This is a genomic window from Variovorax raffinosi, assembly GCF_051216615.1.
Classification (GTDB): domain Bacteria; phylum Pseudomonadota; class Gammaproteobacteria; order Burkholderiales; family Burkholderiaceae_C; genus Variovorax.
Genome location: NZ_JBPJZR010000002.1, coordinates 223,455 through 279,788 on the forward strand (window position 1 = coordinate 223,455; position 56,334 = coordinate 279,788).

Below are 56,334 nucleotides of genomic sequence, written 5' to 3' on the forward strand. Positions count from 1 at the left end.
GGAAGACGGCATGTGGCCGAACTTGGCGGAGGTGTTGGCGTAGTAGCCCAGGCCGGGCGCATACAGGGCGAGCGCCATGAAGCGATCGAACCCGATCCATCCGCCGGCGCGTTCGACGGCGCGGGCGATGAGGTGATCGAGGGCGGTGGGTAAACTGTTTGGCGTCTTTGTCGTCACACCCCCGATTCTCCCTCTCCCCGCATGAGCGCCGCTTTTCCCACCCCGACCCGCCGCACCGTTCTTGTCACCGGCGCCGGCCGCCGGCTGGGCCGCGAGATCGCGCTGGCGCTCGCAGCAGGCGGCTGGCAGGTGGCGGTGCACTACCGCAGCTCGCTGGCAGATGCCGAGAAAACGGTGGCCGACTGCGCCGCCCTGTCGGGCGATTCGGCCCTCTTCGTGGCCGACCTCGAAGACGAGCAGGCCACGCGCGCGCTGCTGCCCCGCGTGGTCGCCCGCTTTCGCACCGTCGATGCGGTGGTCCACAGCGCCGCGCTGTTCGAGCACGACGAGGCCGCGAGCTTCAGCTACGCGCTCATGGAGCGCCATGCGCGCAGCAACACCGGCGCGGCCATCCTGCTGGCGCAGGCGCTGCACGACCACCTGGCGGCACGCGACGCGCAGGGCGCGGTGGTTCATCTGCTCGACCAGAAACTCTGGAACCCGAACCCCGACTTCCTGAGCTACACGCTGTCCAAGGCCGCGCTGGAAGCCGCCACGCCGATGCTGGCGCTGGCGCTGGCGCCGCACGTGCGGGTGGTGGGCGTGGCGCCCGGCCTCACGCTGGCAAGCCACATGCTGGACGACGACAAGTTCGCGCAGTTGCACAAGCTGTCGCCGCTGGGCCGCTCTTCCACCCCGGCCGACGTGGTCGCCACGGTGAAGTTCGCGCTGGAGAACAGCTCGATCACCGGCACCACGCTGCTGGTGGACGGCGGCCAGCACCTGATGAAATTCGAGCGCGATTTCTCGCTCATGTGAGCACCATCACCATGTCTTCTTCCCATACCCACGGCCGCCAGACCCTCACCCTGCTGGGCCTGCGCTTCAATGCCAATCTCGGCATCCTCGACCACGAGAAGGTGGCGCCGCAGCCGATCCAGGTCGATGCCGAACTCAGCCTGGGCCAGCAGCCGCTGCTGCCGCAGGACGACGACATCTTCCACGTGCTCGACTACGGCAAGGTGCGCCTGATCATCATCGACGAGTGCACCGCCGAACACGTCAACCTGCTGGAGAGCCTGATCGGCAAGGTGGTGCACCGCCTGCTGCAACTGCCCGGCGTGCTGGGCGTGCGCGTGAAGATCGCCAAGCTCGAAATTTTCGACGACTGCGAAGTGGCTATCCGCATGGAAGCCGGCGAGTGGTGAATGCCCAAGGGCATGAACGCCTGAGCGTCTAGACAGCTCAGGCCGCTGAACAGCAAGCCACCGCAGGCTTGGCCGCCGCCGGCCACATGCGCACCGCCAGCGCGCCAAGCGCCGACAACGTGGCCAGCAAGGCCACCCCCGACCATCCCCACTGCGCCAGCACCAGGGCACCCAGCGCCGAGCCCGCCGCCATGCCGATGAAGACGCCGGTGAAGAACACCGCGTTGAGCCGGCTGCGCGCACCCGGGTCGATGCCGTAGACGACGGTCTGGTGCGCGATCAGCGCGGCCTGCAGGCCGAAGTCGAAACCGATCGCACTGGCCACGATGAGCCCGAGCCGGGCGGCCGGTGCCATCAGCGGCGCCAGCAGCATCGCGGCGAACGACACCACGACCAGCACGGCGCCCAGGCGAATCACCAGTTCGGGCCCGCGGCGGTCCGCGATGCGTCCGGCGATGGGCGCGGCCAGCGCACCCGCCGCACCGGCCAGCCCGAAGGCCCCCGCCGCCGCACTGCCCAGGTGGAACGGCGCGCCATGCAGCATCACGGCCAGCGTCGACCAGAACGCGCTGAAGCCGACCGACAGCAGGCCCTGCGCGAAGGTGGCGCGGCGCAGCGCGCCGTGCTTGCGCCACAACTGGGCCAGCGAGCCCAGCAGCGCGCCATAGCCCAGGTGCGTGGTCGGACGCAGGTGCGGCAGGCCGCGCGCCGCGGCAACGCCGATGAACGCGATGCTGCCCGCCGCAACCACGAACATCGCGCGCCAGCCGAAATGCTCGGCCACGAAACCGCTGAGCACCCGCGACAGCAGGATGCCCAGCAGCAGCCCCGTCATGACCGTGCCGACGATCTTGCCGCGATGCGCCTCAGGCGCCAGCGTGGCGGCGGCCGGCACCACGTCCTGTGCCAGCGTGGCCGTCAGGCCGATGACGAGGCTGGCCACCAGCAGCGGGCCGACCGAGGGCGAGAACGCCGCGGCCAGCAGCGCCAGCACTAGCACCGAGGCCTTGGCCAGGATGATGCGGCGCCGGTCGAAGCGGTCGCCCAGCGGTGCCAGCAGCAGGATGCCCAGCGCATAGCCCAGCTGCGTGAGCGTGGGCACGAAGCCCACGCTGCGCGCCGAAGCACCGATGTCCGGGCCCAGCTCGCCCAGCATGGGCTGGCTGTAGTAGAGCGCCGCCACGGCGAACCCGGCGCTGGCGGCAAGCAGCAGGATCAGCGAGTTCGGCAGCCGATCATGCGTTTTTTGAATGGAAGACATGGCGTTAACCCTTAGGTCATGAAGCAAGGGCTGGAGTGTGCAAGGAGAAGACGCGCCAAGGTAGTCCCGGCGCTTGAACAATTGATATACGCTTGACGCATGACAACGCCACTTTCGGCCCCACCCTCGGTCGACCGCATCGAGCTGATGCAGACCTTCGTGCACATCGTCGAGGCCGGCAGCCTCTCGGCGGCGGCCGCGCAGATGGGCACCACCCAGCCCACCGTGAGCCGGCGCCTTCAGGCGCTGGAGCGCTCGCTCGGCGTGCGCCTGTTGCAGCGCTCCACCCACGCCATGAAGCTCACCGAGGACGGCGAGCGCTGCTTCGACCGCGCCAAGGAGCTGATCCTGAGCTGGAGCGCCTTCGAGGCCGAGCTGCGCGGCGTCGGCGACCACCCCGAGGGCCGGCTGCGCGTGGTGGCGCCGCACGTGTTCGGGCAGCAGTTGCTGGTGGGGCCGCTGGCCGCGTACCTGCACCGCTTTCCGCAGATGACCGTCGAATGGCTGCTGCACGACGGCCCGCAGGACCGCACGCCCGACTTCATCGCCGAGGGCGTCGACTGCGCGATCCGCGTCGGCGAGGTGAGCGACCCGGGCGTGGTTGCGATCCGGCTGTCCGAGGTGCCACGCATCGCGGTCGGTGCGCCTTCTCTTTTCAAGGAGGCAGTGCTCCCCGTGCACGCCCGCGACCTCGAAACGCTGCCCTGGATGGCCGCGCGCAACTTCTACCGCACCGAGATCGCGCTGACCCACGAGACCACCGGCGAGGTGTACCGCGTGCAGATCCGCCCGCGCATGATCACCGACAGCCTCAATGCGCTGCGCAGCGCGGCCGTGCTGGGGGTGGGCGTCGGCGTGCTGTCGACCTGGATGCTGGCCGAGGAGCTTGCGGCCGCACGGCTGCTGCACCTCGCGCCGCAATGGCATGCGGCCGCCGCGCCGGTGTACATGGTGTACCCGTATGCGCGCTTCTACCCGGCCAAGCTGCGGCTCTTCGTGGACGCCATGCGCACCGCCTTTCCCGCCGCGTAGCGTGTGCCTTGGGGATCGGGGACAATCGACGCCTTCCCCCGACTCCCCGAAGTAGCCTGACCATGAACGCCGTCTGGATCGACGAGGCGCCCGCCGCCGCCGACGCCACTGCCAATTCCCTGAAGATCGAACGCGAGACGCACAAGCTCGAAAAGCGCCTGTGCCGCGAGGTCGGCCGTGCGATCGTCGACTACAACATGATCGAAGAGGGCGACAAGGTCATGGTCTGCGTCTCGGGCGGAAAAGACAGCTACGCGCTGCTCGACATCCTGCTCAAGCTCAAGGCCCGCGCGCCGATTCACTTCGACATCGTCGCGGTCAACCTCGACCAGAAGCAGCCCGGCTTTCCCGAAGAGGTGCTGCCCAAGTACCTGAGCGACCTGGGCGTGGACTTCCACATCGAGAACCAGGACACCTACAGCATCGTCAAGCGCGTGATTCCCGAGGGCAAGACGACCTGCGGGCTGTGCAGCCGGCTGCGCCGCGGCATCCTGTACCGCGTGGCCGACGAGCTGGGCGCCACCAAGGTCGCGCTGGGCCATCACCGCGACGACATGCTGCAGACCTTCTTCCTCAACATGTTCTTCGCCGGCAAGTTGAAGAGCATGCCGCCCAAGCTGGTGAGCGACGACGGCAAGCACGTCGTGATCCGTCCGCTGGCCTACGTGGCCGAAAAAGACACGGTGCGCTGGGCCCAGCACCGCGAATTCCCGATCATTCCCTGCACGCTGTGCGGCAGTCAGGAAAACCTGCAGCGCAAGCAGGTCGGCGAAATGCTGCGCGAGTGGGACAAGAAGTACCCCGGCCGCGTGGAGAACATGTTCACCGCGCTGCAGAACGTGGTGCCTTCCCACCTGCTCGATGGAACGCGGCACGATTTCAAGGGTCTGAAGGCGACCGGCGTGGCGGACGACGAAGGCGACAAGGCCTTCGACACGCCCAATTTCGATCTGCTCTCCCAGGCACCCTCGGCCCTGCGCATCGTCCAGGGCTGATTCGGGCAACCCAGGGGAATTTGGGGCACTTGGCCCGGAGACCCTTATGAAACGTGCATTTTTCGCTCTCTTCCTGGCAGCAAGCCTGAGCGGCTGCGCCACCTCCTGGGTGGTCGACAGCAATGTGAAGAGCTTTTCTTCGCTCGGCACCGTGGCGCCCGGCGCCACCTACCGCTTCGAGCGGCTGCCCTCGCAGCAGGCAGACACCGCCCGGCAGGACGGGCTCGAAGCCATGGCCGCCGCCGCGCTCGAACAGGTCGGCCTGCGCCGCGACGACGCCAAGCCGCAATACAGCGCGCAGATCGGCGCCCGCGTCACAGCCGGCCTCTCGCCCTGGGCCGACCCGTGGCTCTACGACGGCCCCTGGGGCTACGGCTACGGCGGCTATGGCTACTACGGGCGCCGCTGGTATGGCGGCGGCTGGTACGGCGGCCCGGTGTTCATGCCGCCGGCGGCCAATCCCTGGTACGAGCGCGAAGTCAGCATCGTTCTGCGCGAGACCGGCTCCAATCGCGTGGTCTATGAGACGCGCGCCCGCAACGACGGCCCGTACAACTCGAGCGCGGCCATCCTGCCGGTGATGTTCCGGGCCGCCTTGCAGGGCTTCCCCAACCCGCCGCAGGGCGAGCGCCAGGTGAACATCGACCTGTCGTCGCCGACCGCGAAGAAATAAGAAGGCGAACGGCGCTTCTAGAATCCCGGCGGATGGAAGACATCACCCGTTTGATCGCCGTGCGCCACGGCGAAACCGCCTGGAACGTCGACACCCGCATCCAGGGGCAGCTCGACATCGGCCTGAACCCCACCGGCCTCTGGCAGGCCGAGCGCACCGGCCAGGCACTGGCCGAGGAGCCGATCCGCGTCATCTATGCCAGCGATCTTTCGCGCGCCTGGCAGACCGCCGAAGCCATTGCCAAGCCGCACGGCCTGACGGTGCGGCCCGAGCCCCGCCTGCGCGAGCGCGCCTTCGGCCACCTGGAGGGCATGAGCTTTGCCGAGATCGAGTCCACGCGCCCCGAAGACGCCAAGCGCTGGCGCGAGCGCGATCCCGAGTTCGAGCCGGTCGGCGGCGAAAGCCTGCTGACTTTCCGCGACCGCATCACGGGCGTGGCCTCGGAGCTGGCGGCGCGTCATCCGGGTGAGCTGGTCACGTTGGTTGCGCATGGCGGCGTGATGGACGTGCTGTACCGCGCGGCCACCCGCCAGGCATTGCAGGCGCCGCGCACCTGGCAGCTCGGCAACGCAGCCATCAACCGCATGCTGTGGACGCCCGAGGGTTTCAGCCTCGTGGGCTGGAGCGACACGGCTCACCTGGCCGCCGACAACACGCTCGACGAGACGACGACCTAGCAGGTCTTCGCGTGAAAAGAATAAATTCCGAATCCTCGGCCTATGCCAGTTGGGACGCCTCCCTGGCCCTCTCGACCCCATGGATCGAAGCCACGCATCTGGGCAATGTCGTCAGCCTGGCAGCCGGGGATGTGCTGGCCCGGGAAGGGGAACGGCACAGTTATTTTTATCTTCTCCGATCCGGATTTGTCCACTCGACCATCCAGCGAAGCAATGGCGCTGAATTTCTGCTCGAGATATTCGGACCGGGTGCAATTTTTGGTGAAGGCCCGGCATTCGCCAACCGGCCTCGCCCGACCACGACGCGAGTGGTTGCGCCCGCGATCCTCAGCCGCTACCTCCCGGCGGACATCACCCAGAAGTTCTCCACCATGCCCGAGCTTGCGGCCTCGCTCATTCAGCTCCTCGGCTTCAAGAATCAAATGGTGGTTGAAAAGCTCGCGGGCGTTGCGTCGGCGGCGCCCAAAGAACGGGTCGTCGATTTGCTTTTGCGTATTGCGCGATTGCAATTGAACAGCGAATTTCCGTCGACCCAGGAATCGAAGAATTTTCAAGTCGATCTGACACACGAGAAAATTGCCGCAATGACCGCATTGAGCCGGGTCACCGTGACAAGAACGCTGAACCTGCTGTCGAGGGAAGGCGTCATTGAGACGCGGGCCAAGCAGGTCATCATCCATGATGCTTCCGCGCTACGCCGTTTGCATTACAAAAATAGTTAACTTCCTGTATCACTGGATACCGAGCAAACCCTAACTTCACGCCATTATCCTCCTCACAATTCAAGAGGAAATGATGGCAGAGTCAAGAAAATGGGTGGTTGAGGATATCAGCCGCACGACGCCGAACTTCACGGCGATAAAGAAATTCTCAACCGGAGAGCGGGCGGGCCTGCGGTTCGAGAATTTTCTTCAAGAATATCAAGTTGACCTGATATCGCATGCCATTTCGGAAATTGGCATTGAATATTACGAAGGCGACGACAAAGCCGGCGGTGTCGTTCGCAAAGGAAAGCTCGGCCCCAATTTCTTCAGATTCAAATCGGATCACGGAGAATATTTCCGCCGAACACGCATCTTCGAGGAAATGTTCGACCAACGCATTCTCTCGCTGGTCAACTTCTTCCCTCGTGTCCAGGAAGTGGCATCGAAGATGTTTTCGCTGGGCCACGAGGTCGCTGAACACCAGGGCAGGCGCATGATGAACTTCACGGTGCGCGTCTTGCCGGAAGCACCGATTCACTGTGACTGGATGCCGGGCGAAAACACCGGGCTTTCATTTGCACCGCAAATCAAGGACCAGTTTGCATGGAACATTTATCTCAAGACGCCCAAGTCCGGAGGGCAGACACGCATTTACACGGAAAAAGACCCCGCGCTTGCCAGCAAGGAAAGTGAACATTTCGAAGTTGCACCTCGTGTCGGAGATTTGATCATCTTCCGCACCACGCAGGCACACGAGGTATTGCCAAGCGATGGAGAGCGGTTGACCTTGTCCGGGTTTTTCGGAATCACCCCTGAGAAACTCCTGTTCTGGGTGTAAGCGTCTTGATGGAAAAATCCCTGTCCGCGCCCATGGGAATTTCGCATGGCTGGATTGCGGCGCTGCCTTTCATTCCCAAGGTATTGGTATTTGGGCTTATTGTTGGCGTTGCAAGCAAGAATGCCAATTGGTCTTTGGGTGAATTGGTTTTTGCCGCGCTGAGCATCAATGCTGCCACCGCTCAATTGGCCGCGCTCGAATTCAACAATTCCGCCCATATCGGTGCGTTGATTGCATTGACCATCGGGCTCAATGCCAAGCATCTTATTTTTACGGCCTCGCTCTGGCCGTATCTGAAGAATTCCAGCAAATGGCGCGTGTGGCTGGCAGCGGCCATGGTGACCGACAGCAGCTGGACGGCATGCCACATTGCCGCCCAGCGCGGCCCGATCAACGCCAACTTTGTTCTGGGAAATTCCTCCGCGCTGACCCTGGCGTGGACGGCTGGCTGCATCGCCGGATTCCAGTTCGGCGCCATCTTCACGCAGCAGATGCTGTATCGCTTCGGCATGGACGCACTGGTTCCGCTCTCGATGGCGCTGCTGCTGCCCATCGGCCTTCGAAAGAACCCTCACCGTCTGGCGCCCGTCGGCATCGGCGCCGTGGTCGGTCTGCTTTGCTGGTGGCGAACCGATCAGCAGGCCGCGGCGGTGCTGGTGGCGGGGCTGGCCGGCATGGCGGCCACGCTGTGGATCAACAGGAAAGGCCGGGCATGAATGCCATCCTCGTCATGGCGCTGGTCACGATCGCCATTCGCCTGTCGGGCCTGGGCGCCGCCCAATGGCTTTCGCGTTGGCCGTCGGCCGAGATCGCCTTGTCGAACGCCGGCCCCAGCCTGATGGGCGCCTATCTGCTGATCCAGATCTGCATCGCGCCCACCTTGCTCTTGCCTGTGGTCATCACCATGGCGGTGGTGTGGCGCTTCGGAGGACTGCAGATTGCCTTTGTCGCCGGCTGGCTGGCGCTCATGGCCGCGCGCCATCTTTGAAGTCGAGGGGCGCGGCCCGCCCTTGGTCAGCTCGAGAAAGAACGCAGCGGCTCAGGCATGCGCCGCTGCATCTCCGGTCACGCCCGCTTCACCCTTCTTCGCCTCGCCCGGCAGATCGACCATCGGACCCGTGCCGCTGTAGCGGTCGAGCGCCAGGTAGATCGCGGGCGTGATGTACAGCGTGATCACCTGCGAGAAGATCAGCCCGCCCACCACCGCCACGCCCAGCGGCTGGCGCAACTCGGCGCCGGCGCCCAGGCCCAATGCGAGCGGCAGCGCCCCCATCAAAGCGGCCAGCGTGGTCATCAGGATCGGCCGGAAACGCAACCGGCAGGCCTCGCGGATCGCATCAACCGGCTTCATGCCCTCGGTGCGTTGCGCGTCGAGGGCGAAGTCGATCAGCATGATCGCGTTCTTCTTCACGATGCCGATCAGCAGCAGGATGCCGATGGTCGCGATCAGCGTCAGGTCGAAGCCGAAGAGCTTCAGCGAAATCAGCGCCCCGACCGCCGCTGACGGCAGGCCCGCAAGAATGGTCAGCGGGTGGATGTAGCTTTCGTACAGCACGCCCAGCAGCACATAGATGACCAGCACCGCCAGCACCAGCAGCACGGCCTGGCTCGACTGCGAACTCTGGAACACCGCCGCATCGCCGCCGTAGGTGGTGATGATCGACTGCGGCATCTTCAGCTCGTCCTTGTAGCGGTCGATCTTCGCGGTCGCGTTGCCCAGCGGCACGTCGGGCGCGAGGTTGAACGACACCGTCACGGCCTGCAACTGCCCCTGGTGGTTGACCGAGGTCGGCCCCACGGTGCGCTTGATGGTCGAGAAGGCCGACAGCGGCACCAGGCGTCCGGTGGTGCTGCGCACCGACAGGCGCGAGACATCGTCCTCGAACTGGCGGTCGTTGTCGGCCGCCGAAAGGATCACCTGGTAGGTGTTGCTCGCGGCGTAGATGCTGCCGATCTGCCGGTCGCCGTAGGCGTTGTAGAGCGCGGTGCGCAAATCGCCCACTGCCACGCCGAGCACGCCGGCCTTGTCGCGGTCGATCTCCAGCGTGGCCTGCAGGCCGCGGTTCTGCGAATCGCTGGTCACGTCGCGGAAGGCCGGGTCGGCGCGCATGCGCTCCATGAGCCGCGTGGCCCACGGCACCATCTCGCCGGCGTTCACGCTCTGCAACGTGTACTGGAAGCGCGCCTTGCTCTGGCGCCCGCCCAGGCGCAGGTTCTGCACCGGCTGCATGTAGACGGCAATGCCCGGAATCTCGCGGAAACGCTGGCGCAGCGATTCGAGCACCTTCGCCATCTGCGGACGCTCGCTGCGCGGCTTGAGCACGGCGAACAGGCGTCCTGAATTCTGTGTGGCGGTCGGGCCGCCCACGCCGACGAAGGAGCTGACGTAGTCCACGCTCGAATCGGCCTGCAGCGCATCGGACACGCGCGCCTGCAGCACCTTCATGGCGGCGAACGAAATGTCTTCCGCCGCCTCGGTCGTGATCTGGATCTGGCCGATGTCTTCCTCGGGGAAGAAGCCCTTGGGAATGGTGACGAACAGCCAGCCGGTGACGACGAAGGTCAGGCCCGCCATCGCCAGCATCAGCTTGCGGTGGTCCAGCGTCCAGTCGAGCGAGCGCATGTAGCCGCCATGCACCGCGCGGTAGCCGCGCTCGAAGGCACGGCCGATGGCGGTACCGGGCTCGGGGTGCTCTTCTTCGTGGTCCATCGCGCCCTCTTTCCGGGGCACATGCTTGAGCAGGCGGCTCGCGAGCATCGGCACCAGCGTGAGCGACACCACGGCCGACACCAGCACCGCCAGCGCCACCACCACCGCGAACTCGTGGAACAGCAGGCCAATCACGCCCGGCATGAAGAAGATCGGGATGAACACGGCCACCAGCGAGATCGAAATCGACACGATGGTGAAGCCCACCTCGCGCGCACCGCGCAGCGCAGCAGCAAAGGGCTCCATGCCCTTTTCGACGTAGCGCATGATGTTTTCGAGCACCACGATCGCATCGTCCACCACCAGCCCCACGGCCAGCGTGATGCCCAGCAGCGAGACGTTGTCCAGGCTGTAGCCGAAGGCGTAGAGCAGCGCGACCGCGCCGATCAACGAAATCGGAATGGTCGCCGCCGGAATCAGCGTGGCCACCAGCCGGTGCAGGAACAAGAAGATCACCAGCACCACCAGCGCGATGGTGCCAAGCAAGGTGAGCTGCACGTCGTGCACCGCCTCGCGGATCGAGAGCGAGCGGTCGTTCACCATCTGGATCTCGACCGATTGCGGCAGCTCGGCCTTGAAGCGCGGAATGAGCGCGCGCACCGCGTCCACCACCTGCACGGTGTTGGCATTGGGCTGGCGCTGCACGGCCAGCGAGATCGAGTCCTGGCCGTTGAAGCTGCTCGATGTCTTGACCGACTCGAAGCTGTCTTCGATGGTCGCCACCTCGTCCAGCCGCACCGGCGCGCCGTTGCGCTGGCCGACGATGAGCTTGGCGAAGTCGGCCGCCTTCACGAGCTGCCGGTTGGCCTGGATGGTGAGCGTCTGGCGCGGACCGTCGAGCACGCCGACTGGCGTGTTGGCGTTGGCCGAATTCACCGCCTTGGCCAATTCATCGAGCGTGATGTTGCGCGCGTTCAGCAGGTCGGCGTTGGCCTTGATGCGCACGGCAAAGGCCTTGCGGCCGTACACGCCCACCTGCGCCACGCCGTCGATGGTCGAGAGCGTGGGTGAGATCAGGTTCTCGGCGTAGTCGTTGAGCTCGGCCGGGTTCATCGACGGCGAGATCAGCGCGATGAACAGCACCGGCGCATCGGCCGGATTCACCTTGCGGTAAGAGGGGAGCTGCGTCAGCTCCTGCGGCAACTGGCGCTGGGCGCGCAGCAGCGCGGCCTGCACGTCGACGGCGGCGGCGTCGATGTCGCGGCTGCTCACGAATTCGAGCGTGAGCGAGGTCACGCCCTGCGTGTTGACCGAGCTGATGGTCTGCAGGCCCGGAATGGTCGAGAACTGCTTTTCGAGCGGCAGCGCGACCGAACTCGCCATCGTGTCCGGACTGGCGCCCGGCAGTTGCGCATTGACGTTGATGACCGGCGTGTTGTAGCTGGGCAGCGCCGCCACCGGGATGCTGAAGTACGCAAAGATGCCGATGACGACCACGGCGGCCGACAGCAGCACCGTCATCGCGGGACGACGGATGCAGAGCTCCGAGATGTTCATGCGCGTTCCCGCACGGGCTTGGCGTCCGACGACGCGGCGCTGCCGGGTGTCACGCCCGTGGTGCCGCCAGGTGCGGCCGGCGCCTTGGCATCGACACGGACCTTGCCGCCGGGGCGCACGTTCTGGCTGCCCTCGATCACCACCTGCTCGCCCGGCTCGACGCCGCTCACCGCGACCTTGGTGCCGAAGGTGTGCAGCGTCTTGACCTTGCGGCGCGTGGCGGTCCGCGACTCGTCGACCACATAGAGCGAGGTGCCGTCGGCCAGCATCATCAGCGCCGCGGCCGGCACCACGGTGGCGCCGCCGAGCGTGCGCACCGTGATGCGCGTGCCGACGAACTGGCCGGGCCAGAGGCTCTGGTCGGCGTTGGTGAACACGGCCTTGGCGCGCACGGTGCCGATCTGCGGATCGACCGTGTTGTCGACAAAGTCGAGCGTGCCGTTCAGCGGCTCCTTGCGCCCGGCGACCACGGCCTCGACCTTCGAGCGGGTGCGCGCGGCGGCCAGCAGGTCCTGCAGGTTGCCTTCGGGCACCGGGAAGCTCACGGCGATCGGGTCGAGCTGCGTGACCGTGACCAGCGACAGCGTCGGCTGCACCAGCGTGCCCGGGTAGATGTTGACGGCGCCGATGCGCCCGGCAATCGGCGCGCGCAGCGTGGCATAGCCCAGCGCCACCTGCGCCGACTGCACGGCGGCGCGGTCGGCGGCGACGGCGGCGCGCTGCGCTTCGAGCTGCGACAGCGTGGCGTCGGCCGCGCTCTTGGCAATGAAGTTCTGCGCCACCAGGTCCTGGCTGCGCTTGTACTGGCGCTCCAGGTCGGCCATGGTGGCCTCGTCCTTTTGCTGCTGGGCCCGGGCGCGCGCCAGGTTGGCCTGGTCGTTGCGGTCGTCCAGCGTGAACAGCAGTTGCCCCGCCTTGACGAACTGCCCTTCCTTCACATGCACCGCGCTCACCGTGTTCGTGACCTGCGGGCGCAGGTCGACGCTGTTGAGGGACACCACGCTGCCGTTGACCTGCACCGTCACCGGCACGTCCTGCTTTTCAGCGGTGGCCAGCGTCACGAGCGCGGGCGCGCCGCCACCGGCCGGGGCACCGCCGGCGGCGGTCGGGGCCTTGTCGTTTTTCGCGGCGGACTTGTTGCCGGACATGCTCCACCACCCGCCCGCGACGGCTACGATCAACACACCCGCAAGGGCAACGGCAACATTTTTTTTCATGGGGTTCTTGTGCACTTTGGGCTGACACCGGCTATTGGAGCAGTGGCCGCCCCAGCGTGTCGATGGGCGCCGTAAAGAAATGTAAAGCAGTGAACGAACTGCGTCGCCTGCAACCCACTGTGCCGGCGCGATAGACAGGCACCCCGTCGTTAAAATCGCCCGCTCCACAGCCTCTGGATATACCCCATGAACCGCTGCAAGAAACCCACGAACACTCTCACTTTCATAGCGCTCTGCGCAGCAGTCGCAGGCGCTGCAGGCTTTTTCTCTCTCCCGGCCAGCGCCCAGGACGAGGTGCCCCGCCCGCAGACCCAGAACGAATCGCTGGTCGGCGGCCGCAACTTCCCCATCGGCACGCTGCGCGGCAAGTTCATCGTGACCAATGCGCCCGACGTCGAACTCGACGGCAGGCCCGACCGACTGGGGGCCGGCGCGCGCATCCGCAGCGCGCAGAACATGCTGGTCATGCCCGGCGCCATCATCGGCCAGCGCTTTCTGGTGAACTACACGCGCGATGCCGCCGGGCTGCTGCGCGAGGTCTGGATCCTCACGCCCGACGAAGCCATGGCCAGCCGCGAGTCGCTGAACAAGCCGTTCCTGAATATCTGGCCGTTCACCTCGAACGACACCGTCAACACGCAATAAAGAAAAGGCGGCGCGGGCCTTCCGCGCCTGCCCGTCGCGCCCTCCTCCTTCTGCAGGAGGGCCATGAAAGAGCTCCCCATGAAAAAAGTATTCATCAAGACCTTCGGCTGCCAGATGAACGAGTACGACTCGGACAAGATGGCCGATGTGCTGCACGCCGCGCAAGGCTACGAGCCGACGCAGAACGTCGACGAGGCCGACCTCATCTTGTTCAACACCTGCTCGGTGCGCGAGAAGGCACAGGAGAAAGTGTTCTCCGACCTCGGCCGCGTGAAGCACCTGAAGGCCAAGGGCGTGAAGATCGGCGTGGGCGGCTGCGTTGCCAGCCAGGAAGGCGCGGCCATCATTGCGCGCGCGCCTTATGTCGACATCGTGTTCGGCCCGCAGACGCTGCACCGCCTGCCCGAGATGCTGAACGACAGCGCGCGCCTGAACCGCCCGCAAGTGGACATCAGCTTCCCCGAAATCGAGAAGTTCGACCACCTGCCGCCCGCGCGCGTCGAAGGCTCGACGGCTTTCGTGTCGATCATGGAAGGCTGCTCCAAGTACTGCAGCTACTGCGTGGTGCCCTACACGCGCGGCGAGGAAGTGAACCGCCCGCTCGACGACGTGCTGGTCGAGATCGCCGGCCTGGCCGACCAGGGCGTGCGCGAGATCACGCTGCTGGGCCAGAACGTGAATGCCTACCGCGGCAAGATGGGCGACACCGCCGAAATTGCCGACTTCGCGCTGCTCATCGAATACGTGGCCGAGATCCCCGGCATCGAGCGCATCCGCTACACCACCAGCCATCCGAACGAGTTCACGCCGCGCCTGATCGAGGCCTATGCCAAGGTGCCGCAGCTCGTGAGCCATCTGCACCTGCCGGTGCAGCACGGCAGCGACCGCATCCTGATGGCCATGAAGCGCGGCTATACCGCCATGGAATACAAGAGCACGGTGCGCAAGCTGCGCGCCATCCGCCCTGAGCTGGCCCTGAGCAGCGACTTCATCGTCGGCTTCCCCGGCGAGACCGACGAAGACTTCAACAAGATGATGAAGCTGATCGACGACTGCCAGTTCGACAACAGCTTCAGCTTCATCTTCAGCCCGCGCCCCGGCACGCCGGCCGCCGCGCTGCAGGACGACACGCCGCACGAAGTGAAGCTCGCGCGGCTGCACACGCTGCAGGCGGTGATCGACGGCAACGTCAAGCGCTTCGGCCAGGCGCTGGTCGGCACCACCCAGCGCGTGCTGGTCGAAGGCGCCTCGCGCAAGGACGCGAACGAGCTGATGGGCCGCACGGCCTGCAACCGCGTCGTCAATTTCGAGGGCGATGCACGCCTGGTCGGCCAGATGACCGACCTGCGCATCACCCGCTCGCTGGCGTACACGCTGCGCGGCGAAGTGCCGACCAGCGAATCGTCGATGGCAGCAGCCCCGGCCGCGCTCGCCCACTGATGGCGAAGCGGCCATCCATACGGGGCTCGTTCCAGCAGCTCCTGCTGTTCGCGTTCCTGCTGATCACCGCGCTGCTGGTCGGTGTGGCCCTGCGCTCGGTGCTGCAGTACGACGTGCTGATGACACAGAGCCGCGACGCGGCCGCGCGCGCGCTGCGGCTGTCGGGCGCCTCCCAGTCGCTGGCCGAGCGCAGCGCGGCAATGGAGCGCGCCGGGCGCCAGTCGCTGGTGCTGAACGACGCCGTGCTGCGCCGCCGCTTCGACGACGCCGCGCGCGAAGCGCACCAGGTGCTGGAGCGCCTCGAAAAGAACGGCCTGACGCCCGCCGGCATCGAGATGTGGCGCACCCAGCTCGGCGTGATCGAGGGCCTGATGAGCGGCAACGCCGACAACGCCCTGGCGCGCGAAAGCACGATGGCGATGCAGTTCCGCGAACTCGATGCGCTCAACACCAACATCGCGCAACAGGCGCAGTTCCTGATCGAAACGCAGAACGATGCGCTGGCCAAGCGCATCGAGAACGCACGCCGCCGGCTGATGCGCGAAGTGGTCGCTGCCAGCGTGCTGGCGGTGGTGCTGGCGCTGGCCTTCGGCATCTGGCTGGCGCGGCCTTTCAAGCGGCTGGAAAACGCCATCGTCGGCCTGGGCCAGAACCGGCTCGACGAGCCCATCGACATTCGCGGCCCGGCCGACGTGCGGCGCGTGTCGCAGCAGCTCGAATGGCTGCGGCTGCGCCTGACCGAGCTGGACGCCGACAAGGCGCGCTTTCTGCGCCACGTGTCGCACGAACTCAAGACGCCGCTGGCCGCGCTGCGCGAAGGCGTCTCGCTGCTCGAAGATGGCGTGACCGGTCCGCTGAACCCGGCGCAGCTCGAAGTCGCGCAGATCCTGCAGCAGAACACGGTGTCGCTGCAGGGGCAGATCGAGGCGCTGCTGCGCTTCAACGCCGCCGCCTTCGAGGCGCGCGAACTGCGCCGCGAGCGCACCGAGCTGCTGCCGCTGATCGAGGAACAGATCGAGGCGCAGCGCCTGCAGTGGCAGTCGCACGGTCTGCGCGTGCGCGCCGAGGGCGAGCCGATCACCACCACGGTCGACCGCGCCAAGCTCGGCACGGCCATCGCCAACCTGTTGTCCAACGCGATCCGCTTCTCGGCCAGCGGCGGCGTCATCACGCTGGCGGTGTCGGGCACGCCGGAGGCGGTCTACATCGACGTCAACGACGCCGGCCCGGGCATTGCCGACGGTGACCGCGACCGGATCTTCGAGCCCTTCTTTCGCGGCGAGCGCCAGCCCGAGCACACGGTGAAAGGCACCGGCATCGGACTTTCCATCGTGCAGGAGTACATTGCAGCCCACGGGGGCCGTATCACCTTGCTGCCTGACGGGCCCGGTGCACGCTTTCGCATCGAATTGCCGCGCACAGCCTGAGCACTCACCGCACCCCAATCCGAAACACCGCCTCGCGTCCCCTTCTTCAACCCATGTCTTTTTCGTTCGTCCGCAGTTCCACTTTCGCCGGGGCGATGACCGTGCCTTTCGTCCTGCTGCTGGCCGCCTGCGCCATCCAGCCGAAGCCACCCGCCGAAGCCGACGCCCTGCCGCCGCCCACCGTTTTGCCGCGCGTGATGCCCGTCGAGGCCGAGCCCAGGGCACCCGCCACGCAGCCAGCATCGATCTTCACGCTGATGACGCAAGGGCCGCTGGCGGCCATGCTGTCGTACGCCGACAAGGTGCGCCCACTGAACGGCGCCGACCTGAGCGCCGAGATCGCACGCGTCGGCGACACCGGCGATTCGCCCACTGCCCAGATGCAGTTGGCGCTGTTGCTTTCGCAGACGCGCGTGCCGGCCGACCTGGCGCGTGCGCTGGGCCTGCTGCAGCGCGTGATCGCCAACCCGGCGCCCGAAGCGCAGGCATTGCAGCCGCTCGCCCGCGCGCTGGCCGCGCGCTACATCGAGCAGCGCCGCGTCGAAGACGATCGCGACAAGCAGGTGCAACAACTGCGCGACAGCCAGCGCCGCATCGACCAGCTCAACGACCGCATCGAAGCCCTGCGCGCCATCGAGCGCAGCTTCGCGCGGCCCAATACCGTGCCGACCGCACCTGCTGCCGTGCCCAACGGAACCAAGCAAAGCCCATGAGCACTTCCGGCGCCCGCCTCCTCGTGGTCGACGACGACCCGGACATGCTCAAGCTGATCTCGATGCGGCTGGTGTCGGCGGGCTACCAGGTCACGGCCGTGACCTCGGCCGAAACCGCGCTCACCCAGCTCGAGATCGAGCATCCGCAACTGGTGCTGAGCGACGTGCGCCTGCCGGGGCGCGACGGCCTGCAGCTCTTCGACGAGATCCGCAAGCGCCACCCCTCGCTGCCGGTGATCCTGCTCACGGCGCACGGCACCATTCCCGACGCGGTCGAAGCCACGGCGCGCGGTGTCTTCACCTACCTGACCAAGCCTTACGACGCGCGCGAGCTGCTCGAAAAGATCGCGCAGGCGCTGGCGCTCGGTGCGCCGGCCACCACACCGAGCAAGGCCGGCGACGACAGCTGGCGCTCGGAAATCGTGAGCCGCAGCAACCGCATGGCCGAGCTGCTGGCCGAAGCGCGCATGGTCGCCAAATCAGACGCCTCGGTGCTGCTGCGCGGCGACTCGGGCGCCGGCAAGGAGTTGCTGGCCCGCGCCATCCACAAGGCCAGCGCGCGCGCCGACAAGCCCTTCGTGGCCGTCAATTGCGGCGCCATCCCCGAGGCGCTGCTCGAATCGGAACTGTTCGGCCACATGAAGGGCGCCTTCACCGACGCCCACGCCAATCACAAGGGCCTGTTCCAGCAGGCCGACGGCGGCACGCTGCTGCTCGACGAAATCGGGGACATGCCGCCCGCGCTGCAGGTCAAGCTGCTGCGCGTGCTGCAGGAACGAGCGGTGCGTCCGCTGGGCGCGAGCCAGTCGATCGAGGTCGATGTGCGCATCGTCTCGGCCACCCACCGCGACCTCGATGCCGCGATGGAAGCGGGCCAGTTCCGCGAAGACCTGTATTACCGCCTGAACGTGGTGACGCTCACGCTGCCGCCGCTGTCGGCGCGGCGCGAAGACATTCCGCTTCTGGCCAACCACTTCCTGCAGCGCCTGTCGACCAAGTACGGCAAGCGGCTCTCGGGCTTCGCGCCCGAGGCGCTGAAGGCGCTGACCACCGCCGCGTGGCCGGGCAACGTGCGCCAGTTGTTCAACGTGGTCGAGCAGGTCTGCGCGCTGTCGAGCTCGCCGCTGATCCCGCTGGCGCTGGTGCAGCGCGCGCTGCGCGTGCCGACGGTCGAGGTGCAGACCTATGCCGAGGCCAAGCAGCGTTTCGAGCGCGATTACCTGGTCGGCCTGCTCAAGCTGACCGACGGCAACGTGGCCGATGCGGCCCGCCTGGCCGACCGCAACCGCACCGAGTTTTATCGCCTGCTGCAAAAGCACGAGCTCACGCCAGGGCACTTCAAGGCCGACGTTGTCGCCAATGGCAGCGACCCTGTCGCCGAGTAGCGACGCCCCTAAGTTGTTGATTTGAAAGGCCAATCCCCACCAGCCTCCAAGGCTTGTCGGGATTCGGCGACAAAAACAGGGGTTTTGGGGCCCTCCAGCCGGCCCGAGTCCTCGAAACGGCATCCGGATCGCGCCAAGTCGTTGATCTGAAAGCGTTTTCCCAGCCTGGCACAGGGTTTGCCCCTGTACTGGCATGACAGCACTCACCAGCCCATCTTTCGCACTGCGCCAGCAGCGCGACGGCCTGCGTCAAAAGCAGTTTTCCCCCTCGCGGCCCCGTGCCGCGGGCCATTCGCTGGCCGCGCTCGCAAGCGCCGGCGGCTCCGCCACGGATTGCGTCTTCAAGCGCCTTCCTGCCATTGGCGACACCCCTTCCCTCGACAAGCAACGTTGGTAAATCGCATGAAGCCAAACGACTTTTCGCAACTGAATGTGCTGGCCGAGGCCGACTTTTCGCACCGCAGCCCGGTGCGTGAAGAACGCCATCCCAACGCGGTCACCGCGCCGCCGGTCAATCGCGGCTCGATGACGCCCCGCCCCTGGCGCGGTTTCTGGAACAGCCTGGGCACCGCCGCGCTGGTCAAGCTCGGCGCGGGCCCCGCGGCCGAAGGCGCCAGCGCCCAATCCGCCCAGCAGGTCAAGCAGCCCTGGCAGCGCGCCGCGGCACAACGCCGCCTCGCGTTCATGCTGCTCACCGTGCTGAGCACCGTGATCGCTTCGGTGCTGTTCGCCAGCGTGCAACCCGACTACGACAACGTCTGGCTCGAATACGGCCAGATCGGCCTGTACGGCCTGCTGTCGGGCTGGGTCGTGACCGGTTTCGTGACCGCGCTGATGGGCTTCTACGTTTCGGTGCGCGGTGACAAGCACGCGCTGTCGGCCAAGCAGGTCGCCAACCACCCGATGAACCCCGAGGCACGCACCGCGATCATCATGCCGATCTGCAACGAAGACGTTGCCACGGTGTTCGCCGGCCTGCGCGCCACCTGCGAATCGGTCGCCTCCACCGGCCACGCGAAGCAGTTCGACGTGTTCGTGCTGTCCGACAGCTACAACCCCGAGACCGCCGCCGCCGAGCGCGCCGCCTGGGAAGACCTTCGCGCCGCCCTGGCCGAAAGCCCGAACCAGCCGCAGGTCGAGGTGTACTACCGCCTGCGCACCCGCCGCACGCACCGCAAGGCCGGCAACGTGGCCGACTTCTGCCGCCGCTGGGGCAAGGACTACCGCTACATGGTCGTGCTCGACGCCGACTCGGTGATGAGCGGCGACTGCCTGACCTCGATGGTCAAGCTGATGGAAGCCAACCCCACCGCCGGCATCATCCAGACCGCGACGCAGGCCATCGGCCACGTCACGCTGCACGCCCGCGCACAGCAATTCGCTTCCCGCGTGACGGGCCGCCTGTTCACGCTGGGCATGCAGTTCTGGCAACTGGGCGAATCGCACTACTGGGGCCACAACGCCATCATCCGCGTCGAGCCTTTCATGAAGCATTGCGCGCTGGCCCCGATCAAGGGCACCGGCGGCATGTCGGGCGGCATCATGTCGCACGACTTCGTCGAAGCCGCGCTGATGCGCCGTGCCGGCTACAACGTGTGGCTGGTGTCCGACCTGGTCGGCAGCTACGAACAACAACCGCCGGACCTGCTGGCCGAGCTGCAGCGCGACCGCCGCTGGTGCCAGGGCAACCTGCAGAACGCCCGCCTGATGGCCGAGCCCGGCATTCACCCGGTGCACCGCGCGATGTTCGTGACCGGCACCATGGCTTACGCCTCGGCGCCGCTGTGGCTCGCGTTCCTGACGCTGGGCACGGCCCTGTGGCTCAGCGGTTCCAGCCTCGTGTCCAGCTGGAGCGTGCTGCCCGCCGAACTGGCCGGCCTGTGGGTCTGGACCCTGTGCCTGCTGTTCCTGCCCCGCGTGCTCGGCATCGTTGCCGTGCTGATGCGTGGCGAGCAACGCCAGTACGGCGGTGTGTGGGGCCTGGTGAAGAGCTCGGTGCTCGAAAGCGGCCTGGCCATCGTGCAGGCTCCGGTGCGCATGCTGGCCCACTCGCTGTTCGTGGTGGTTGCCCTCACCGGCATCAAGCTCGACTGGAAGTCGCCCCCGCGTGAAGCCGCTGCCGTGCCGTGGAAGATCGCTGCCGCGCAACTGGCACCGATGTCGCTGGTGATCGCCGCGCTGGCCGTGGGCGTCGCGATGATCGACCCGAGCGCGCTGATCTGGCTCATGCCTGTCGGCCTGCCGCTGCTGCTGGCGATTCCGCTGACCGTGCTGACCAGCCAGATCGCGCTGGGCACCACACTGCGCGACCGCGGCTTCCTGCTGATCCCCGAGGAATCGCGTTCGCCGGCCGTGCTGCGCCGCGCCTGGATGCATGCCCTGCGCCTGGCGCGCCCGGCACTGGCAACCGCCTGATGCGCTGACATCGCTCCAACAAAAAAAGCCGGCTTTACGCCGGCTTTTTTCATGGTGCTTCGAGGGCTCCTATTTGTCCTGCAGCGCGGCAACGAACTCCTGGGAATCGAAGCCCTCCCGCATGTGATGGCCCTTGACGATCAGATAGGGAATGCCGTCACCGCCCAGGCTGTCGAGCTTCGACTTGCAGCCATGGTCCTTGTCGATGTCGCACTGCTCGTACTGGAAGCCGTATTGGGCCATCCAGCCCTTCGCGGCGCGGCAATTGGGACACCAGTCGGCGGTGTACATGAAGACGTCGCCCGGCTTCGAGTTGGCGGCCAGCGCGGCGAGTTGCTCGGCGCTGCTGTTTCCGCGCAGTTTCGATGCAAGGCTGCTCACGCTCGCGCCAGCCGGGCCGCGCTTCTGGATCACTTGATAGCCCAGGTAGGCGCCGCCGATCAGCAGGAGCAGCATCAGCCATTTGCCCCAGGGCAGGCCGTCGCCGTCCGATACCGCGTGGGTGCGTTGTTGCGGTCGAAGCCCCACCGGTGATGCGGGGCTGCGGGCGTCGGCCGCCTTGTTGTAGGCCACACCGCAACCCGGGCACTGCCAGAGCGGCGCATCCGTGTTGTCGGGACGGACAAGCTGGCACTTGGCGCAGATGGTTGGCATGTTGGGAACTCCTCCGCCGCAAAGCTTAGCAAAGTCGGATTGCCGGGATGCCTCAGGCCCGGACGTAGGCGCAGACCAGCGAAACCAGCTCCCGCTTGAGCTCCGGCGAGTCGAGCAACCCGCTCAATGCTGCGTGATGCACGACGCCCTCGATCGCAGCGGAAACCACCTGCGCGGCGATGTCATCGCGCTTGGATCCGCAGCGCTTTCGATGGGCCGAGACGATCGCCTTGTAGTGCTGCCGATACTGCGCATCGAATGCATCGTGGGCGGCTCGCGTCTCCTCGCTGCGCGGCGTCTCTTCGAGCAGCGCCCGGTGCAGCGCCGGATGCGAGCCATGAACGGCGAGCATGCCTTGAACCAATGAATCGACGCTTTCTTCCAGCCGCCTTGCGTCTTCGCTCGCCGCCTGAAGCACACCGAGCACGTCGTCGAAGTGACGGCGCCTGAGCGCTTCGATCAACGACAGCTTGTTGGGAAAGTACTGGTAGAGCGAACCGATGCTCACGCCAGCCACTTCGGCGACCTCGTTGGTCGTGAATCCGGCCCAGCCCCGCCGGCCCAGAACCTGAGTCCCGGCCTCGACGATGGCATCGACCGTGGCGCGGGAACGCGCTTGCTTCGGGGCCTTTCGCATCGTCTGGCCCGTTGCGGCAATGCGAGTAGACATGGGGTCGGCTCCAGTCAAAAAATATGAACACGAAGCTCACATTTTTACAGGACGCCGCTCATGTCACCACCGCCGCACACCAGTCGCGAAATCAAGCTGAAGACCAAGCCCCGTGGCCTGCCGCAGGCCGAAGACTTCGAGCTTGTCGAAGTTCCATGCCCGGTTCCCGGCGGCGACCAAGTGCTGATTCGCAACCGCTTCATTCGCGTCTCGGCGTCCTTGCGCATGATGATCAGCGAGGGGGCGGAGAACGTCGAAGGCATCCCGTTCCCGGCGCTGAACCCGGGCGACACGCTGGGCGGTGAAGCCATCGGGGAAGTGGTCTCGGCACCCGAGGGCAGCGGGCTCGCAACGGGTGACCTGGTGGTGCACGTCCTGGGCTGGCGCGAGTACGCCGTTGCGCTTGCCAGCGATTGCACACGCCTGGACAACAGCGAACTGCCGCTGCCGACCGCCCATCTCGCGCACGGCTGGACCGCCTACGCGGCACTGACGCGCGGCGTGCAGATCCGCCCCGGAGACACGGTGTTCGTGACCAGCGCCGCTGGCGCCATCGGATCGATGGCCGGGCAGATCGCCCGCCTGCTGGGCGCAGGCCGGGTCATCGGCAGCACGAGCTCGCGGGACAAGGCGGATCGGCTGGTCAGCGAACTCGGCTACGACGCGGCCGTGGTCCGTGGCGCAGGGCCGATCGTGGATCAACTGAGAGCCGCAGCGCCCGACGGCATCGACGTTCTGCTCGACAACGTCGGCGGCGAGCAGTTGCAGGCGGCGGTCACCGTGGCGCGCGAGAACGCGCGTTTCGTGATCGTCGGCACGCTGTCCGGGCAGCTTGCAAGCCACGGCACGGGAAGGACCGCTCCGGTCGAACTGGATTCGGTCCAGCTCCTGCTGAAGAAGATCGTGATGCGCGGCTACAGCGCCGATGACGACCCGGACGCTCGCGCTGAATGGAACCGTCAGTTCGGCGTCTGGCTGCGGTCGCGCAGCATCGTGTTTCCGCACGTCGTGCTCGAAGGCATCGAACAGGCGCCCGAAGCGCTGCAGAGCGTGGCGCAGGGGCGGTACTTCGGAACCGTCCTGGTCGCGCTGTGAATTGCCGCGAAGAATCGACTCGCGTGTAGCTAGAATCGCGCACTCATTTTTCGTCAACCCACGGATCCTTCGATCCCCTGGAGCGCCAATTGCCCCGATTCGCCGTCATCACTCTCTGACGCCGACAACACCACTTCGCTGGTCATGTCGGGCGCCAAGCTGCGTTCCCCGCTGACCAGACACGGCCTTCACAGCCGACGAAGTCGATCTCCTCTTTTCCCAGCTTCGCTCCCGCACGTTGTCGGTTCTTCCTGATTTGCATCTGGAGAACAACGTGTTCCCTCTCTCTTCCTTTTCTCTTTCGTCGATTCCGCTGCTCAAGTACCCACGTACTGCGCATCTGGAAGGCTCGCGCCTGCAGGCCGGCGACACCGACGACGGCCAGACGCCGTTGTCCGCGCTGCAGGGCCGGCATGTGGTCATCGAGGAAAAACTCGATGGCGCCAACGCGGCCGTGTCGTTCACCTCGGCCGGCGAACTGCTGCTGCAATCGCGCGGCCACTACCTCGCGGGTGGCGCGGGCGAGCGGCAGTTCAACCTGTTCAAGCACTGGGCCGCGGCACATGAAGCCGCGCTGCTGGAGCGCCTCGAAGACCGGCATGTGATGTACGGCGAGTGGTGCTTTGCCAAGCACAGCTGCTGGTACGACCGGCTACCGGCCTTCTTCCTGGAGTTCGACATCTACGACCGGCAGGCGCAGCGTTTCCTGTCGACGCCTGCACGGCATGCGCTGCTTGCGGGCAGCCCGGTGCTGTCGGTGCCGGTGCTCTACGAGGGCGCAATGCCCAACCATGCGAAGTCACTGCGCACGCTGGTGCGGCCTTCGCTCGCACGCAGCGCCAACTGGAAGACTGCCTTCGAGCAGGCGGTGGAGCACGAGGGCCAACCGCTCGACCTCGTGCGGCAGCAGACCGACCTGTCCGACATGGCGGAGGGCCTGTACCTCAAGACCGAATCGGACAGCGAGGTGACCGGCCGCTACAAGTGGGTGCGGCCTGATTTCGTGCAGACCATCCTCGACTCGGGCTCGCACCACAGCCGCCGGCCCGTACTGCCGAACCAGCTCGCGCCGGGCGTCGATCTCTATGCGCCGACGCCGCCAGTGACATGGCAAGACCTGGGCTTGCACACCTTGCGCGATCCCGCCGCGCTGACAACAACCACAAGGAGGCCGCGATGACTCATGACGATCTGCGCGCCCTGGTGCCCGCGCCCGGCAAAGGCACCGACTGGGCGCAGTGCTGCGAGCTGCTGCCGGCCTTGCTGCGTCTCGAAGAAACGCCGCAAGACCCGTACTACCATGCCGAAGGCAACGTCGGCATCCACACGCGCATGGTGCTCGATGCACTCATGGCCGACGCGCACTACCAGCGCGCCGATGCCGACGGCCGCTTCGTGCTGTTCATGGCCTGCCTGCTGCACGACATCGCCAAGCCCGACACCACGGTGATCGACGAGGCCAGCGGCCGCATCGGCCAGCCGGGCCATTCGCGGCGCGGCGCGGTCGACGTGCGCGTGCTGATGTGGAAGGCCCGCGTACCTTTCGCGCTGCGCGAGGCCATCTGCCGGATCATCGCCGTGCACCAGTTGCCGTTTCACGCCTTCACCTCGCGCAAGGGCGTGCGGCCCGAGTGGCTGGTGCACAAGCTCTCGTGGGAGCTGAGCCTGCCCGACCTGTGCTGCGTCGCGCGCTGCGACATGCTGGGCCGCCACTACGAAAAGCGCGCGGACAGCATGGCCGACATCGCGCTCTTCGAGCAGTTGGCGCAGGAAGAAGGCTGCTGGGAAGGCCCACGACGGATGGCCGATGCGCACACGCGCCTGGCCTACTTTCGCGGCGCCGACACCAGCCCCGACTACCCGCTGTTCCAGACGGCGGGCTCGCAGGTCACGGTGATGTGCGGCCTGCCCGCGAGCGGCAAGAACCACTGGGTGGCGCAGTATCGCAAGGGCTGGCCGGTGGTTTCCTTCGACGATGCGCGCGCCGAGCTGGGCCTCAAGCACGGCGAGAACGACGGCCTCGCCGCGCACCACGCGGTCGACCAGGCCAAGGCGCTGCTGCGCAGGCAGGAACGCTTCGTCTGGAACGCCACGCACCTGAGCCAGCAGATGCGCACCAAGACGCTGGATCTGCTCTGGGCGTACCACGCGCAGATCGAGCTCGTGTACCTGGAAGTGCCGCATGCTGAGCTCATGCGCCGCAACCGCGAGCGCGACACCACGCTGTCAAACACGGGCATCGAGCGGATGCTGCATCGCTGGGAGCTGCCGGCGCCAGTCGAGGCGCACGAGACGGTCTACGAGGTGCAGAGCTGATGAAAACGACGAAGCCCGGCGGGCTTCTGTCTATATATGTACGAGGCTCAGAACGGCAACTTCGGACCGCCAGGGCCACCCATCCCGCCCATACCCTTCATGCCGCCCATCTTCTTCATCATCTTCATAAGGCCGCCGCCCTTCATCTTCTTCATCATTCCCTGCATCTGCTCGAACTCGTTGAGCAGGCGGTTCACTTCCTGAACCTGCACGCCGGCGCCGGCCGCGATGCGGCGCTTGCGCGTGGCCTTCAGCAGCTCGGGCTTGCGGCGCTCCAGCGGCGTCATGCTCTGGATGATCCCTTCCTTGCGCCGGATGTCGCGCTCGGCACGGGTCATGTCGGCCTCGGTGGCCTTGGCTGCCATTTGTTGCGGCAGCTTGTCCATCAGGCTCGACAGGCCGCCCATCTGCTTCATCTGCTGCAACTGGCCCAGGAAGTCGTTGAGGTCGAAGCCCGCGCCGCTCTTGACCTTGGCCGCGAGCTTCTGCGCCGCCGCCACGTCGACGCCGGCCGTGACCTGCTCGACCAGCGCGACGATGTCGCCCATGCCCAGGATGCGACCCGCATGGCGCTCGGCGTCGAACACTTCGAGGCCGTCGATCTTCTCGCTGGTGCCCGCGAACTTGATCGGCACGCCCGTGACCTGGCGCACCGACAGCGCCGCGCCACCGCGTGAATCGCCGTCGGTCTTGGTCAGGATGATGCCGGTCAGCGGCAGCGCTTCCTTGAAGGCCTTGGCGGTGTTGATCGCGTCCTGGCCCTGCATGGCATCGACCACGAACAGGGTTTCAACCGGATCGAGCGCCGCATGCAGCTGCTTGATTTCGGTCATCAGCACTTCGTCGATGGCCAGGCGGCCGGCGGTGTCGACCAGCAGCACGTCGAAGTAGTGGCGCTTGGCGTGGTCGAGCGCGGCGCGCGCGATGTCCAGCGGCTTCTGGTCGGGCGTGCTGGGGAACCATTCGGCGCCGGCCTGCTTGGTCACGGTCTTGAGCTGCTCGATGGCGGCCGGGCGGTACACGTCGCCCGACACCGTCAGCACCTTCTTCTTGCGCTTTTCGATCAGGTGCTTGGCGAGCTTGGCGGTGGTGGTGGTCTTGCCGGCGCCCTGCAGACCGGCCATCAGGATCACCGCCGGCGGCTGGGCCGCGAGGTTGATGTCCGAGACGCCTTCGCCCATGGTCGCGGCGAGTTCGCGGTTGACGATGCCGACCAGCGCCTGGCCCGGCTTGAGCGAGCCCAGCACTTCCTGGCCCAGCGCCTTTTCTTTCACGCGGGCGACGAAGTCGCGCACCACGGGCAGCGCCACGTCGGCTTCCAGCAGCGCCATGCGCACTTCGCGCAGCATGTCCTGCACGTTGCTTTCGGTGATGCGCGCCTGGCCGCTCATCGTCTTGACGAGGCGGGAGAACTTTTCTGTGAGGGCGGTGGCCATGGAGGAAATACCTTGTTGTCCGCTGGAGCGAACCGATGGAAAGTCGTGGAACCTGGAGCCAACGGCAGGCACTGCCTTTTTCGCGAAACACCGCGGAACCGGCTTTGCCGGGCCGCAGGTGTTGCCCCCGGTAGGGGGAAGGCACACGCGACACGAAGTGCGCGAAGCCTGGGGGCGAGCCATTACACTCCGACCGATGATTTTAGCGATCCCCTCTCCACTCGGCGTGGCGCTGGGCATCGCCACCGCGGTGGCCTATGGATTTGCCGCTGCAGCGGGTGCCAGGCTGAGCCGCCAGGCGACCCAATGGGCCCTCGGCATTGCATGGTTACTGCACGCTGCGGTGCTGGGCCACGGCCTCGTGGGCAGCGAACCGCGCTTCGGCTTTGCGCCCGCGCTTTCCGTCACCGCCTGGCTGGTGCTCACCGTCTATGCGGTCGAAAGCCGCATGTATCCCCAATTGAAGGTGCGCCGCGCGCTGGCCTGGCTGGGTGCGGCCGCCGTGCTGTTGGCCATCCTGTTTCCCGGCACGCCGCTGCATGTCAGCGCCTCGCCCTGGTTGCCGCTGCATCTGGCGCTGGGCATCGCCTCGTACGGCCTGTTCGGCGCGGCCGTGGTGCACGCCTGGTTGATCACGCGGGCCGAAAAGCAGATCCGCCTGACAAGCGGCACGCCGGGCGAAGGTGGCGTGCCGTTGCTCACGCTCGAACGGCTCACCTTCCGCTTCGTCACCGCCGGCTTCGTGTTGCTCTCGGCCACGCTGCTGGCCGGCCTTCTGTTCAGCGAACAGTTGTACGGCGCCGCCGGCCGCGTCTGGAAGTGGGACCACAAGACCACCTTCTCGGTGCTTGCGTGGCTCACCTTCGCGATCCTGCTGATCGGCCGCGCGCGCTTCGGCTGGCGCGGCCGCACCGCCCGCCGCGTGCTGTATGCCGGCTCGGCTCTCCTGTTGCTCGCCTATGTGGGCTCCCGCTTCGTGCTCGAAGTGGTGCTGACGCGTCCTCCCGTATGAAGTATTTGCTTGTCCTCGCCGTGCTCTGGATCGCGATCTGGCTCTGGCGCAAGAACCGCCGCGAAGAAATGCGCGATGCGCAGCGCGAGCGCGCGGCCAAGGCGCAGCGCCCGCCCTCCGCCCCTGCGGTCGGCGCGCCGCAGGCCATGGTGCGCTGCGTCCATTGCGGCCTGCATCTGCCGGCGACCGATGCCATCGCCGGTCCCGGTGGCGCGGTCTATTGCAGCGCCGCGCACCGCCAGGCCGGCGCGGCGTCCGGCTGAGCACGCCCCGTCTCGCATGAGTTCCCCCCTCTGGTCGCGCGGCGAACCGGTCACCGACTGGGACGTGCTCGAACAGGGCAACGGCCAAAGCACGGCCCTGCAACGGCTCTGGCGCGGCTTCATGGTCGCGCGCTGTTTTGTCGCGCTGGTGCTGGTGCTGCTGCAGTGCGTGGCCTTCGCGCTCGGACAGACGATGCAGCCGGTGGCCATCGCGATCTCTGCCGGCTACCTGGTCGCCAGTTGGCTGGGCATGCGCTACACACGCTTCGTGCCGCCGATCCGCGGCTTCACCCCGCTGTGGCTGCTGACCATCGGCGTCGACCTCGCCGCCTTCACTTCGCTGCAGGTGATCCAGGGCGGCAACGTCAACTACACGCCGCTGTTCGCGCTGCCGGTGCTCATGAGCGCGGTGCTCGGCACGATGACGGTGAGCCTGGGCACCACGGCCACCGTCACGCTGCTGCTGCTGGCCGACGCGGGCTGGCACTGGCTGCAGCAGCCGGTCGACTCCTCCGGCCGCTTCGTGCAGGCGGCGCTCACGGGCACCGGCCTCTTCGTGGTGGCCCTGCTCGCCCACGAACTGGCCCGCCGCCTGACACGCGAAGAGGCGGTGGCGCAGCGCAACCGCAGCAGCGCGCAGATGCAGGCGCAGGTCAACGACCTGGTGATCGAGACGCTGAGCGAAGGCGTGCTGGTGATCGACGCCGAGGGCCTGGTGCACGCGGCCAATCCGGCGGCCGATGCAATCCTCGGGCAGGGCTTGGCGAAACTGACGCTGCCGTTCGCGCTGCATGCACAGCCGGCCTGGCATGCGCTGGCCGCGCTCGCGCGCCAGACCTTCGCGCGACGGGCGCCTCAGTCCGAAGAAATTCCGGTGGCGCAGGCACGCGGGGCGGCGCGCGAGGTGCGCGTGCGCACGCGGCTCACACCCACCAGCGACCGGCATGTCGACAGCCTGTGCGTGATGTTCCTGCAGGACCTGCGCGAACTCGAAGCCCGCATCCGCACCGAGAAACTGGCCGCGATGGGCCGCATGTCGGCGGCCGTCGCGCATGAAATCCGCAATCCGCTGGCCGCCATCACCCAGGCCAGCGCGCTGCTCGCCGAAGACTTGACCGACCCCGCGCACCGCAAGCTCACAAGCATGGTGCAGCACAACGCGCAGCGGCTGGCCCGCATCGTGGACGACGTGCTCGATGTCTCGCGGGCGCGCCAGCAGCGCGTGCTCTCGCTCGGCGAGCAGGTGGTGCTCGACCCCGCGGTGCAGGTGCTGGCCGATGAATGGGTGCGCCAGACGCAGCGCAAGGGCGTGCTCGTCACGCTGGACGCCGCGCAGAGCGATGTGCGCTTCGACGCCGAACACCTGCGCCGCCTGATGGTCAACCTGCTGGACAACGCCGCGCGCTACGCCGGCAAGCGCGAAGGCTCGATCCAGGTGCTGACGACGCTTCAGCGTGCAGGCACCCATCGCCCCAGCCTGGCGGTGTGGAGCGACGGCGCGCCGCTGGAGCCGGCGGTGAAGCGGCATCTGTTCGAGCCCTTCTTCTCGTCCGAGAGCCGCTCGAGCGGCCTGGGCCTTTTCCTTTGCCGCGAGCTGTGCCGGCGCCACGGCGCCACCATCGGCTACGAACGGCGCGCGCTCGTGCCGGGCGGGCCCGAGGGCAACGAATTCTTCGTCAGCTTCGCCGCCAGCGAAAACCGGCTGACACAATAGCGCCGTGAGCACCCCGCACCCTACCGCCCAGCGCCCCGCGCAGATCCTAGTCATCGACGACGAGCCCGACCTGCGCACACTCTATGAGCTGACACTGCTGCGCGAAGGCTATCGCGTCGAAGCCGCGGGCAGCGTGTCCGAAGCCTGGCAGCACCTCGAAGCCGGCGGCTTCGACGCGGTGATCACCGACATGCGGCTGCCCGACGGGCAGGGCATGGAAATCATCCATCGCATCCAGAGAGACCAGCGCAGCGAGCGCTGCGTCGTCATGACCGCCTACGGCTCAGCCGAGAACGCGGTCGAGGCGCTGAAGGCCGGCGCCTTCGACTACCTCACGAAGCCTGTCGACCTGAAGCAGTTCCGCGCCGTCGTCGCCTCCGCCGTGCAGGCGCGGCAGGCATCGCAGACGCCAACCCGCGCCGTGCGCGCAGCTCCGGCGAACAGCGGCGAGGCCAGCATGGTGACCACGGGCAGCGGCGCCGCCGCGCTCGACCGGCTGGTGGGCGATTCGGAGCCGATGCGCCTCGTCAAGTCGCGCATCGCAAAGGTGGCGCGCGGCATGGCGCCAGTGCTGGTGCGCGGCGAATCGGGCACGGGCAAGGAACTGGTGGCGCGCGCAGTGCATGCCTGCAGCCAGCGCAGCGACGGGCCTTTTGTCGCAGTCAATTGCGGCGCGATTCCCGAGAACCTGCTCGAAGCCGAATTCTTCGGCGCCAAGAAGGGTTCATACACCGGCTCGGCGCAAGACCGCGACGGCTATTTTCAGGCCGCACGCGGCGGCACATTGTTCCTCGACGAAATCGGCGACCTGCCGCTGGCCATGCAGTCGAAGCTGCTGCGCGCCATCCAGGAGCGCAGCGTGCGCTCGATCGGCTCGACGCAGGAAGACGCGGTCGACGTGCGCATCGTGAGCGCCACGCACAAGGACCTGCACGCCGAAGTGCAGGCCGCGCGCTTCCGGCAAGACCTTTTCTACCGCCTCAACGTGATCGAGATCGCGGTGCCCGCGCTGCGCGACCGCCGCGAGGACCTGCCCGCGCTGTGCACCGCCCTGCTCGCGCGCATCGCGCAAGACGGCGGCCTGCCCGTGCCGCACCTGTCGACCGAGCTGCTGCGCCGGCTGGCGCTGCATCCGCTCGACGGCAATGTGCGCGAACTTGAAAACCTGCTGCACCGCGCGGTCGCGCTCAACGACGGCGACGAACTGCAGCTCGACCTGATGGGCGCTGCCGCGATGGCGGCGGCGGAAGCCGCCTCCACGGGACCGGCCCCGCTGTCGCCCGCCGGCGACTTGCCCGTCGCAACCGCTCCCGTTGCGCATGTCGCGCCTGCTGCGCCCATTGCGGAGCCCAAGGTTGCCGCCCCCCCGTTGCCCTCCGACCTGCAGGCCTACCTCGACCAGCAGGAGCGCGAAATCCTCGTGCGCGCGCTGCACGAAAGCGGCTTCAATCGCACGGCCGCCGCCGCGCGGCTCGGCATGAGCCTGCGCCAGATCCGCTACCGCATCGCCCGATTGGGCATCACCACGCCCAACGGCGACGATGGCGCCAGCAGCCATGCCGACGACTGAAGCCTGCGCCGATGACGACGGCCTCTGGCAGGCCGGCTGGTATCGCTTTGCCAAGGCGCTGCGCTCGCCGAATTTCGGCCCCCGCCCGGAAGGCGCGCAGACCGACCTGGTCGTGCTGCACTCGATCAGCCTGCCGCCCGGCGAGTACGGCGGCGACGCGGTGCAACAGCTCTTCACCAACCAGCTCGACTGGGATGCGCACCCCTACTTCCAGAGCATCCGTGGCCTGGAGGTGTCCTCGCATTTCTATGTGCGCCGCAACGGCGAGCTCTGGCAGTTCGTGAGTTGCGACGACCGCGCCTGGCATGCTGGCGTGTCGTCCTGGCGCGGCCGCGGCAACTGCAACGACGACTCGATCGGCATCGAACTCGAGGGCCTCGAAGGCCTGCATTTCGAGGAGGCGCAATACGAGACGCTCGCAAGCCTCTGCGCCGCCGTCGCGCAGCACTACGCCATCGCGCACATCGCCGGCCACGAGCACATCGCACCGGGTCGCAAGCAAGACCCTGGTGAAGGTTTCGACTGGCCTTCGCTGCGCGCGCGGCTCGGGTGGAGTCCACAAATGTTTCCCGCTCAAGTGGTGCCGCGCTAATTTTTTCAATCGCGTTGCGTCCCGTGATGCGCCGTTCTTGCGGCGCAGCAATGCGACAATTGCAAACGCCAGATCCAGCAACCATGCGCCCTGCAGGCTCAAATCGGCCTGCAAGCCAAGCCCCATGCGGCTTGCGCCACCATGGGCCAGTATTGATGCGGCACCGCTGGCGGTGTCCTATGCCGAAAGAAATATCGGCAATGCTTGTATCCATAGGAAAACGCTACATCTAGTGGGTTGTAGCCCCCTCACACCCTAGATATAGTGTCTTCCGTCCGACGCTCAATGTCGGCGCGACGCCCAGCCAAGGCGTCGCCATCCAACAAGAATTGCCAACCGAGAGGAAGCGAATGCAAACAGCCCTGAACCCCCAATCGACCCCGCGTGCCGTTCCCTCGACGCCACCGCAGCAGCAGCGAGACACTGCTGGCTCGTCCACCGGCCAGAACCTCGCGCACTACCAGATCATTCGCCGCAACGGCGCCGTCGTGCCCTTCGAGCCGAACAAGATCGCCATCGCGATGATGAAAGCCTTCCTGGCGGTGCACGGCACCCAGGGCGCGGCTTCGGCCAGCGTGCGCGAAACCGTCGACGTGCTCACGCAAGGCGTGATCCGCGCGATGGTGCGCTCGCGTCCGGGCGGCGGCACCTTCCACATCGAAGACGTGCAGGACCAGGTCGAGCTCGGCCTGATGCGCGGCGGCCACCACGAAATCGCGCGTGCCTACGTGCTGTACCGCGAACGCCGCACGCAAGAGCGCTCCAAGCAGGTCGAGCAGGAAACGCCGGCCGCGCCCGCGCTGCATGTGCTGGACAACGGCGAGCTCGTCACCCTCGACCTGAACGAACTCAAGGGCCTGATCGAATCGGCCTGCGAAAACCTGGGCGACAGCATCACCGCCGCGCCGATCGTCGCCGAGACGATGCGCAACCTGTACGACGGCGTGCCGCTCGACGAGGTCTACAAGGCTTCGATCCTGGCGGCCCGCACGCTGATCGAGAAAGACCCCGACTACACCTTCGCCACCGCGCGCCTGCTGCTGCACACGATCTTCAAGGAGATCATCGGCCGCGAAGTGATGCCGGTCGACCGCGCCACCGCCTACGCCGACTACTTCCCGCAATTCATCAAGAAGGGCGTGGACAACGACCTGCTCGACGAAAAGCTGCTGCAGTACGACCTGCCCCGCCTGGGCGCCGCCCTGAAGGCAGAGCGCGACAACCAGTTCGACTACCTCGGCCTGCAAACGCTGTATGACCGCTACTTCCTGCACGTGCGCAAGGCCCGCATCGAGCTGCCGCAGGCTTTCTTCATGCGCGTGGCCATGGGCCTGTCGCTGAACGAAATCGACCGCGAAGCGCGCGCCATCGAGTTCTATGAAGTGCTGTCGTCGTTCGACTTCATGTCGAGCACACCCACCCTCTTCAACGCCGGCACGCTGCGCTCGCAGCTGTCGAGCTGCTACCTGACGACCGTGCCCGACGACCTGGACGGCATCTACGAGTCGATCAAGGAAAACGCGCTGCTCTCGAAATTCGCGGGCGGCCTGGGCAACGACTGGACCCGCGTGCGCGCGCTCGGCAGCCACATCAAGGGCACCAACGGCGAATCGCAAGGCGTGGTGCCGTTCCTGAAGGTGGTCAACGACACGGCCGTGGCGGTGAACCAGGGCGGCAAGCGCAAGGGCGCCGTCTGCACGTACCTGGAAACCTGGCACCTCGACATCGAGGAGTTCCTGGAGCTGCGCAAGAACACCGGCGACGACCGCCGCCGCACGCACGACATGAACACGGCCAACTGGATCCCCGACCTCTTCATGCGCCGCGTGATGGAAAAGGGCACCTGGACGCTGTTCTCGCCCTCCAACGTGCCTGACCTGCACGACCTGTTCGGCGCCGACTTCGAAAAGGCCTACGTCGCCTACGAAGAGAAGGCCGCCCGCGGCGAGATCAAGCCTGCGCGCACCATCCAGGCTTCGGACCTGTGGCGCAAGATGCTCACGATGCTGTTCGAGACCGGCCATCCGTGGATCACGTTCAAGGACGCCTGCAACGTGCGCTCGCCGCAGCAGCACGCGGGTGTCGTGCACTCGTCGAACCTGTGCACCGAGATCACGCTGAACACCAGCGACACCGAAACCGCCGTGTGCAACCTGGGTTCGGTGAACCTGCTGCAGCATCTGAAGGACGGCAAGGTCGACCAGGAAAAGCTGAAGAAGACGATCTCGACCGCGATGCGCATGCTCGACAACGTGATCGACATCAACTACTACGCCGTGAAGAAGGCGCGCGACTCGAACCTGCGCCACCGTCCGGTGGGCCTGGGCCTGATGGGCTTCCAGGACTCGCTGTACGAACTGCGCATTCCCTACGCCTCGCAAGAAGCCGTGCAGTTCGCCGACGAGTCGATGGAAGCCATCTGCTACCACGCCTACTCGGCATCGGCCGACCTGGCGCGCGAGCGCGGCAAGTACTCGAGCTACAAGGGCTCGCTGTGGGACAAGGGGATCCTTCCGATCGACACGCTCGACCTGCTCGAAAAAGCTCGCGGCGGTTACGTCGAAGTCGACCGCTCGTCCACCCTCGACTGGGACGCGCTGCGCCAGAAGATCAAGACGCAAGGCATGCGCAATTCGAACTGCGTGGCCATCGCGCCGACCGCGACCATCTCGAACATCATCGGCGTCGACGCTTCGATCGAGCCTTGCTTCGGCAACCTGTCGGTCAAGTCGAACCTGTCGGGCGAATTCACCGTGATCAACCACTACCTGGTGCGCGACCTCAAGCGCCTGGGCCTGTGGGACGACGTGATGGTGATGGACCTGAAGCACTTCGACGGTTCGCTGCGCCCCATCGACCGCGTGCCGCAAGACGTGAAGGCGCTCTACGCCACCGCGTTCGAAGTGGAAACCACGTGGCTGGTCGAAGCCGCCTCGCGTCGCCAGAAGTGGATCGACCAGGCGCAGTCGCTGAACATCTACATGGCCGGCGCATCGGGCAAGAAGCTCGACGACACCTACAAGCTCGCATGGCTGCGTGGCCTGAAGACCACCTACTACCTGCGCACGCAGAGCGCGACGCACGCCGAAAAATCGACGGTGCAATCGGGCCGTCTCAACGCGGTGTCGTCGGGCAACGATGCACCTTCGGGCATGAGCGCACTCGAAGCCGCCGCTGCTGCAGCGAAGGCACAGATGAGCGCAATGCCTGCCACCGACATCGCGTTCTGCGGTGTCGACGACCCGACTTGCGAAGCCTGCCAGTGAACGTGTCGATGCTCGCGACACAGCGTCCGTGAGCCAGTGAGGCGCATGCGAAAAATCGCGCGACGTTCAGTCAATGAAGGCATTGACTGACATCGCGCGATGCATGCGAGCAACATAACAACCACATAAATGGAGCGCGATGTGAACGAGCACTTTGCAACTTACATCGTTACTCCGATAATTTGAACATTGGATTTTTCTATGTTGACCTGGGACGAAGAAGTCAAGCCCTCCTTACCAAAGGATATGCAACAAGGATTGCAGCACCACAACGCATCGACCAGCGGCTCGCCCGCAGGTCGTTCGGTGGATGCTCCGACTTCGTCGATTGCACAACCCGCAGCACTGCGCACGCTCGATGACGGCGCCTCTGCGCCATTGCGTCAAGTTGCACCGACCGCCACCGCGGTCCCCGCTGTCGCCCAGCGCGTCAAGGCTTCCGACAAGCGCATCATCAACGGCCAGACCGACGTCAACCAGCTGGTGCCGTTCAAGTACAAGTGGGCTTGGGAAAAGTACCTCGCCACCTGCGCCAACCACTGGATGCCGCAGGAAGTGAACATGACGCGCGACATCGCGTTGTGGAAAGACCCGAACGGCCTGACCGAAGACGAGCGTCGCATCGTCAAGCGCAACCTCGGCTTCTTCGTGACCGCCGACTCGCTGGCCGCCAACAACATCGTGCTGGGCACCTACCGCCACATCACGGCTCCCGAATGCCGCCAGTTTTTGCTGCGCCAGGCTTTCGAGGAAGCGATCCACACGCACGCGTACCAGTACATCGTCGAGTCGCTCGGCCTGGACGAAAGCGAGATCTTCAACGCCTACAACGAAGTGCAGTCGATCCGCGAGAAGGACCAGTTCCTGCTCCCGTTCATCGACGCCATCAGCGATCCGCACTTCAAGACCGGCACGCACGAAACCGACCAGACGCTGCTCAAGTCGCTCATCGTGTTCGCCTGTCTGATGGAAGGCCTGTTCTTCTACGTCGGCTTCACGCAGATCCTTGCGCTGGGCCGCCAGAACAAGATGACCGGCGCTGCCGAGCAGTACCAGTACATCCTGCGCGACGAGTCGATGCACTGCAATTTCGGCATCGACCTGATCAACCAGCTCAAGCTCGAGAATCCCGGCCTCTGGACCTCCGAGTTCAAGGCCGAGATCAAGGACCTCTTCATGAAGGCCGTCGAGCTTGAGTACAAATACGCCGAAGACACGATGCCGCGTGGCGTGCTCGGCATGAATGCCTCCATGTTCAAGGGCTACCTGCGCTACATTGCCAACCGGCGTGCACAGCAGATCGGCCTCGAAACGCTCTTCCCGAACGAAGAAAACCCGTTCCCCTGGATGAGCGAAATGATTGACCTGAAGAAAGAGCGCAACTTTTTCGAGACCCGCGTGATCGAGTACCAGTCGGGTGGCGCGCTCTCCTGGGATTGAATCTTTCGACAAGAATTAATGAATTCAAGAATTGCCCTTGCCACCGATCGCGCCAAAGAGCGCGGCATGGACGAGGGCTCAGGTGTTCATGGTGCTGGGGCTCAGATTCCAACGCCATGAATCGCTTCACGCTCCCAACGTGCGTGGAGTGCTTCAATAGGTTGATTTTTTCAACTTGATCAAGGAGAAATAGAAATGGCAACTGCAAAGAAAGCGCCGGCCAAGAAAGCCGCTGCAAAGAAGGCTCCGGCAAAGAAGGTCGTGGCTGCTAAGAAGGCTCCGGCCAAGAAGGTAGCTGCGAAGAAGGCTCCGGCAAAGAAGGCCGCCGCCAAGAAGGTAGTCGCCAAGAAGGCGCCTGCGAAGAAGGTAGCCGCCAAGAAGGCAGCTCCGGCAAAGAAGGCCGCCGCCAAGAAGGCGCCGGCAAAGAAGGCCGTAGCGAAGAAGGCTCCGGCGAAGAAGGCCGCTGCCAAGAAGGCTCCTGCCAAGAAGGCCGCCGCCAAGAAGGCGCCTGCGAAGAAGGCTGCTGCCAAGAAGGCCCCGGCGAAAAAGGCTGCGGCCAAGAAAGCCGCGAAAAAGCCCGCTGCCAAGCCTGCCGCTGCCGCCAAGCCTGCTGCTGCGGCCAAGAAGCCCGCAGCAAAGAAGGCCGCCAAGGCTGCAGCGCCCGCAAAGGCTGCCGTAGCGCCCGCTCCCGCGGCGCAGACGACGCTGAATCCCCAGGCAGCATGGCCGTTTCCGACGGCCAGCAAGCCCTGAGTTTCTCAGCGGCCTTGAAGGCGCAAAGCCCGGCACCTCACGGTGTCGGGCTTTTTTATTGGCGCCGGAACAAGCCGGCGAGCCGGCTGCGAATTACAGGCCCAGGGCCTTGCGATCGACCTGGTAGTTCTGCGGACCGCGCTGCGCGATCTTGAGCGCACCGATACGATTGCCCAATGCCGCGCATTGCGCGAGCGGCCATTCCTTTTCCAGACCGAACAGCAGCGCGCCACGCCATGCGTCGCCACAACCGGTGGGCTCGACCACTTCGGTAGCCACGACGCCGGCCACGTGCTCACGCTCGCCGTCGATCCAGACTTCGCAACCCTCGGCCGCCAGCGTGACCACCAGGCCACGCACGCGCTTCGAGATCTCGGCCAGGCTCCAGCCCGTGCGCTGCGACAGCATCTTGCCTTCGTAGTCGTTGACCACGACCCAGCTCGCCAGCTCGACGAAGTGCTTGAGCGCGTCACCGTCGAACATCGGCAGACCCTGGCCCGGATCGAACACGAAGGGAATGCCCGCGGCGGCGAATTGCTCGGCGTGCTGCAGCATTGCTTCGCGGCCATCGGGCGCGATGATGCCGAGCTTGATGTCCTCGCGCGCAGCCACCTGCGTCACGTGCGCCTGCTGCATCGCACCGGGGTGGAAGGCGGTGATCTGGTTGTTGTCGATGTCGCTCATGATCATCGCCTGCGCGGTGAACGTGCCTTCGAGCTGGCGCACGAACTCCGTGCTGATGCCCAGCGTGCGCATGCGCTCGATGTAGTCGGCGCCATCGGTGCCCAGCGTGGCCATCGGCAAGGCCGTGCCGCCTAGTGCGTTGAGGCTGTAGGCGATGTTGCCGGCGCAGCCGCCGAAGTCGCGCCGCAGGGTCGGCACGAGGAACGACACATTGAGGATGTGCAGCTGGTCCGGAAGAATCTGGTCGGCGAACCGGCCCTCGAAAGTCATGATGGTGTCGAACGCGAGGGAACCGCAAATCACTGCTGCCATGGGTGGACCGTTTGTTGAGTGGAAGATGGATGAATGAAGAAAGGGCGACGCGCGCGGCGCCCGACTAGGGGTAGAAGGCTTCGACGCGATAGCCCGCAATGGGCGGCAGCGCGGCAGCTTCGGTGGCGGACAAGGTCAGGGGCAACGAGGCCGCACGGTCGGCGCGCGCGGGCAACACGGCCGGTGCGCCATAGTCCGCCGGCATCAGCACGCGGCGCACCACGGCACGCTCTTGCGTGTCGAGCAATGACAGCTCGACAGCCGGCATCGCGAGCGGCACGGTGGCGCCGTTGCGCAGGGTGAAGCTGAGGCGGTAGTCATTGCCACCGCTCTTCTCGCGCGCGAAGGCGGCGCCTTCGATCATGATGTCGCCGATCTGGCGCAGGGCCGCGAGTTCGCAGCCCGTGTATTGGCACAGCGTGGCGAGCGCGGGGCGCAGGCTCGGCTGGCGTGCGGCAATGCCGTCACGCTCATGGCGAATGACCTGCACGACGAGCAACAGGATGGCGAGCACCACCAGCAGGATCAGCACGCCGCGCACGCCCTTGCGCTGCCAGAAGCCGGGCGGCTTTTCGACGGCGTCATCCTCTTCCGCAAAGGGATGGCCTTCCGGCGCCTCGAAGGGCGACGAGAGCGAAAAGTCCGGCTCGCTCTCGACTGCCACCACAGAGGCGGGAGCCTGTGCGGCAGCGCGCTCTTCACGGGCCTTGGCTCTTGCGATCTTGGCCGACTTGATGCGGGCCCGACGCAGCGCCTTCTGCATCTGCACCTGATCGTGGTCCTTCTCTTCCTGCTCACCTTCCCCGTCGTCGCTGGCCCGCTCGACCAGCGCGCGCGCCTTGATGCGCGGGGCCACGGGCAGCGGTGGCGTGGGTGGCGGGGGCGAAGGCGGCGGTGCCGCGAGATTCAGGTCGATGTTCGGGAACGGCGGCAGGGACGTCGCGGGCGGCCGCCACGCGGGCTCACTGACATCGAGATCGGACCAGGGCTCGTCCGCAGCGATGCCGTGTTCGGGCAAGGACAACGAAAACTCGGGGGGAAACGCAAACGACGAAAGCGGCAGCTCGGGAGAAGGCGAGACTGCAGGCCCGACGCCTGGCGCGGGCACAGAGGCAGGCGATGAAGCCTCCGGCTGCGCGTGTTGCTGCTGTTCGGGTTCGTCGTCGAAGAAGTCCGCGTCTTCCACCGCCTGTGGAGGCTCCGCTTGAGGCTGTGCTGCGATCTCAGGCGACGGAGGCAGCGGTGGCGGTGCAGGCGCGACGGATGGCTCCGCCCTCGCCTCGCGCGCAGGCTCGACCAGTCCGGGCATGTAGCCACCCTGCATCGGCGGCGGCACGCTCGCCGGCGCACCGTCGGGCGCTTCATGCAGATCGAGCGTGGCATCGAACACATGGCTGCATCGACCGCAGCGCACCCAGCCGTCCGAGATGCGAAGCTGGTCGCGCACCACCTTGAAGGTGGTGGTGCAGGCGGGGCAGCGGGTGACGAGACTCATGACGGGGCGATTGTAGGGTTGGGCCCTCGCCGCGTGAGTGGATGCGAAGCGACGCGAAAAACGGGGCGCTCGCCTCTCAGCAGCGCGCCGTCATGAGGATCCAGCCGTCCTCGCTGTCACTGACCTCGAGCGCCGCATAAGGTGCGTACGCTTCCTTCAGCTCATCGGCCTGGCGCTCGAGGATGCCGGCCAGCACCAGCGATCCGCCAGCCGCCACATGGCTGCGCAGCAGCGGTGCGAGCACCTTGAGCGGCGTGGCCAGGATGTTGGCGAGCACGGTGTTGTAGTGGCCCTTGGCCGCGTCGGGCAAGCCGGCGTTCAGGCGCACGCTGTTGGCCTCGGCATTGAGCCGGGTCGACGAGACCGCGGCTTCGTCGATGTCGACGGCGTCGATATCGGTCGCACCGAATTTCGCCGCGCCGATCGCCAGGATGCCGGAGCCGCAGCCGTAGTCGAGCACACGCTGGTTGCCCAGCGCGCCCTGCGTCGCAATCCACCGCAGGCACATGCGCGTGGTGGGATGCGTGCCGGTGCCGAAGGCCAGGCCCGGGTCCAGCCGGATCACCTGCTTCGCCTGTGCAGGCGGCTCGTGCCAGGTGGGCACGATCCAGAATTCGGGCGTGATCTCGACCGGCGCGAACTGCGACTGCGTGAGACGAACCCAGTCCTGCTCGGGCACCGAAGCCACGCCGAGCACCGCGCAGCCTTCAAAGAAGTCCTGAAGTGCAAGCACCGATGCAGCCTCTTTCGCCAGCGCCTCGTCAGGAAACAACGCGATCACGCGTGAACGCTGCCATCCCTCCTTGGGCGGCGGCATGCCGGGCTCGCCGAACAGCGCCTGCTCGGCGTCGGTCTGCGCATCGGCATCTTCGACCGACACGCTCAACGCATCGAGTGCGTCGAGCGCATCGCTGAGCGCTTCGATCCGGTCTTCGGGCGCCATCAGGCGGAGTTCAAACATGGCGTTGCCTACCTCTTGCTCAGCGCTTGTGCGCCGCCAGCCACTCTTCAAGATAGTGGATGTTGGTGCCGCCGCTCATGAAGTTGGCGTCGACCATCAGCTCGCGGTGCAGCGGGATGTTGGTCTGGATGCCTTCGATCACGGTTTCGTTCAGCGCCGTGCGCATGCGCGCCATGGCCTGCTCGCGCGTGTCGCCGTACACGATGATCTTGCCGATCATCGAGTCGTAGTTCGGGGGCACGAAGTAGTTGGTGTACGCATGCGAATCGACGCGCACGCCAGGGCCACCCGGCGGGTGCCACATGGTGATGCGGCCCGGCGACGGCGTGAACTTCCACGCGTCTTCGGCGTTGATGCGGACCTCGATGGCATGGCCGCGCATCTCGATCTGGCGCTGCGTGAACGGCAGCTTTTCGCCGGCCGCCACCATGATCTGCGTTTTCACGATGTCGATGCCGGTGGTGAACTCGGTCACCGGATGCTCCACCTGCACGCGCGTGTTCATCTCGATGAAATAGAACTCGCCGTTTTCATAGAGAAACTCGAAGGTGCCGGCACCGCGGTAGCCGATCTTCTTGCAGGCCGCGGCACAGCGTTCGCCGATCTTCTCGATCAGCTTGCGCGGAATGCCGGGGGCCGGCGATTCCTCGATCACCTTCTGGTGGCGGCGCTGCATGGAGCAGTCGCGCTCGCCCAGGTAGACCGCGTTCTTGTGCTTGTCGGCGAGGATCTGGATCTCGATGTGGCGCGGGTTCTGGAGAAACTTCTCCATGTACACGGCCGGATTGCTGAAGGCCGCGCCGGCCTCCGCCTTGGTCATCTGGATCGCATTGACCAGCGCAGCCTCGGTGTGCACCACGCGCATGCCGCGGCCACCGCCGCCGCCGGCGGCCTTGATGATGACCGGGTAGCCGATCGCGCGGGCAATGCGCTTGTTGGTGGCGGCATCGTCCGAGAGTTCACCCTCGGAGCCGGGCACGCAGGGCACGCCGGCCTTGATCATGGCCTGCTTGGCCGAGACCTTGTCGCCCATCGTGCGGATGTTGTCCGGCGTCGGGCCGATGAACTGGAAACCGCTTTGCTCCACGCGTTCGGCGAAGTTGGCGTTTTCGCTCAGGAAGCCGTAGCCGGGGTGGATGGCCTCGGCGTCGGTCACTTCGGCAGCCGAAATGATCGCAGGCATGTTGAGATAGCTCAGTGCCGAGGGTGCCGGGCCGATGCACACGGCCTCCTGCGCCAGCTTGACGTACTTGGCGTCGCGATCGGCTTCGGAATAGACCATGACGGCCTTGATGCCCATTTCGCTGCAGGCACGCTGAATCCGGAGGGCAATCTCCCCCCGGTTTGCAACCAGGATCTTCTTGAACATGGTCACTCGATGATGAACAGCGGCTGGCCGTATTCGACCGCCTGCCCGTTTTCGCCGAGGATCTGGGTGATCGTGCCGGACTTGTCGGCCTCGATTTCGTTGAGGATCTTCATCGCTTCGATGATGCAGATCGTGTCACCCTCGTTCACCTTGCTGCCGACTTCCACGAAAGCCGGGGCGCCGGGGCTGGACGAGCGATAGAAGGTGCCGACCATCGGCGACTTGACGGCATGACCCGCCGGCGCGGCTTCGGCCGCCGGCGCGCTGGCCACGGCGGGGGCGCCAGCAGCAGCCGGCACGGCAACCGCGGGAGGTGCCGCCAGGGTTTGCACATACTGCACGGGTGCAGCACCGCCGCCTTTGACAATGCGAACCTTGCCTTCGGTTTCGGTGATTTCCAGTTCGGAAATATTCGATTCGGACACCAAGTCGATCAGTGTCTTGAGTTTGCGCAGATCCATGAGACTCCAGGGCCGGCTTTACCGGTCATTAGGATATAACTTGGCCGAAAATCGGCGATTTTCGGCGTTCGGCGTTCAACGCCGGCGTAAGAAACTGATTCTAACCATGAACCAGTTCACGTCGCCAAGTCTCCAGGTCGGTGGTTTCGAGCTTGCCCATTTTACGAGCCGCCACCGAACCGCCCGCGTTCAGCACCAGCGTGAAGGGCAAGCCGCCACCAGTGTTGCCGAGATTCTTCACCAGTTCCGTGCCTTGCAAACCGGCCAGTCCGATGGGATAGGTGACCGGCGTTCGCTGCAGGAACTTGCGCACGGCGCTTGGCTGATCGATGGCCAATCCCACCACTTGCCAGCCATTGGCACCATGTTCACGGAAAAAAGCGTCGATCATGGGCATTTCTTCGACGCAGGGCGGGCACCACGTGGCCCAGAAGTTGAGCAGCACGGGTTTTCCGCGCAGGCTCGACAGAAGCAGGTCGCCGCCCTCAGGCCGCTCGAAGCTCTGGGCCCAGAAGGCCGCATCGAGCGTCTCGCCGCTCGCCGCACTGCTGCCACGCTCCTTCCACCAGGCGCCACCGAGCCCGGCGGCAGCAGCCGCGGCCGCCACGCCGGCATAGAGCATGCCGCGTCGTGTGGGCGAAGAAGTCATTCACTTGTCCTTTTCTCGTTCAATCAGTCGGCGCAATGCGGGCAGATCGCCACGCGGCGTGCGCCCCTGGGCGTCGGGCTTGAGCGCCCCGCGCAGGTCGTCGAGGTCGTAGACCAGCAGGTGCACGCCGATTTCCTCTCCGAGCGCGCGGCTCGGAGCATGCACGCTCAGGGCCTCGACCTGCTCGCCGTGGAAGCCGGTCACCATGCGCGGCTCGTAGTCCACGTGGTGATCGATCAGGGCGATTTCGGCCGACTTGGAATCATCGCAGAACAACTGAATATAAATGTCTGACAAACGAGTGGCCGTTCCATGCCAGACGGCGCCACCCACATGGGGACGGAAGACGGCCATCCGCTCCATCCATTCAAGCGCCAGCAGGCGCAGCACATGCAGTTCCTGGGGCTGGGTGTCGGCACAGAAGAGCTCGATGTAGTCGCGCACCTCGGCCTCGACCTCATCGTTGTTCGGCAGTGCGGTGCGGGTCGACAGACCCAGGTCCCGCAGCGCCCGGCGTTTGGCCGGGCCATATTCCAGTCCTTCCTCGACAACGAGGCGGGCTGCAGTGGCGGCAATTTCACGCTTGGACGTGTCCATCGGGGCATTTTGCCCGCAGTAGACGGCCCTCACATGAACATCAGTACGAAGCACAGGACAAAGGGCGGGCCACGGCAAAGACGGTGCATGTCGCCTACCTAGAATCGACCGATGCACATTCATATTCTGGGTATCTGCGGCACATTCATGGGCGGATTGGCCGCCCTGGCGCGCGAGGCCGGCCACCGGGTCACGGGCTGCGATGCCGGCGTGTACCCGCCGATGAGCGACCAGTTGCGCGCCCTCGGCATCGACCTGATCGAGGGTTTCGGCGCCGATCAGCTTGCACTTTCGCCCGACATGTTCGTGGTCGGCAACGTGGTGTCGCGGGCGCGCTTGCCCGACGGGAGCCCCAAGTTTCCGCTGATGGAAGCCATCCTGGATACCGGCAAGCCCTACACCAGCGGCCCGCAATGGCTGGCCGAGCATGTGCTGCAAGGCCGCCACGTGCTCGCCGTGGCCGGCACGCACGGCAAGACAACCACCACGTCGATGCTGGCCTGGGTGCTGGAGCAAGGCGGCAAGGCGCCGGGCTTCCTGGTCGGCGGCGTGCCGCTCGACTTCGGCGTTTCGGCGCGGCTCGGCGACGGCGCGGCCTTCGTGATCGAAGCCGACGAATACGACACCGCCTTCTTCGACAAGCGCAGCAAGTTCGTGCACTACCGGCCGCGCACGGCCGTGCTCAACAACCTCGAGTTCGACCACGCGGACATCTTCGACGACCTCGCCGCCATCGAACGCCAGTTCCATCACCTCGTGCGCACCGTGCCAGGCACCGGGCGGCTGGTGGTGAATGCCACCGAAGAAGGCCTGCAGCGCGTGCTGACCCAAGGCTGCTGGAGCGAACTCGCGCGCTTCGGCGCAGGTGGAGAATGGCAGGCACGCGGATCGCACGACGCCTTCGACGTGCTGCACCGGGGCGAACCGGTGGGCCGCGTCGAGTGGGCGCTTTCGGGCCTGCACAACCAGATGAATGCGTTGGCAGCCATCGCGGCGGCCGAGCATGTGGGCGTTGCACCGGCCGATGCGGCCCGCGCGCTCGGCAGCTTCCGCAATGTGCGGCGACGCATGGAGTTGCGCGGCACGGTCGAGCGCAGCGGCGGCGCGATCACGGTCTACGACGACTTCGCCCACCACCCGACCGCCATTCGCACCACGCTCGACGGCCTGCGCAAGAAGCTCGACGATGCCGGCAAGCAAAGTGAGCGCATCCTCGCGGCCTTCGAGCCGCGCAGCAACACGATGAAGCTGGGCGTGATGGCGGCGCAACTGCCATGGAGCCTGGAATCGGCCGACCTGTCGTTCTGCCACACGGCCGGCCTCGACTGGGATGCCGCCGCGGCGTTGGCCCCGATGGGCGACCGCGCGCAGGTGGCAGGCGCCATCGAGCCGCTGCTGGCGCAGATCGTGGCGGCCGCCCGGCCGGGCGATCACATCGTCTGCATGAGCAACGGCGGCTTTGGCGGCGTGCACGACAAACTGCTTGCCGCCCTTCGGGCGACGGCGGCATCATGACCGCCATGCGCACTCGCGAACTGATCGACACCCTGAAGCTGCAGCCCCATCCCGAGGGCGGCTGGTACAGCGAGGTATTCCGCTCGGCGGCGAGCGTGACGCCCGCCGATGGCCGTCCGCTCCGCAATGCGCTGACCAGCATCTACTTCCTGCTCGAGGCGGGCCAGCATTCGCGCTGGCACCGGGTGCTGTCCGATGAAGTCTGGGTGCACCTGGAAGGCGTGCCGCTGGCGCTCTGGACCTGCGACGCCGCGATGCGCACCGCGCCGGCCCACGCACGGCTGGGCCCGGTCGATGCCCACGGCACCCGGCCCCAGCATGTGGTGCCGGCCGGCCAATGGCAGGCGGCCCGACCGATCCCGGGCCACACGGCGGGCGACTACACGCTGGTCGCCTGCATGGTCGGCCCGGGCTTCGACTTCGCCGATTTCTCGCTGGTGCAGCCCGACAGCAACGAAGCTGCGTCGATGCGGCACCACTGGCCCGAGCTGGCCGGGATGCTTTAACCCCGGCGCTGCTTGACGGCCTGCGAGAGCGTCTCCAGCACCTGCACCGAATCGTCCCAGCCGATGCAGGCGTCGGTGATGCTCTTGCCGTATTCGAGACCCGAGAGCTGGTCCTTGCCCGGCGTGAACTTCTGGGCGCCGGCCTGCAGGTGGCTCTCGACCATCACGCCAAACACGCGGTTCGAGCCGCCGGCGATCTGGCCGGCGATGTCCTTGGCCACCTCGATCTGCTTCTGGTGCTGCTTGGAGCTGTTGGCATGGCTGCAGTCGACCATCAGCGTGGGCGGCAGCTTGGCGGCTTCGAGGTCCTTGCAGGCGGCTTCGACACTCGCGGCGTCGTAGTTCGGCGCCTTGCCGCCGCGCAGGATCACGTGGCAGTCGCGGTTGCCGTTGGTCTGCACGATGGCGACCTGGCCGTTCTTGTGCACCGACAGGAAGTGGTGGCCACGGGCCGCCGCCTGAATGGCGTCGGTGGCGATGCGGATGTTGCCGTCGGTGCCGTTCTTGAAGCCGATGGGCGCCGACAGGCCCGAGGCCAATTCGCGGTGCACCTGGCTTTCGGTGGTGCGCGCGCCGATCGCGCCCCAGGCGATCAGGTCACCGATGTATTGCGGCGAGATCACGTCGAGAAACTCGCTGCCCGCCGGCAGGCCGATGCGGTTGATGTCGATCAGCAACTGGCGTGCAATGCGCAGGCCTTCGTCGATGCGGAAGCTCTCGTCAAGGTACGGGTCGTTGATCAGGCCCTTCCAGCCGACGGTGGTGCGGGGCTTCTCGAAGTACACGCGCATCACGATTTCCAGCGTGCCGGCGTACTTTTCGCGCTCGACCTTCAGGCGCTTGGCGTACTCGACGGCAGCCGCCGGGTCGTGGATCGAGCAGGGCCCCATGATCACCAGCAGCCGGTCGTCCTTGCCCGCCATGATGTTGTGGATGTTGCGGCGGGTGCTTTCGATCAGCGTTTCGATGGCCGTGCCGCGGATCGGGAAAAAGCGGATCAGATGTTCGGGAGGGGGCAGCACGTTGATGTCCTTGATGCGTTCGTCGTCGGTCTTGCTGGTTTTTTCGACGCTCGCATACCAGCTGTCGCTGGCGGGGGCAGTGTTCGTGCTCATGGGTGCTTCCTTGTTGGAGTGGATATCGTCAGGGCATAAAAAAACCGCCGGGGCTGGATGCGCCGGCGGTTTTGGGAGGGTGTTCGTTTGCTTTACGCGCTCGCCTCTCGTCCGCCGGAAACCGGGAACCAAAAGTAGGCAAAGAAATAAGCGCGGAGGGCGGACATGTGGGCGGAATGTAGCACGGAAAACAAAAGCCCGGTCAAGCGACCGGGCACTGCGTTGCTTATCGGTAGCCCGACTCGTTGGCGTTGTGAATGATCCAGATCAGGTTGCCGCTGGAGTAATCGCCCATGCCGCCACCCGCAAAAATCAGCCGGCCCTGGCCCTTGTAGGTCATCTCGAAACGGTGACGGTCGCTGCCGAAGTAGAACGGAATGAAGGCCTTGCCGGTGATGTAGGCACCCTGGTCGGTCGGCTGGCCGGCAAGGTCGGTGACCTGCCTGGCGCTCATGCCGATCTGCAGGCGCGCGAACTTGCTGTTGCGCGCGGGGTTGCCGGTGATCTCGCCTTCGTAGCCGTTCAGGCCCTTGACGGTGCGGCCGCTGCCGGCCTCGACCTTGGAAGAGTCGGTCACGTTGCCCTGGGCATCCATGCCGGCCTTGGCGCCACCACGGGCGGGCGCCGCAGCGGGTGCGGGCGCTGCCTCGGGCTGACTGCCCGAACCACCGCGGGATGCGCAACCGGCGGCCCCCAGAGCCACCATGGCGGTCACGGCCCACAGCACGGCAGGCGAATTGGTCCTGTTCCCCATCGAAATGCTCCTTGAATTTGTCGTTCGCAAAAGGAGCGCAGCTTAGCAACCGAAGGAAACAATCGGCAAGTGACGAAAGTCCTAAGCCGTTCCACCTACCGTCAAGCCGTCGATGCGCAGGGTGGGCTGGCCCACGCCCACCGGCACGCTCTGGCCTTCCTTGCCGCAAGTGCCGACACCCGAATCGAGCGCCATGTCGTTGCCGATCATGGTGACGCGGGTGAGCGCGTCGGGGCCGTTGCCCACGATGGTCGCGCCCTTGACCGGGTACTGGATCTTGCCGTTCTCGACCCAATAGGCCTCACTGGCCGAGAACACGAACTTGCCGCTCGTGATGTCGACCTGCCCACCACCGAAGTTGGTGGCGTACAGGCCCTTCTTGATGCTGGCCACGATTTCCTTCGGGTCCTTGTCGCCGCCCAACATGTAGGTGTTGGTCATGCGCGGCATCGGCACGTGCGCGTAGCTCTCGCGGCGGCCATTGCCCGTAGGCTTGACCTTCATGAGGCGCGCGTTGAGCGAGTCCTGGATGTAGCCCTTGAGGATGCCGTCCTCGATCAGCACGTTGCGCTGGCTGGCGTTGCCCTCGTCGTCGACATTGAGCGAGCCGCGGCGATCGGCGATCGTGCCGTCGTCGAGCACCGTGACGCCCTTGGCCGCCACGCGCTGGCCGATGCGGCCCGCGAAGGCGCTCGAGCCCTTGCGGTTGAAGTCGCCTTCGAGCCCGTGGCCGATGGCTTCGTGCAGCAGGATGCCGGGCCAGCCGGAACCGAGCACCACGGTCATCTCGCCGGCGGGCGCCGGGCGGGCGTCGAGGTTGGTGAGCGCTGCTTTCACGGCATGGTCGACGTACTCGGCGATCTGCTCGTCGGTGAAATAGGCCAGGCCGAAGCGTCCGCCGCCACCGCCCGAACCGATCTCGCGGCGGCCGTTCTGCTCGGCAATGACGGTGACCGACAGGCGCACCAGCGGCCGCACGTCGGCGGCCAGCGTGCCGTCGGCGCGTGCCACGAGCACCACGTCGTACTCGCTCGCCAGGCCCGCCATGACCTGCGCCACGCGCGGATCGCGCGAGCGGGCCAGCTTCTCGACCTTTTCGAGCAGCTTCACCTTGGTGGTGCTGTCGAGCGTGGAAATGGGGTCGATGCCGTCGTAGAGCGAGCGGCTCGATGCGATCTTGCGGGTCGGCGTCTTCACGCGGCCGGTGCGGCCCGCGGAGGAAATGGAGCGCACCGTGCGCGCCGCGTCGAGCAGCGAAGCCTCGGAGATGTCGTCCGAATAGGCGAAAGCGGTTTTCTCGCCGCTGACCGCGCGCACACCGACGCCCTGGTCGATGCTGAAGCTGCCGGTCTTGACGATGCCCTCTTCGAGGCTCCAGCCTTCGCTGCGCGTGTACTGGAAATACAGGTCGGCGTCGTCCACCCGGTGCGAGGTGATCTCGGCCAGGGCTTTGCTCAGGTGCGATTCGTCAAGGCCGAACGGCCTGAGCAGGAGCTGTTGCGCCGTGGCGAGGCGCTCGATGGTGGGTTCGCGAGAGATCATCCCGCCATTCTAGGCAGCCGCCCTCTCCCGTGCCGCCCCAAAGGGCACTCCGGCGCCTAGTTCTGCGCCAGCTTCCTGGCGCGGGCGATCGACATCAGGATGCCCAGCCCCAGCCCCAGCGTCACCATGGCCGTGCCGCCGTAGCTGATGAACGGCAACGGCACCCCCACCACCGGCAGGATGCCGCTCACCATGCCCATGTTGACGAAGGCATAGGTGAAGAAAATCATCGTGACCGCCCCCGCCAGCAGGCGCGAGAACAGCGTCGTCGCATTGGTGGCGATGGCCAGCCCGCGGAAGATCAACAGGATGAAGGCCGCGATCAGCGCCAGGTTGCCCATCAGCCCGAACTCCTCGGAATAGGCGGCAAAGATGAAGTCGGTGGTGCGCTCGGGAATGAATTCAAGGTGCGTCTGCGTGCCCTGCATGAAGCCCTTGCCGCCCACGCCACCCGAGCCGATGGCGATCATCCCCTGGATGATGTGGAAGCCCTTGCCCAGCGGGTCCTTGCTCGGGTCGAGCAGCGTGCACACGCGCTGCTTCTGGTAGTCGTGCAACACCCGCCAGTCGACGCCGTCGGCGCACAGCCTCGTCTCGAAGCTAACGATCAGCGTCACCGCAATGGCGCCGATCACCACCGGCGGCACGATCAGCTTCCAGGGCAGGCCGGCAAAGAAGATCACCGCCATGCCGGCCGCCAGCACCAGCAGCGAAGTGCCCAGGTCGGGCTGCTTCATGATGAGCCCGACCGGCACCGCCAGCAGCACCGTGGCCACCACGAAGTCGAGCGGGCGCAACTGGCCTTCACGGCGCTGGAACCACCAGGCCAGCATCAGCGGCATCGCGATCTTGAGAATTTCGCTGGGCTGGATCACCACGCCCACGTTGATCCAGCGCTGGGCGCCCTTCTTGGTGATGCCGAACAGCGCCACCGCAACCAACAGCGCCACGCCCGCCGCGTAGAGCGGCACCGCGAACATCATCAAGCGCTGAGGCGGCACCTGTGCCACCACGAACATGATGAAGCCCGCCAGCAGCATGTTGCGGCCATGGTCGACAAAGCGCGAGCCATGGTCGTAGCCCGAGGAATACATGGTCGCCAGCCCGGCAAAGGCCAGCAGGAGCACGGCGAAGGCCAGAAAGCCGTCGAAGCCCTGGAAGATGGGCGCGACACGGCGCGCCAGGGAGGGCTGATTGAACACGGCAGACATGGGTGCGAATTATCCGGCTTTCCGTATACGAATTCCGTGCGTGTGGCTCTCGGTGGAAATCCTCCTGCCGACCGTCGCGAATCCGTCGTCACCTCCTTTTACATTTGCCGGGTTCATAAATAAAGGGAGGGTTCGAATGAGGTCTCAACTTCTGCGCCTGTCGCTCGTGGCAGGTCTTTGCGTTTCGGTCGCTGCATGCGGCGGCGGTGGTGGAGGCGGTGGAGGTGGCGGCCTGCCACTCGGCCTGGGCGGCTCGCCCACCCCGAACGCCCCCGCGTCGACTTCGCTCAGCGGCACAGCCGCCACCGGCGCGGCTTTCGGCGGCGCCACCGTCACGGTCCAGGATCAAAGCGGCGCAACGGTCTGCACGACGCAGACCGACGGCCAGGGCACCTACAACTGCGTGCTGTCCCCGACAACCAAGCCTCCCCTCGTCGTCACTGCGGTGCGCGATGACCAGTCCCTCTACAGCACCGTCGCCAACAGCAGCGGCACGGCCAACATCACGCCGCTGACCACGGTCATCGTGTCCCGGCTGTCGCCGGATGGCCGGCCCGCCAATCTGGCGGCGGCCATCCAGGCCGACGCCGGCACCGTGACCGACGCGCGCCTGCAACAGCAGACGACGGCCCTCGCTGCTGCGCTCAAGTCGGTGCTGGACGCTCTCGGGCAGGCCGGCTTCGATCCGATCTCCGGCAAGTTCAGCGCCGATGGCACCGGGCACGACAAGGTGCTCGACGCGCTGTTGGTCAGCGTGCGCCCCGACAGCGGCGCAGCCAACATCGAGATCACCGTGAAGGGCCTTCCGTCGGGCGACGGCGCTTCTCCCACCTCCGTCATCTTCCGCAGCAGCGATGCCTCCGTTCCCGCGCTGCCGGCGGGCATCACCGCGGACCAACTGGCCAGTCTGCCCTCGCCGACCTTGCTGGCCGATCTGTTCAACCGCCTGAACGCGTGCTATCGGCTGCCGCTGTCGCAACGCGTCACCGCGCCGAACGACGCCACGGCCGTGACCGGCGGCCCAGCCGACGTGATCGCTGCTGCCTGCCGCGAACTCTTCGTCGGCAACGACCCTGCCGGCTACCTCAACAGCGGCTTCGGGGTGGGCCGCGACGCCAACAACCAGGGCGGCTTCAGCACCCTGTTCCGGCCCGAAAACACGGGTCGCACCTGGGATCGCGCGAACTTCGAATTCTTCAGGCCGAACGGCGACCTGACGCTCAGCTACCGCGCGACCGACGTGGGAGACAACGTTGTCTTCGGCACCCTCACCGCGCGCAAGGTCGGCGGCGCGCTCAAGATCGCGGGGGACGGCCACGTCTACGCCTCCAACGTGCGCCCCGTGTTCGCCTACCGGGACATGATCAACTCGCCCGCCTTCAACTCGTACACCACGGGCTACGGCATTCCGATCCGGAACCGGCAGGAAAACGGCGCGGCGGTCTTCAGCAAGGTCATCGTGACCTCGCCGCTCAACAAGGTCCTGACCTTCATACCGCAACCCGGCCTGTCGTTCCTCGTGGTGACCAAGCCCGACGGCACGCCGGAGCTGAACAACGGCATCAACCTGCGCGGCATCTACGAGAACCCGTCCACACCCGGCAGCCTGGCGAGCCGTGAATCCGGCATCGGCCTGCTCGACCCCCAGTACACCGACCAGCAGATCAGCCAGTTGCAGGACCAGAGCGTGTGGAAGTTCGAGTTCGTGCATGCGAAACCGGGCGTTCCCAACGTGATCCAGTACGAACGCACCCTCTCGCGCGCGCCAACGATCGGTGAAATCCGCCAGCAGCCGCTGTTCGACCTGACACCGGCGATGCGCACCCAGTTGGTCGCCCGCACCAGTGCCAACACCGGCCTGGTCTACCCCGCAAACAGCGTGAACCAGCCGAACATCCTGGACATCAGCGCCACCGGCAACCAGGACGCATGGGTTGTCCCGCGCGGCGCGCTGGCGCCCTCGGTGCTGACGGCCTACGGCTTCGCCAAGTCGAACACTCGCTTCAACGACAACGTCGCTCTGTCGACCACGGCGCGCAAGGCGATGATCGACTGCTCGGCCGAGACGCTTGGCGACACGCATTGCGACAGCAATGCGGGCAAGCAGTACGCCGAAGGAACCCGGGTGCATTACCTGGCGTTCGAGGCCTACAACGCTCGCAGCCTCGGCATCACGCGCTACGTGTTGTTCTACAAGCAGTTCTGAGAAAGCGTCCGGGCCCTCGGGCTCACGCGAATTCGAGCTGAACCACGGTGCGCCCCGGTCGGCTTTCCAGCCCCAGCCGGGCGCCGATGGCCCCGGCGCGCTCCGCCAGCGACCGGGGCGCATGCGCCGCATCGAAGCCCCTGCCGTTGTCGATCACGCGCAACTGCACCGTGGCGTCCTGCATGCCGGCCTCGATCCGCAGCACGCTGGCGTGGGCGTGCTGCAGCACGTTCGAGATGGCCTCGAACAGCAAGAACTGAAGTTGCCGCATGGCCTGGGCGTCGAGCCGCGACACCGGCGCGACCTCGTCCACCGCCCACTCGAACTCGATGCCCGCCGCCGCCAGCCGGGGCTCCAGCCGGTAGCGCAGCGCGGCCAGCAAGGCGCCGATGTCGCCCGGCGGCAGGTGGATCGAGTCGATCGACAGCTTGAGCTGGTCGAGCGAATCGCGCAGGGTGCGCAGCAGGTCGCCCGAGCTGGTCTGGCCCGACTGCAGCTGCCGGATCGCCGAACTGATGTGCGAGCCCACGCCGTCGTGCATGTCGCGCAGGATGCGTTCGCGCTCATGGGTGCGCGCCTGGTCGCGTGCCGCCGCTTCCAGCTCCGCATAGGTGGCGGCCAGTTCGCGCTCGCGCTGGGCCACCCGCTCGGCCAACGCCGCGACCGACCCACGCGCCTGCACGCTCGCGGCATGAAAGCGCCGCAGCACGATCAGCAGCAGCGCCAAACCGAAGAACACCGAGGAATAGCGGACCCAGGTGGTTTCACCGTAGGCATCGCTGAGCCGGATCACCAGCCAGTCGCGCGCGCCGAATGCCAACGTCACCATCGCAGCGCCGGCCACCAGCAGTTGCTCGGCATTCGGCTTGCGAATGGTGGCCACGGCGAAGGCGGCGACGAACAGGAAGATGAGCACGATCTCGACAGCAAGCCAGGCGGTGAGCCACAACGGCTCGTCGCGGTGCAGCGACAGCGCGCTGAACACCACGGTGCCCAGCACGATGGCGGCCATCGGCCAGTGCACCCACCGGTAGCGGGGGTTGCGCCCCCATCCGGCGATGTGGAAGCCGAACATCAGGACGGAGACCGCCCAGCCCGCATAGCAGGCGGCCATCAGCACGCCCCAAGGGCCCCACGACAGCGGCGGCTCGGGAATCACCCCGTCGGCCACCCGGATCGCCCAGCAGAACTCGGCCAGCGCGGCCCAGAAATAGAGGCCCTCGCGCCGCGTCCGTCCTTTGGCGTCGACCTCGACCTGCGTCAGCCAGAGTGCCAACGCGATGCCGCCGACGATCAGGCTGAAGGCGGTCAGCAGCACGGAGCCGGTGAAGCGCCAGGCGTAGGCGCTCTCGAAGAACTCGGTGCGCACCGGCGTGGCCGGCCCGATGACCACGCGCGACAAGCCGGCGCGCCGGGCGCTGTCGGCACGCAGGCGGATCTGCAGATGGTTGTCGCCCTGCTTCAGCAGGCGCCCCGGCACCGGCACGTAGATCGGCGCCTTGGCGTAGTCGGCCTGGTTGCCACGGCCCAGGTCGCCGTAGACCTGCAGCAGCGCATCGTTGAGCTGCACCTCGAACACGCTGCCGGCGCGCGGTATGAAGATGCCCCAGGGCGCCTCGGGCGTGGCCTCGAGCGTGAACGGCAGGTCGAAGTTCGCCAAGCCGGGCCGCCCTTGGTGCATGCGGTCCCAGTGGTAGGAAAGCTCGACCGGCTCCGTGCGCGCGACACCGTCGACGGTGGTCGTCACGGTGCCCTGGCGCAGCTCGATCGGGCTGTCCGGCGCGGCCGCATTCGCGGCCCCGGCGATGCCCGCAAGGAGCAGCACCGGCCATAGCAAAAGCAGCAACAACCGCCTCGGCAGCATCCGCGCTCAGCCTGGATGAGACAGCAGGCCGAGACGCGTCGCTTCGAAAACCGCCTCGCTCTTGGAATGCACCGCGAGCTTTCCGTAGAGATTCTTGATGTGGGTCTGCACCGTGTGCACGCTCAAGCCCTTGAGGCGGGCGATCTCCGCATACGAGAAGCCCCGGGCGATCAGCGTCAGCACCTCGTGCTCGCGTGCCGACAGCAGGCCGCGATCGGCCTCCCCCGCAGCCGCCTCGGGCGCGGCACCTGGCGCGGCTGCAGCCCCCGGCATTGCCGCCGACTGCAGGCTGCGGTACTTCGCCAGCACCCGCCGCGCGATCATGGGCGAGATCGGCGAGGCGCCGGCCTTCATCTCGACGATGGTCTGCGCGATGTCCTCGGGCGCGGCGTCCTTGTGGATGTAGCCCACGGCACCGGCCTCGATGCTGGCGAGCACATTCTCTTCGTCGCCGAAGACCGACACCACCAGCGGCTCGCAGCCGGGAAAACGGGCAACGGCATCGCGGATCACATCCAGGCCGGTGCCGTCGGGCATGCCCAGGTCGACCAGCAGCACATCGGGAATCGTGACGGTGTGGGCCAGCCAGGCCAGCGCCTCCTGCACGGTGCCCGCGCTGCCGAGCCAGAAGAGGCGCGGACTGCGCTGCACGCTGGCCTCGAAAAAGGCGCGTGCGCGGCTGTCGTCTTCGACGACCAACACGCCCCACCGGCGTGGCATTGCATCGTCGTGAGCCTCAATGTTCATGGTCACGAGCATAAGCCGCGGCGCGCGGCGGAAATCCCCCAGCGCATCCCTAGTTCATGGGATGCGCCCATCGCGACCCGCCACGAAACTTGCGCCGCCTTTTGAACATGGATTCGCGCCGGGCGGAACACAACGCGTCGACCTTCACTTCGACCCGCGTCCCGCAAGGCGCCGGCGCCGACGCGGGCTCCAGTAACCCGAACGTAGGCCTTTTATATCGCGAAGGTCACACCTTGAATACTTTCCGCTGCAAGGCATTCAGCCTGCATCGGACAGAGGTAAACAAGGGGCCTGCGCCCCACAAGTCTCGGTAAGCTAGCGGCTTCCCGAGACACCCCGCAATGCGGGGTTTTGTACGTCGGAAACAGCCTCGCGCGCACAGACCTCATGCAAAATTACCCGGTCCCGGCAAGCAGGGTGCAACCTCGGCACCTCCAGTCTTCTTCCCGCATGGATCCGCAAACCACCCACCTGTTGTACCTGCACGGCTTTCGCTCCTCGCCTCGTTCGACCAAGGCACGGCTGGTCGCGGAACGCGTGGCGCAACGCCACCCCGACCTGCAGTGGTG

At 66.2% G+C, this 56,334-nt stretch carries 51 protein-coding genes (2 of these 51 running past the window's edge); 31 read left to right on the forward strand and 20 right to left on the reverse strand.

What is annotated here, in order from left to right; translation table 11 throughout:
* Positions 1-177, reverse strand: partial view of a class I SAM-dependent methyltransferase gene (locus ACSFB7_RS07120; RefSeq protein ID WP_435468472.1) — the beginning only. Its footprint begins 936 nt before the window's first position; only the first 177 of its 1,113 coding nucleotides appear in the window; it begins with the start codon at positions 175-177; its stop codon lies off the left edge, out of view.
* Between the two features lie 24 nt (positions 178-201).
* On the opposite strand from ACSFB7_RS07120, the gene ACSFB7_RS07125 reads away from it, so the two are divergent.
* Both ACSFB7_RS07125 and ACSFB7_RS07130 read left to right on the forward strand, forming a co-directional pair.
* Positions 202-978 carry an SDR family oxidoreductase gene (locus ACSFB7_RS07125; protein WP_435468474.1) on the forward strand — a complete coding sequence of 259 codons (777 nt, stop codon included), beginning with the start codon at positions 202-204 and terminating at the stop codon, positions 976-978.
* A gap of 11 nt (positions 979-989) precedes the next feature.
* Positions 990-1,367, forward strand: coding sequence for a dihydroneopterin aldolase (locus ACSFB7_RS07130; RefSeq protein WP_187114004.1), 378 nt, complete (start codon positions 990-992; stop codon positions 1,365-1,367).
* A gap of 37 nt (positions 1,368-1,404) precedes the next feature.
* Here ACSFB7_RS07130 and ACSFB7_RS07135 read toward each other — a convergent pair whose 3' ends face one another.
* Positions 1,405-2,628: an MFS transporter gene (locus ACSFB7_RS07135; protein WP_435468476.1), complete on the reverse strand. Its 1,224-nt coding sequence runs from the start codon at positions 2,626-2,628 to the stop codon at positions 1,405-1,407.
* 99 nt (positions 2,629-2,727) lie between these two features.
* Here ACSFB7_RS07135 and ACSFB7_RS07140 point away from each other — a divergent pair, with 99 nt between their 5' ends.
* The 8 genes from ACSFB7_RS07140 (at position 2,728) to ACSFB7_RS07175 (ending at position 8,535) form a co-directional block, all read left to right on the forward strand.
* Positions 2,728-3,660, forward strand: coding sequence for a LysR family transcriptional regulator (locus ACSFB7_RS07140; RefSeq protein ID WP_435468478.1), 933 nt, complete (start codon positions 2,728-2,730; stop codon positions 3,658-3,660).
* 62 nt (positions 3,661-3,722) lie between these two features.
* The gene (gene ttcA, locus ACSFB7_RS07145; protein WP_435468480.1) at positions 3,723-4,655 is read left to right on the forward strand and encodes a tRNA 2-thiocytidine(32) synthetase TtcA; all 933 of its coding nucleotides are present in this window, start codon (positions 3,723-3,725) and stop codon (positions 4,653-4,655) included.
* A gap of 46 nt (positions 4,656-4,701) precedes the next feature.
* Entirely contained in the window at positions 4,702-5,328 is a 627-nt protein-coding gene (locus ACSFB7_RS07150) for a DUF4136 domain-containing protein (RefSeq protein ID WP_435468482.1), read from the forward strand.
* A 32-nt stretch (positions 5,329-5,360) separates the two neighbouring features.
* Entirely contained in the window at positions 5,361-6,005 is a 645-nt protein-coding gene (locus tag ACSFB7_RS07155; RefSeq protein WP_435468484.1) for a histidine phosphatase family protein, read from the forward strand.
* Positions 6,006-6,016: 11 nt separating this feature from the next.
* Positions 6,017-6,727 carry a Crp/Fnr family transcriptional regulator gene (locus tag ACSFB7_RS07160; protein WP_435468486.1) on the forward strand — a complete coding sequence of 237 codons (711 nt, stop codon included), beginning with the start codon at positions 6,017-6,019 and terminating at the stop codon, positions 6,725-6,727.
* A gap of 73 nt (positions 6,728-6,800) precedes the next feature.
* On the forward strand, positions 6,801-7,547 hold the full coding sequence (locus ACSFB7_RS07165; protein WP_435468488.1) for a 2OG-Fe(II) oxygenase: 747 nt from the start codon (positions 6,801-6,803) through the stop codon (positions 7,545-7,547).
* Between the two features lie 8 nt (positions 7,548-7,555).
* A complete protein-coding gene (locus ACSFB7_RS07170; RefSeq protein WP_435468490.1) occupies positions 7,556-8,263 on the forward strand; it encodes an AzlC family ABC transporter permease in 708 nt (235 codons plus the stop codon).
* Entirely contained in the window at positions 8,260-8,535 is a 276-nt protein-coding gene (locus tag ACSFB7_RS07175) for a hypothetical protein (RefSeq protein ID WP_435468492.1), read from the forward strand. Before ACSFB7_RS07170 ends, ACSFB7_RS07175 begins: the two co-directional genes overlap by 4 nt.
* A 51-nt stretch (positions 8,536-8,586) precedes the next feature.
* On the opposite strand, the gene ACSFB7_RS07180 is transcribed toward ACSFB7_RS07175, so the two are convergent.
* Together ACSFB7_RS07180 and ACSFB7_RS07185 are read right to left on the reverse strand one after the other, a co-directional pair.
* Positions 8,587-11,754, reverse strand: coding sequence for an efflux RND transporter permease subunit (locus ACSFB7_RS07180; protein ID WP_435468494.1), 3,168 nt, complete (start codon positions 11,752-11,754; stop codon positions 8,587-8,589).
* Positions 11,751-12,902 carry an efflux RND transporter periplasmic adaptor subunit gene (locus ACSFB7_RS07185; RefSeq protein ID WP_435469939.1) on the reverse strand — a complete coding sequence of 384 codons (1,152 nt, stop codon included), beginning with the start codon at positions 12,900-12,902 and terminating at the stop codon, positions 11,751-11,753. Before ACSFB7_RS07185 ends, ACSFB7_RS07180 begins: the two co-directional genes overlap by 4 nt.
* A 363-nt stretch (positions 12,903-13,265) precedes the next feature.
* Here ACSFB7_RS07185 and ACSFB7_RS07190 point away from each other — a divergent pair, with 363 nt between their 5' ends.
* The 6 genes from ACSFB7_RS07190 (at position 13,266) to mdoH (ending at position 20,996) form a co-directional block, all read left to right on the forward strand.
* Positions 13,266-13,616, forward strand: coding sequence for a hypothetical protein (locus ACSFB7_RS07190; protein WP_435468496.1), 351 nt, complete (start codon positions 13,266-13,268; stop codon positions 13,614-13,616).
* A gap of 78 nt (positions 13,617-13,694) precedes the next feature.
* Positions 13,695-15,056, forward strand: a complete 1,362-nt coding sequence (miaB, locus tag ACSFB7_RS07195; RefSeq protein ID WP_435468498.1) for a tRNA (N6-isopentenyl adenosine(37)-C2)-methylthiotransferase MiaB — start codon at positions 13,695-13,697, stop codon at positions 15,054-15,056.
* Positions 15,056-16,483, forward strand: coding sequence for a sensor histidine kinase (locus ACSFB7_RS07200; RefSeq protein WP_435468500.1), 1,428 nt, complete (start codon positions 15,056-15,058; stop codon positions 16,481-16,483). The genes miaB and ACSFB7_RS07200 overlap by 1 nt, the downstream gene beginning before the upstream one ends.
* A gap of 53 nt (positions 16,484-16,536) precedes the next feature.
* Complete coding sequence (locus ACSFB7_RS07205; protein WP_435468502.1) at positions 16,537-17,196, forward strand: hypothetical protein; 660 nt, start codon at positions 16,537-16,539, stop codon at positions 17,194-17,196.
* Positions 17,193-18,581, forward strand: a complete 1,389-nt coding sequence (locus ACSFB7_RS07210) for a sigma 54-interacting transcriptional regulator (RefSeq protein WP_435468504.1) — start codon at positions 17,193-17,195, stop codon at positions 18,579-18,581. Before ACSFB7_RS07205 ends, ACSFB7_RS07210 begins: the two co-directional genes overlap by 4 nt.
* 402 nt (positions 18,582-18,983) lie before the next feature.
* Positions 18,984-20,996 (forward strand): glucans biosynthesis glucosyltransferase MdoH, encoded by a 2,013-nt coding sequence (gene mdoH, locus ACSFB7_RS07215; RefSeq protein ID WP_435468506.1) that lies wholly within the window; start codon positions 18,984-18,986, stop codon positions 20,994-20,996.
* 69 nt (positions 20,997-21,065) lie between these two features.
* Here mdoH and ACSFB7_RS07220 read toward each other — a convergent pair whose 3' ends face one another.
* Together ACSFB7_RS07220 and ACSFB7_RS07225 are read right to left on the reverse strand one after the other, a co-directional pair.
* Positions 21,066-21,650 (reverse strand): glutaredoxin family protein, encoded by a 585-nt coding sequence (locus ACSFB7_RS07220; protein ID WP_435468507.1) that lies wholly within the window; start codon positions 21,648-21,650, stop codon positions 21,066-21,068.
* A gap of 52 nt (positions 21,651-21,702) precedes the next feature.
* Positions 21,703-22,320, reverse strand: a complete 618-nt coding sequence (locus ACSFB7_RS07225) for a TetR/AcrR family transcriptional regulator (protein ID WP_435468509.1) — start codon at positions 22,318-22,320, stop codon at positions 21,703-21,705.
* Between the two features lie 60 nt (positions 22,321-22,380).
* On the opposite strand from ACSFB7_RS07225, the gene ACSFB7_RS07230 reads away from it, so the two are divergent.
* From ACSFB7_RS07230 to ACSFB7_RS07240, 3 genes are all read left to right on the forward strand, one after another.
* Positions 22,381-23,415, forward strand: coding sequence for an MDR family NADP-dependent oxidoreductase (locus ACSFB7_RS07230; RefSeq protein WP_435468510.1), 1,035 nt, complete (start codon positions 22,381-22,383; stop codon positions 23,413-23,415).
* A 274-nt stretch (positions 23,416-23,689) separates the two neighbouring features.
* Positions 23,690-24,595, forward strand: a complete 906-nt coding sequence (locus ACSFB7_RS07235; RefSeq protein ID WP_435468512.1) for an RNA ligase family protein — start codon at positions 23,690-23,692, stop codon at positions 24,593-24,595.
* Positions 24,592-25,731, forward strand: coding sequence for an AAA family ATPase (locus tag ACSFB7_RS07240; RefSeq protein WP_435468514.1), 1,140 nt, complete (start codon positions 24,592-24,594; stop codon positions 25,729-25,731). Before ACSFB7_RS07235 ends, ACSFB7_RS07240 begins: the two co-directional genes overlap by 4 nt.
* Positions 25,732-25,778: 47 nt before the next feature.
* Here ACSFB7_RS07240 and ffh read toward each other — a convergent pair whose 3' ends face one another.
* The gene (ffh, locus tag ACSFB7_RS07245) at positions 25,779-27,167 is read right to left on the reverse strand and encodes a signal recognition particle protein (RefSeq protein WP_435468516.1); all 1,389 of its coding nucleotides are present in this window, start codon (positions 27,165-27,167) and stop codon (positions 25,779-25,781) included.
* A gap of 196 nt (positions 27,168-27,363) precedes the next feature.
* Here ffh and ACSFB7_RS07250 point away from each other — a divergent pair, with 196 nt between their 5' ends.
* The 8 genes from ACSFB7_RS07250 to ACSFB7_RS07285 all read left to right on the forward strand — a co-directional run bounded on the left by ACSFB7_RS07250 (position 27,364) and on the right by ACSFB7_RS07285 (position 37,777).
* Positions 27,364-28,179 carry a cytochrome C assembly family protein gene (locus ACSFB7_RS07250; RefSeq protein ID WP_435468518.1) on the forward strand — a complete coding sequence of 272 codons (816 nt, stop codon included), beginning with the start codon at positions 27,364-27,366 and terminating at the stop codon, positions 28,177-28,179.
* A complete protein-coding gene (locus ACSFB7_RS07255) occupies positions 28,176-28,442 on the forward strand; it encodes a PP0621 family protein (protein ID WP_435468520.1) in 267 nt (88 codons plus the stop codon). Before ACSFB7_RS07250 ends, ACSFB7_RS07255 begins: the two co-directional genes overlap by 4 nt.
* A 16-nt stretch (positions 28,443-28,458) precedes the next feature.
* Positions 28,459-30,156 (forward strand): two-component system sensor histidine kinase NtrB, encoded by a 1,698-nt coding sequence (locus ACSFB7_RS07260; RefSeq protein WP_435468522.1) that lies wholly within the window; start codon positions 28,459-28,461, stop codon positions 30,154-30,156.
* 4 nt (positions 30,157-30,160) lie between these two features.
* The gene (locus ACSFB7_RS07265; protein ID WP_435468524.1) at positions 30,161-31,726 is read left to right on the forward strand and encodes a sigma-54-dependent transcriptional regulator; all 1,566 of its coding nucleotides are present in this window, start codon (positions 30,161-30,163) and stop codon (positions 31,724-31,726) included.
* Complete coding sequence (gene ampD / locus ACSFB7_RS07270; RefSeq protein WP_435468526.1) at positions 31,713-32,318, forward strand: 1,6-anhydro-N-acetylmuramyl-L-alanine amidase AmpD; 606 nt, start codon at positions 31,713-31,715, stop codon at positions 32,316-32,318. The genes ACSFB7_RS07265 and ampD overlap by 14 nt, the downstream gene beginning before the upstream one ends.
* A 350-nt stretch (positions 32,319-32,668) precedes the next feature.
* Positions 32,669-35,584, forward strand: a complete 2,916-nt coding sequence (locus ACSFB7_RS07275) for a ribonucleoside-diphosphate reductase subunit alpha (protein ID WP_435468528.1) — start codon at positions 32,669-32,671, stop codon at positions 35,582-35,584.
* A 201-nt stretch (positions 35,585-35,785) separates the two neighbouring features.
* Complete coding sequence (locus tag ACSFB7_RS07280; protein ID WP_435468530.1) at positions 35,786-37,024, forward strand: ribonucleotide-diphosphate reductase subunit beta; 1,239 nt, start codon at positions 35,786-35,788, stop codon at positions 37,022-37,024.
* A gap of 195 nt (positions 37,025-37,219) precedes the next feature.
* The gene (locus ACSFB7_RS07285; protein WP_435468532.1) at positions 37,220-37,777 is read left to right on the forward strand and encodes a histone H1-like DNA-binding protein; all 558 of its coding nucleotides are present in this window, start codon (positions 37,220-37,222) and stop codon (positions 37,775-37,777) included.
* A 93-nt stretch (positions 37,778-37,870) separates the two neighbouring features.
* Here ACSFB7_RS07285 and ACSFB7_RS07290 read toward each other — a convergent pair whose 3' ends face one another.
* From ACSFB7_RS07290 to ACSFB7_RS07320, 7 genes are all read right to left on the reverse strand, one after another.
* The gene (locus tag ACSFB7_RS07290) at positions 37,871-38,773 is read right to left on the reverse strand and encodes a carbohydrate kinase family protein (protein WP_435468533.1); all 903 of its coding nucleotides are present in this window, start codon (positions 38,771-38,773) and stop codon (positions 37,871-37,873) included.
* A 64-nt stretch (positions 38,774-38,837) separates the two neighbouring features.
* Positions 38,838-40,268, reverse strand: a complete 1,431-nt coding sequence (locus ACSFB7_RS07295; protein WP_435468534.1) for a zinc-ribbon and DUF3426 domain-containing protein — start codon at positions 40,266-40,268, stop codon at positions 38,838-38,840.
* A gap of 76 nt (positions 40,269-40,344) precedes the next feature.
* On the reverse strand, positions 40,345-41,229 hold the full coding sequence (gene prmA / locus ACSFB7_RS07300) for a 50S ribosomal protein L11 methyltransferase (protein ID WP_435468536.1): 885 nt from the start codon (positions 41,227-41,229) through the stop codon (positions 40,345-40,347).
* A 19-nt stretch (positions 41,230-41,248) separates the two neighbouring features.
* Positions 41,249-42,598: an acetyl-CoA carboxylase biotin carboxylase subunit gene (gene accC, locus ACSFB7_RS07305; RefSeq protein WP_187113974.1), complete on the reverse strand. Its 1,350-nt coding sequence runs from the start codon at positions 42,596-42,598 to the stop codon at positions 41,249-41,251.
* Positions 42,599-42,600: 2 nt separating this feature from the next.
* A complete protein-coding gene (gene accB, locus ACSFB7_RS07310; protein WP_435468538.1) occupies positions 42,601-43,059 on the reverse strand; it encodes an acetyl-CoA carboxylase biotin carboxyl carrier protein in 459 nt (152 codons plus the stop codon).
* Between the two features lie 100 nt (positions 43,060-43,159).
* Positions 43,160-43,708: a TlpA family protein disulfide reductase gene (locus tag ACSFB7_RS07315; RefSeq protein WP_435468540.1), complete on the reverse strand. Its 549-nt coding sequence runs from the start codon at positions 43,706-43,708 to the stop codon at positions 43,160-43,162.
* Entirely contained in the window at positions 43,709-44,305 is a 597-nt protein-coding gene (locus ACSFB7_RS07320; protein ID WP_435468542.1) for a hypothetical protein, read from the reverse strand. It lies immediately after the preceding gene.
* Between the two features lie 111 nt (positions 44,306-44,416).
* Here ACSFB7_RS07320 and mpl point away from each other — a divergent pair, with 111 nt between their 5' ends.
* Complete coding sequence (gene mpl, locus ACSFB7_RS07325) at positions 44,417-45,820, forward strand: UDP-N-acetylmuramate:L-alanyl-gamma-D-glutamyl-meso-diaminopimelate ligase (RefSeq protein WP_435468544.1); 1,404 nt, start codon at positions 44,417-44,419, stop codon at positions 45,818-45,820.
* Positions 45,817-46,326, forward strand: coding sequence for a cupin domain-containing protein (locus ACSFB7_RS07330; protein WP_435468546.1), 510 nt, complete (start codon positions 45,817-45,819; stop codon positions 46,324-46,326). Before mpl ends, ACSFB7_RS07330 begins: the two co-directional genes overlap by 4 nt.
* Here ACSFB7_RS07330 and ACSFB7_RS07335 read toward each other — a convergent pair.
* The 4 genes from ACSFB7_RS07335 to rodA form a co-directional block, all read right to left on the reverse strand.
* Positions 46,323-47,441 carry a 3-deoxy-7-phosphoheptulonate synthase gene (locus tag ACSFB7_RS07335; RefSeq protein ID WP_435468548.1) on the reverse strand — a complete coding sequence of 373 codons (1,119 nt, stop codon included), beginning with the start codon at positions 47,439-47,441 and terminating at the stop codon, positions 46,323-46,325. The two genes, ACSFB7_RS07330 and ACSFB7_RS07335, sit on opposite strands and share 4 nt — an antisense overlap.
* A gap of 226 nt (positions 47,442-47,667) precedes the next feature.
* Positions 47,668-48,195, reverse strand: coding sequence for a hypothetical protein (locus ACSFB7_RS07340; RefSeq protein ID WP_435468550.1), 528 nt, complete (start codon positions 48,193-48,195; stop codon positions 47,668-47,670).
* A gap of 81 nt (positions 48,196-48,276) precedes the next feature.
* Complete coding sequence (tldD, locus tag ACSFB7_RS07345; RefSeq protein ID WP_435468552.1) at positions 48,277-49,737, reverse strand: metalloprotease TldD; 1,461 nt, start codon at positions 49,735-49,737, stop codon at positions 48,277-48,279.
* 56 nt (positions 49,738-49,793) lie between these two features.
* Entirely contained in the window at positions 49,794-50,948 is a 1,155-nt protein-coding gene (gene rodA / locus ACSFB7_RS07350) for a rod shape-determining protein RodA (protein ID WP_435468554.1), read from the reverse strand.
* Positions 50,949-51,084: 136 nt separating this feature from the next.
* Between rodA and ACSFB7_RS07355 the strand changes: the two genes are divergently transcribed.
* The gene (locus ACSFB7_RS07355; RefSeq protein ID WP_435468556.1) at positions 51,085-53,154 is read left to right on the forward strand and encodes a carboxypeptidase regulatory-like domain-containing protein; all 2,070 of its coding nucleotides are present in this window, start codon (positions 51,085-51,087) and stop codon (positions 53,152-53,154) included.
* A 22-nt stretch (positions 53,155-53,176) separates the two neighbouring features.
* Here ACSFB7_RS07355 and ACSFB7_RS07360 read toward each other — a convergent pair whose 3' ends face one another.
* Entirely contained in the window at positions 53,177-55,000 is a 1,824-nt protein-coding gene (locus ACSFB7_RS07360) for a sensor histidine kinase (RefSeq protein WP_435468558.1), read from the reverse strand.
* A 24-nt stretch (positions 55,001-55,024) separates the two neighbouring features.
* Entirely contained in the window at positions 55,025-55,777 is a 753-nt protein-coding gene (locus ACSFB7_RS07365) for a response regulator (RefSeq protein ID WP_435468560.1), read from the reverse strand.
* A 438-nt stretch (positions 55,778-56,215) separates the two neighbouring features.
* Between ACSFB7_RS07365 and ACSFB7_RS07370 the strand changes: the two genes are divergently transcribed.
* Positions 56,216-56,334 carry the start of a YqiA/YcfP family alpha/beta fold hydrolase gene (locus ACSFB7_RS07370; RefSeq protein ID WP_435468562.1) on the forward strand. The gene runs 475 nt beyond the window's last position, so 119 of the gene's 594 nt are visible here — the first part of the coding sequence; the start codon lies at positions 56,216-56,218; its stop codon lies off the right edge, out of view.

Coding starts and splice junctions, on each gene's coding strand:
- ACSFB7_RS07125 (WP_435468474.1), top strand. CDS start 202: ATGAGCGCCGCTTTTCCCACCCCGACCCGCCGCACCGTTCTTGTCACC.
- ACSFB7_RS07130 (WP_187114004.1), top strand. CDS start 990: ATGTCTTCTTCCCATACCCACGGCCGCCAGACCCTCACCCTGCTGGGC.
- ACSFB7_RS07135 (WP_435468476.1), bottom strand. CDS start 2,628: ATGTCTTCCATTCAAAAAACGCATGATCGGCTGCCGAACTCGCTGATC.
- ACSFB7_RS07140 (WP_435468478.1), top strand. CDS start 2,728: ATGACAACGCCACTTTCGGCCCCACCCTCGGTCGACCGCATCGAGCTG.
- ttcA (WP_435468480.1), top strand. CDS start 3,723: ATGAACGCCGTCTGGATCGACGAGGCGCCCGCCGCCGCCGACGCCACT.
- ACSFB7_RS07150 (WP_435468482.1), top strand. CDS start 4,702: ATGAAACGTGCATTTTTCGCTCTCTTCCTGGCAGCAAGCCTGAGCGGC.
- ACSFB7_RS07155 (WP_435468484.1), top strand. CDS start 5,361: ATGGAAGACATCACCCGTTTGATCGCCGTGCGCCACGGCGAAACCGCC.
- ACSFB7_RS07165 (WP_435468488.1), top strand. CDS start 6,801: ATGGCAGAGTCAAGAAAATGGGTGGTTGAGGATATCAGCCGCACGACG.
- ACSFB7_RS07170 (WP_435468490.1), top strand. CDS start 7,556: ATGGAAAAATCCCTGTCCGCGCCCATGGGAATTTCGCATGGCTGGATT.
- ACSFB7_RS07175 (WP_435468492.1), top strand. CDS start 8,260: ATGAATGCCATCCTCGTCATGGCGCTGGTCACGATCGCCATTCGCCTG.
- ACSFB7_RS07180 (WP_435468494.1), bottom strand. CDS start 11,754: ATGAACATCTCGGAGCTCTGCATCCGTCGTCCCGCGATGACGGTGCTG.
- ACSFB7_RS07185 (WP_435469939.1), bottom strand. CDS start 12,902: ATGTCCGGCAACAAGTCCGCCGCGAAAAACGACAAGGCCCCGACCGCC.
- miaB (WP_435468498.1), top strand. CDS start 13,695: ATGAAAAAAGTATTCATCAAGACCTTCGGCTGCCAGATGAACGAGTAC.
- ACSFB7_RS07200 (WP_435468500.1), top strand. CDS start 15,056: ATGGCGAAGCGGCCATCCATACGGGGCTCGTTCCAGCAGCTCCTGCTG.
- ACSFB7_RS07205 (WP_435468502.1), top strand. CDS start 16,537: ATGTCTTTTTCGTTCGTCCGCAGTTCCACTTTCGCCGGGGCGATGACC.
- ACSFB7_RS07210 (WP_435468504.1), top strand. CDS start 17,193: ATGAGCACTTCCGGCGCCCGCCTCCTCGTGGTCGACGACGACCCGGAC.
- mdoH (WP_435468506.1), top strand. CDS start 18,984: ATGAAGCCAAACGACTTTTCGCAACTGAATGTGCTGGCCGAGGCCGAC.
- ACSFB7_RS07220 (WP_435468507.1), bottom strand. CDS start 21,650: ATGCCAACCATCTGCGCCAAGTGCCAGCTTGTCCGTCCCGACAACACG.
- ACSFB7_RS07225 (WP_435468509.1), bottom strand. CDS start 22,320: ATGTCTACTCGCATTGCCGCAACGGGCCAGACGATGCGAAAGGCCCCG.
- ACSFB7_RS07230 (WP_435468510.1), top strand. CDS start 22,381: ATGTCACCACCGCCGCACACCAGTCGCGAAATCAAGCTGAAGACCAAG.
- ACSFB7_RS07240 (WP_435468514.1), top strand. CDS start 24,592: ATGACTCATGACGATCTGCGCGCCCTGGTGCCCGCGCCCGGCAAAGGC.
- ffh (WP_435468516.1), bottom strand. CDS start 27,167: ATGGCCACCGCCCTCACAGAAAAGTTCTCCCGCCTCGTCAAGACGATG.
- ACSFB7_RS07250 (WP_435468518.1), top strand. CDS start 27,364: ATGATTTTAGCGATCCCCTCTCCACTCGGCGTGGCGCTGGGCATCGCC.
- ACSFB7_RS07255 (WP_435468520.1), top strand. CDS start 28,176: ATGAAGTATTTGCTTGTCCTCGCCGTGCTCTGGATCGCGATCTGGCTC.
- ACSFB7_RS07260 (WP_435468522.1), top strand. CDS start 28,459: ATGAGTTCCCCCCTCTGGTCGCGCGGCGAACCGGTCACCGACTGGGAC.
- ampD (WP_435468526.1), top strand. CDS start 31,713: ATGCCGACGACTGAAGCCTGCGCCGATGACGACGGCCTCTGGCAGGCC.
- ACSFB7_RS07275 (WP_435468528.1), top strand. CDS start 32,669: ATGCAAACAGCCCTGAACCCCCAATCGACCCCGCGTGCCGTTCCCTCG.
- ACSFB7_RS07280 (WP_435468530.1), top strand. CDS start 35,786: ATGTTGACCTGGGACGAAGAAGTCAAGCCCTCCTTACCAAAGGATATG.
- ACSFB7_RS07285 (WP_435468532.1), top strand. CDS start 37,220: ATGGCAACTGCAAAGAAAGCGCCGGCCAAGAAAGCCGCTGCAAAGAAG.
- ACSFB7_RS07290 (WP_435468533.1), bottom strand. CDS start 38,773: ATGGCAGCAGTGATTTGCGGTTCCCTCGCGTTCGACACCATCATGACT.
- ACSFB7_RS07295 (WP_435468534.1), bottom strand. CDS start 40,268: ATGAGTCTCGTCACCCGCTGCCCCGCCTGCACCACCACCTTCAAGGTG.
- prmA (WP_435468536.1), bottom strand. CDS start 41,229: ATGTTTGAACTCCGCCTGATGGCGCCCGAAGACCGGATCGAAGCGCTC.
- accC (WP_187113974.1), bottom strand. CDS start 42,598: ATGTTCAAGAAGATCCTGGTTGCAAACCGGGGGGAGATTGCCCTCCGG.
- accB (WP_435468538.1), bottom strand. CDS start 43,059: ATGGATCTGCGCAAACTCAAGACACTGATCGACTTGGTGTCCGAATCG.
- ACSFB7_RS07315 (WP_435468540.1), bottom strand. CDS start 43,708: ATGACTTCTTCGCCCACACGACGCGGCATGCTCTATGCCGGCGTGGCG.
- ACSFB7_RS07320 (WP_435468542.1), bottom strand. CDS start 44,305: ATGGACACGTCCAAGCGTGAAATTGCCGCCACTGCAGCCCGCCTCGTT.
- mpl (WP_435468544.1), top strand. CDS start 44,417: ATGCACATTCATATTCTGGGTATCTGCGGCACATTCATGGGCGGATTG.
- ACSFB7_RS07330 (WP_435468546.1), top strand. CDS start 45,817: ATGACCGCCATGCGCACTCGCGAACTGATCGACACCCTGAAGCTGCAG.
- ACSFB7_RS07335 (WP_435468548.1), bottom strand. CDS start 47,441: ATGAGCACGAACACTGCCCCCGCCAGCGACAGCTGGTATGCGAGCGTC.
- ACSFB7_RS07340 (WP_435468550.1), bottom strand. CDS start 48,195: ATGGGGAACAGGACCAATTCGCCTGCCGTGCTGTGGGCCGTGACCGCC.
- tldD (WP_435468552.1), bottom strand. CDS start 49,737: ATGATCTCTCGCGAACCCACCATCGAGCGCCTCGCCACGGCGCAACAG.
- rodA (WP_435468554.1), bottom strand. CDS start 50,948: ATGTCTGCCGTGTTCAATCAGCCCTCCCTGGCGCGCCGTGTCGCGCCC.
- ACSFB7_RS07355 (WP_435468556.1), top strand. CDS start 51,085: ATGAGGTCTCAACTTCTGCGCCTGTCGCTCGTGGCAGGTCTTTGCGTT.
- ACSFB7_RS07365 (WP_435468560.1), bottom strand. CDS start 55,777: ATGCTCGTGACCATGAACATTGAGGCTCACGACGATGCAATGCCACGC.